Genomic DNA, 57,671 nt, shown 5'->3' with positions numbered 1-57,671 from the left:
AATGGCCTCAGCATTAATAACAATATTAATCCAGGTAGTGACGCAAAAAGTAATACCCTGAATGAAATAATGGGAAGTTCACAAACGGTGACAATTAATGCCGATCTGCTGTGTAAAATCACCCTACTTGATAGCAATATGGGTGCCGAATTTGGTGAGTTCACAGGTGGCGTAGTCAGTGCAGAAACCTGTGTTCCCCAAACCGAAATTGGTAAAATTCATGGCAGCCTGAGCTATGACTATACTTCTGATCATTGGTCAGACATCAATTTCCCTAGTAAAGAAGCAGCTGAAGAATTTGAAAATTCAACCAGTGAAAGCAAACAACCTTTCTTTACACGTCAAGGGATCAGTGCAACGTCATATGGCAAACTTGCTGAAAGTTTGGGTTTAAATGCATTTGGTTCATATCGCCGTGCAGATATTCCTTTAAAAACAAGTATTGATAACCCAGATTCTTATGAACAAAAACGAGGTTCAAACAATGCAGGTATAGAGTTTTTCTATACTCCCAGTGACAATACGGTTTTAAAGATTGGCACACAATTTATGGAATCGAGTGGTGACTATTTTCTTTCATCCACTCATAACTCCCAAAGCTCACATACATCAGACAGCCAAAGTTTCTATATCAACTTAAAAAATAAATTGAATTCAGTTGAACTTGAGCAACAAGCCAATTATCAAACGCAGACTGCAAACCGTAAAAGTGCGACAGATAATATTTCCTGGTTGAAATCATCAACCAAAAACTGGAAGTCCTCGGGTATGCAAATTGAAGGTAGCTTCGGAAGCACTCAGCAGCAGGAAGAAAAACTGGAATATAGTCTTAAGGCATTATTTGAACCCATTCAAACCCAGCATACGACCCATACGTTCAAAATGGGCGGAGGATATGGACACTATAATGCTCATTGGAAACGTCCTGTCACAACAAGCATTTATTCTAGTGCGACTGGAAATATTGCCAATCTCAGCTGTTATTCAAATACTGGTCATAAATATGATGCATGTGATGAAGGAAATGGCCAAGACGGACAGTTTCTAAAAAATCGCACCTCTTATTTGGCAGGTAAAACTGAGGTACAGCAAGACCGTTGGCATGCATTTTTACAGGATCAGATTCAATGGGACAAATACTTCACAGCAACACTTGGCTTTCGTGCAGACTATGACAGCTTAACTAAAAATAATAATGTTGCACCACGTAGCTCATTTGTTTTTAAACCTTTTGCTAATGAACAATTATCCTTTACCACTGGCTGGAACCGCTACTATGGTTTAAATGCCTTTTATAATGAATTACAAGATCAAAAAGGCTTATTGATCATTCGCCAAACACGTGACAACCTATCAGCCGACTGGAAAGAAAAAGCATATGCCGGTTCTTTTACTTATCGTTCGCAGCTTGATACCCCTTATGCAGATGAAACCATGTTCGGAATCAATGCTGAATATGCAAATAGCCGTATTGGTCTAAAATGGGTTAATCGTAAAAATAAGGACCAGATCCGCCGCACAGAATCAGTTAAAGATCCCGCCATTTCAACCAATCGCTTTAGCTATACTTATGATAATGAAGGTAAATCTGAATCTAATATTTATACCTTAAGCCTGATTAACATTAGCCCATTGAAGTTATTTGGCACACAGCATTTATTCAGCCTAAATGCAGATTATACTGAAACCCAGCGTAACTTCGACTCATACAGCACAGCGTATTATACCGGCACACCCATCATCTACTACGATGGTAAATTGATCAATGCTGAAGATAAGCCATCTGAAATCTTTAATACTCCCTGGACAACACGTTTAGGCTGGAATATTAAATTTGACCGGATTCCTTTAAGCATTAATAACTTCATCAGTTACCAGGGCAAAGTGGATGCCATGAAGAAAATATCAAAAGGTTATTCTGATAAAAATAATGAACAATATGATATGTATACCCCATACACCACCAAAAATACCTTCTACTGGGATGTAAGGGCGACCTATGATATTCCTTTAAATAAGGACCTTAAAGCCATTTTAGGTTTAACGATTAACAATGTGACGAATCGTGATAATTTCTATCTGGATTCGGGTGTTGCCTATCCACAAATTGGCCGCCAATTTATTGCAGATGTCACTTTTAAATTCTAGAGCCTGAATAGGTACCTGCTGCTGCTCTTTTTAATTTGCTTAGGCTATAATTAATGCGATTTCATATTGTGCCTTTGTGTCATGTTAAAAAAGATCTTACTGGTTTTACTGATTTTAGCCCCATCCGCGCTATATCTTTATATCGTCAACCGTGATGATGATCACACTACGGAGACTGAGACTGTGTTAACGCCAGCTGAAAACTCTCAGCCTGAGCAATATCAAACTCCAGATCACTAATTTTGAATGATCTTTTCAAAGATTTATTTTTTAAATTAAAAAATAACTTTATGGGGAAATTTCAATTTATGTGATATTTCATATAATTAAAACTAAAATACCTCTTTTGAATCTCCTCTCTCGATTTAGTTATGCAATCTCCCTCTCCACCTTCACAGCATTCGTCTGTTGAGGGTCAAACTCCGTCGTTAAAACGTGCCATGGGCACACGCCATCTGATCATGCTTTCTCTGGGTGGTGCGATTGGTACTGGGCTATTTATGGGCTCAGGTGAAGTGATTTCCCAAGCTGGTCCGCTCGGTGCCGTACTGGCCTATATTATTGGTGGCCTGATCGCTTATATGGTCATGCTCTGCCTGGGTGAACTGGCAGTACATTTGCCAGTATCCGGCTCCTTTGGTGCATTCGCCACAAATTATATCGGTCCGGGTACCGGCTATATGGTGTCCTGGATGTACTGGCTGGGTTGGTCCGCGACCTTGGGTACAGAATTTACGGCCGCTGCCATTCTGATGCAGGAGTGGTTCCCGCAAACTTCCATCTGGTTATGGACATTAATCTTTGCTGGCGGAGTCCTGTTGTCCAACCTGAGTTCAACCCGCACCTTTGCCGAGTCTGAATTCTGGTTATCAATGATTAAAGTCGCTACTGTATTGATTTTCATCATTCTGGGTTTTGCGTGTATTTTTGGATTTATTCCTTTCCAGGGCTATGAATCTGCACCACTGTTTAGCAATCTGACCGAGCATGGCTGGTTGCCGAATGGCTTGATTCCCCTATTTACCACCCTTCTGATCGTAAACTTTGCCTTTAACGGTACCGAGATGATCGGAATCGCTGCAGGTGAAACTGAAAATCCCGAGAAAAATGTACCTAAGGCGATTCATGCTGCGGTATGGCGTCTGATTATTTTCTTTGTCGGCACCATTATCGTTATCAGCTCACTACTATCTTATACTGATGCAGGTCTGCAAGTCGGTGGTCATGGTGGCCTGAGTAGCAGTCCATTTGTATCGGTATTTACCCAGATGGGTATTCCCTATGCAGAAGACTTTATCCGTTTTGTGATTATCACTGCCCTGCTTTCTACTGCAAACTCCGGCCTATATGCCGCTTCACGTATGATGTGGGCACTTTCTTCAAAAAATCATTTGCCCCGAATATTTGCCAAAGTCAGTAAATCAGGTGTGCCTTATATTGCAGTTTGGGTGACCATGATTGGGGGTTTACCGGGCTTACTGTCTGAACAGTTCGGTGCTGATGTGATCTTTAAAAACCTGATGGGTGTTGCCGCATTCACTATGGTCATAGTCTGGATGAGTATTTGCTGGAGCCAGTTTAATTTCTGGCGCCAGTGGCTCAAATCTGGTCATGCGCTGTCTGATCTTAAATTCCGTACCCCATGGTTTCCACTTGTACCAATTTTAGGTTTTGTATGCTGTACCGCAACGGGATTAAGTATGGCGGCTGATCCTGAAATGCTGTCCGGTTTTATTGGCTGCTTACTGTTTATGGCGGCATGTTATGCAAGTTATTACTGGCTCTATCATAAAAAAGCTTAATTTTTAGACTTCGGTATAGAGATTTTTCTCTCTTTAATAAACCCAATTTCGATTGGGTTTATTTTTTATAATCTGCAAATCTGTTCAGAAAATAATATCTTAATAAAATAAAGTTTTTGTTTTGCCTAATGTTTAAACTGTTAAATGAATTTTAGCAAAAACCCTTTTGACAAAACCCGGCTTAATCCTTAATATACGCATCACCTCGCAACGTCCCTATCGTCTAGAGGCCTAGGACATCGCCCTTTCACGGCGGTAACCGGGGTTCGAATCCCCGTAGGGACGCCATCTATTGATCTCATACGATCAGACCTTATTCGAAATTACTATTATTCGATTGCAGATTTGTAGTTTTTCACTACAATAGCTCGCTTCATTCCTTTGAAGTATTTCTTATTTCCTATGCACTCATCTCCGAATGATGCTACGCATCAGGGCAATTCTGCGCCTTTAAAACGCGCTATGAGTACACGACATCTGGTCATGATTTCGCTGGGTGGCGCAATCGGAACAGGCCTATTTTTAGGGTCGGGTGAAGTCATTGCACAAACGGGGCCTGTAGGTGCCATTCTCGCTTATCTCCTGGGCGGTATTATCGCGTACATGGTGATGCTATGTTTGGGCGAACTTGCCGTCCACATGCCAGAATCTGGTTCATTTGGCGCTTATGCCAAACGTTATATCGGACCAGGTACAGGCTATACCATCACCTGGTTATACTGGCTGACGTGGTCGGTCACTCTCGGAACTGAATTTACTGCAGCTGCCTTGCTGATGCAGGAATGGTTCCCGGATATTTCCATGTGGTTATGGACCATTATCTTTGGTGTATTCGTATTTAGTCTAAATATGATTTCAACCCGCTGGTTTGCCGAATCCGAATTCTGGCTGGCACTGGTCAAAGTGGTCACGGTTGTTGCTTTTATTCTTTTAGGCCTATTGGCCATATTTGGTGTTTTGGGCTATCAGGGATATGAAGCCGCTCCTTTATTTACCAATCTGACTGCACAGGGCTGGTTCCCTGAAGGTCTGTTCCCGATTTTTGCGACGATGCTGATTGTGAACTTCGCCTTCTCTGGCACCGAGTTGATTGGTGTGGCTGCGGGTGAGACTGAAAACCCTGCCAAAAATGTTCCTAAAGCGATTAATACTGCGATTTTCCGCTTATTAATTTTCTTTGTAGGTACGATTATTGTGGTAACAGCTTTACTTCCGCATCAGGAAGCGGGCTTAGCTGCGGAAGGCGTAAGTAGCAGTCCATTCGTAACAGTATTTCAGCATATTGGTATTCCTTATGCTGAAGATATCATCCGTTTTGTGATTATCACTGCATTGCTGTCTGCTGCCAACTCGGGCCTGTTTGCTGCTTCACGTATGATGTGGTCATTGTCATATAGCAAACAGTTGCCTGCAATATTCTCAAGACTCAATGCTCGCGGTGTACCGTATATTGCAGTCATGGTAACTATGCTGGGTGCATTGCCAGGTTTATTGTCTGAACAGTTTGCGCCAGAGACTATCTTTACCAACTTGCTGGGCGTCGCGGCGTTTACCATGGTGGTGGTCTGGATGAGTATCTGCTTAAGCCAGTTCAACTTCCGTCGTCAGTGGTATAAACAAGGTCATACTGCCAAAGAACTGGGCTTCGCTGCACCATTGTTCCCGATTGTGCCAATCCTGGGCTTTGTGTTCTGTTTTATTACTTGTATCAGTATGGTCTTTGATCCATCAATGCGAATCAGCTTCATAGGCTGTCTGATATTTATCGCGTTATGTTATGCAAGTTACTACAAGTTCTATCACAATAAAGCTTAAATCTTAAAGCACATAAAAGAGCAGCTCCGGCTGCTCTTTTTGTCAATATATCTTTAATTCAAATCTATACATTTCCTGCTTTGCTTTTATCTGTTCCCATAAATATACATATGTCTGTTAATCCTTGTTTTATCAAAAAAATTTAAAACATTAATACTACAAGAAGCGCCGGTTCAGCTGAGGCAAGATTTTTATACTATGGGTATAAAACTGTCGGTCTCAGTGAGGCATCGATGAAAATTGTTTTTATTCATGGCATGAACAAGCAAGATTATACAGCTACTTCATTACGGCAACACTGGCTGCATCTTCTCAAAAAAGGCCTGCGCAAAAATTCGCACCAGCAAGCTCGTTTCACTTATTTAAAACGGCATATCCGCATCCCTTTTTATGGAGATTTACTCTCTCAGCATCATTTGCGTAATCTGCTTAGTGGAAATATTTTAATGCCACAGCAGTGGCCGCATTTTCCCTTCCTGCATCCAGTTCAGCGGCAACCTACTCCACCTGTAGATCAGCGTATCAATCAAATTTGTGACGTCCCACAATTGAACCTTGATGATGCACTCAAGTTCAACCAGAAACTGAGGTTCATCACAGCGTTAAGCAAGGATATTGCTTTACGCGATTTTGTGATACTCCTTAATTATTTTCCCCGCTTGCATGCCAGTTTGTTGCAAAAATTTTTACAGGAAACTTATCTTTACTTGGCCAATCCAGAGTTTATGCAGGAAGTTCACCTTCGCATTCATCATCAACTATATAGCAGCAAACCACAGATTGTAGTGGCACATTCGCTTGGCACCGTGATTGCCTATAATTATTTGATTGAGCACCCGGAACTAAATATTAAACGTTTTATTACCCTCGGATCACCACTGGCATTTCGGGTCATCCAAGCCCATCTCCAGCAACCGATCACACGACCTGCTGCCATTTCAGGCGATTGGATAAATTTTTATTCACCTGATGATTTTCTCACTGCATTTCCACTCTCAAAAAGCCCTTTTAACTTTCAACCTAACATTATCAATCAGGAAATTCGTACTTTTGTGGAACGCCCACATGACGTTGAAGGTTATTTACAGCATCCGAAAGTATTAACTGCCATGCTGGAATTGCTTAAAAATCCAGCTTAATTCAGGTAATTTTCCTCTATTTCAACAAGATTGTTTTAAATTTACGCACTCAACCCGTAAAATCATTTTTTTTATGGAAATGCGTTTGACACCCCCCTGTTTTCACCCTATTATACGCCCACCTCTGAAACGTCCCTATCGTCTAGAGGCCTAGGACATCGCCCTTTCACGGCGGTAACCGGGGTTCGAATCCCCGTAGGGACGCCAATTTTCAGAAGTACATTTTATTAAGTCCCTATCGTCTAGAGGCCTAGGACATCGCCCTTTCACGGCGGTAACCGGGGTTCGAATCCCCGTAGGGACGCCATTACTTCCAGCTAAAAGTAAGGGTTTTAAAATTTATCTTCTGTACTGTCCCTATCGTCTAGAGGCCTAGGACATCGCCCTTTCACGGCGGTAACCGGGGTTCGAATCCCCGTAGGGACGCCATATTCGAGATGATTATCTTATAAATGATCTTCTCATAAAAAAGCTCAGGCATTGCGACCTGGGCTTTTTTTACCTCTCAGAAACCTCAGTTCTATTTTTACCGCTCGTTCAAATTCTGTGGTTACTTTCCTGAATGCCACCCCATTCTTAATTTTATTATTTGTATTTTTTTACATTTCTATGCATAGAAATATCCGTTCATTTTCATTTAAAGCAATACATCAATAAATTAGAACAAAAATTCAACACCCTGAGTTTAGAGCTCACGTTAAGGTAAATAAAAGAAATCTGCAAGGATCAGATTATGTTCTTCAGCACAGAGTTAAGTTTACCTTTATCGCCGAATAAAAATCATAATTTTCAATTTAAAAGCTTTAAGGATTGGGTTGACTTTTTTCAAGATACTGAAATTTCGATGTATGCCAAAACCGAACAAGCCGAATCTTATTTGAGCGATCTGATTAAAAATTTAAAGATTGATACTCTCGGATGGTTAGATCAGCCTGCACAGGTTGAACAGCATCTTTTAGAACAACATCATCAGGTTTGTGCGACTTTCCAGGCCTATGTGAATCGCCGGAAACAGCACCAAGCCCGAGAATATTTTCCTACGGTTTCCCATGCTTTCGAATTCCTGGCGAAAGTTGCCCCAGTCAAACTGGTCGATGGTGCTTGGTTATATTCGACCGTACCGAATTGCAATCAGCCCGAGCTAAAAGATTTGATTTACATCTATCTGGAGGAACTCGGCCTAGGGCATCCGCGTGCCAATCATGTCACCATGTATCAGGACCTGTTGAGTCATTATGAGCTGAACAGTTATGCCGAGCATTTGGATGACAGTTACTATGAACAGGCTGCAGTACAGTTGGCACTGGCTTATGCCCCGGCCAAATATCTACCTCTGGTCATTGGCTTTAATCTCGGTTATGAACAGTTACCGCTGCATCTGTTAATCACCAATTATGAACTGGCTGAACTGGGTATCGATCCGCATTATTTCAATGTGCACATTACTATTGATAATGCTCACAATGGTCATGCGCAGAAATCTCTGCAAGCATTTATCCAGCATTTTAATCATGCTGAAGATTCACAAGCTTATCTGGATCTGATTAAAAAAGGCTATGTTCTAAATGACCTTGGTAGAAGTTCTTCCCAAATCATCAAGAAACTGGACATTGAGCAGATGGCTTTAAAAGTTTTTCAGAACAAGGCCCTGATTGGCCAATATATTCATAATCAGAAATGCCAGTTTAGTGGCAAGACCATCAATGACTGGTTGTCCGATCCTGCCCAGATTAGCGAGTTTTTGCAGGTGATGATTGAAAAAGGCTGGATCGTGAAAGATGCGCCAGTAGAACAAAGTCGCTTCTGGAAAATGATAGATCAACCGGAAGGTAAAATGTTTGGGGTCTTTAATGCGACCGAAAAACAGATTATTAAAGACTGGATTCAGGGTGCAGGCTTGGCAACTCGCCTGTCCTCACGTAGTGCAGCCCCATCACAAGCAAAAATTGAACCTGCAATGAGCCGTATGGACCAGCAGCGCTTAAATCAGTTAAAAAGCCGCTTCATGCGCTGTGAGGGTGCTGAACAGAAAATTGATTTACTGATTCCTTATACTGCACCGCATATGCATCATACCGAAATAGGCTTATGGGCGACTCGTCAGTTAAGTCAGTTATTATTTCCTTTTCAGACTCAGGCGATGCATTATTCCTAAAGCCCCCCCTAAGTGCCAGAAATTAAAAAAACCGGACATTTGCAGTGTCCGGTTTTTTAATAAAGATTAAGCCGATTTTCGCGAGTTTAATTGTCCCTTGATCACCGCTTTGACATTGCCTTTCAGATACTGCAAAAAGACTTTTAGTGGTGAGAGTTTCGGATTAGGCTGCTTGCCTTTGGCAATTTCCTTAAACTGCGCGGCATACCAGATGATTTCCATAATCGCCATCTTGTCGACCATTGGAATACCGGTTTTAATTTTCTCAACTGCATAACGTACATCCTGCCCTGCAACCAGACGATTGCCCAAGTCAGGTTCTACCGCAAAGGGACGTGCAATCCCGACAAAATCACAAGCACCACTGTCGAGCGCGGCATTCATGCCTTCAACAGTTCGGAATCCACCAGTGACCATGATATGGCACTTCACTTCCTGCCGGATTTTTTCGGCAAAATCGAGGAAATAGGCTTCACGGGCAATGGTCGAGGCCTTGCGCTTGTCTGCTTTCACGCCGGCCATCGCAGGTGCTTCATAGCTACCACCTGACACTTCAATGATATCAATGCCTGCAGCGTCCATCGCCTTAAAGACATAAATGACATCTTCTTCGCTAATACCACCGCGCTGGAAATCAGCTGAATTCAGCTTGACTGAAATAATAAAATTTTCCGAAGTCGCAGCACGAACAGCCTGATAGGTTTGCAGCAAGAAACGGGTACGATTCTCAATACTACCCCCCCATTGATCCTGACGCTTATTGGTCAGCGGTGACAGAAACTGGCTAATCAGATAACCATGTGCCCCATGCAACTGCACCCCCTCAAATCCTGCTTTTTCACAGATGGCAGCCGAAGTGGCAAAGCGCTGGATAATATCCAGGATTTCATCTTCACGCAGTTCCCGTGGGGTTCCAAAGCTCATTGCCAATGCCGGACTAAAGGGTACTGCGGACGGTGCAACCGTTTCTTTATTCAGACCTTTAGGACACTGGCGGCCCGGATGTGACAACTGGACCAATTGTACCATGCCATGCTGTTTGCCTACGTCAGCCCAGACTTTGAGCTGTGCCAGATCACGTTCTGTTTCTACCACTACGACGCCCGGTTCATTCTTGGCACGATAATCCACCATGACATTACCCGTAATAGCACAACCCAAGCCACCTTCGGCCCATGCTTCATACAACTTGAAATGTGCCTGATTGGGCTGGCCGGCATCATTGGCCAGTGCTTCACTCATGGCGCCTTTAATGATGCGGTTTTTGAAAGTGGTATTGCGAATTTGAATGGAGTCGGCCAATTGGGTCATGATCTGTCCTGATACGTTACTTTTATTTTGTACTCGTTTATAACGTAAGCCAGAACAATTGACAATCAGTCTTGTCAAATTTACACAATTTTTATCTGCTTATTTTTTTCATGGTTAAAGATTTTTGTGATTTAGTTTCTTGGATCAAAAGCATCACGTACCGCTTCTCCCATATAGATCAGCAAACTCAATACAATCGCCAAACTAAAGAATCCGGACAATGCCAGCCACGGCGCATTTAAGTTGTTTTTGGCCTGAAGCAAGAGTTCCCCGAGGGATGCCGAATCGGGTGGCAAACCATACCCTAAAAAATCCAGCGCTGTCAGTGCAGTAATATTGGCGGTTAGCATAAAAGGTAACTGTGACAGGCTAGAACCTATCACATTGGGGAGAATATGTTTGAACATGATCCGTCCATCCCCGGCCCCGATACTTTTTGCTGCCCAGACATATTCCAGATTTCTGGCGCGCAAAAACTCAGCGCGCACCATACTCACCAGTGTGGTCCAGCCAAATAACAGCATGATCAGAAATAGCCAGTAAATACTCGGGGTAAACAGACTGACCAGTACCATCACCATAAACAGCATCGGCAAACCGCTCCAGACTTCGAGTATGCGTTGCCCGATCAGGTCAATCCATCCACCATAATAACCCTGAATTGCCCCTGCTAAAATTCCCAACGCTGCAGACAATAAAGTCAGAGCAAAACCAAACAGTAATGAAATCCTTAAGCCATATAGAATCCGTGCCAGAACGTCACGGCCCTGGTCATCTGTTCCCAGCCAGTTTTGCGCACTCGGGGGCGAAGGCACTGGTTTAGCCAGTTCAAAATTTGGCGTTTGATAGGAAAACGGAATGATGGGCCAGATCGCCCAGCCTTTTTCTGCAATCAGTTGCTGCACAGCCGGATCTTTATATTCTGCTTCTGTCTCAAATACTCCACCAAACGTGGTTTCCGGATAGGATTTCAGGATGGGCAGATAAAAAGCATGATCATATTTCACCAGTAAGGGCTTATCGTTAGCAATCAGTTCTGCACCCAAGGAAATGATGAAAATAGCACTGAAAATAATAAAGCAGCTAAAGCCCAGCTTATGCTGCTTAAAACGTTGCCAGCGTGCTTGCATCAAGGAAGACATTATGGTGATCCTCGACGTGAACTGAAATGAATCCTTGGATCAATCAGTTGATACAGCAAATCGCTGAGTAAACGCAGCAGCAGGCCGAGCAAGGTAAAGATAAACAAAGTACCAAAAATCACCGGATAGTCACGCTGGATAATCGCCTCAAAACCTAAAACGCCTAACCCATCCAGATTAAAGATAATCTCGATGAACAGGTTGCCCACGAAAAACACCCCGATCAGGACTTCGGGCAAACCTGCGATAAGTACTAAAATAGCATTCCGGAATACATGCCGATACAGTACCGCATGTTCAGTTAAACCTTTGGCCCGCGCAGCCAGGACATATTGCTTGCTCAGTTCTTCCACAAAAGAAAATTTCACCAGATAGGTCAAACTAGCAAATCCGCCAAGCACCATGGCCAACAGCGGCAAGGCCATATGCCAGAAATAATCCTGAATTTTCGCAAAGAATGAGAGTTCAGCTAAATTTTCAGAGCGAATGCCCTGCAAGGGAAACCAGTGCAGATAAGATCCGCCAGCAAAAAATACGATGAGTAAAATGGCAAAAATAAAGGCTGGAATGGCATAGCCCACGGCCAACACTAGAGAGGTGGTCTGATCAAACAGACTGCCATGTTTTCGGGCTTTTCTGATACCTAAAGGAATGGAGACCAGATAGATCAACAAGGTACTCCACAGGCCTAAAGAAAGCGATACTGGCAATTTTTCCCAGATGAGTTCAGTCACAGGCTTGTCTTTGAAAAAACTCTGTCCCAGATCAAACTGCGCATAACGCGTTACCATTTCCCAAAAGCGGATATGCAGCGGCTGGTCAAAGCCGTACTGGATATTGATCTGCTCAAGCATCTCCGGTGTGAGGCCTTGCTTTCCCTGATACTGCAATCCGGTATGCGCCAAACCATTAACCTGTTGCGCCTGATAAATCGCCTGCTCCACCGGACCACCGGGGGCCAGCTGGATCACCATGAAATTGATCAGCAAAATAATCAGCAAGGTTGGAATCATCAGCAACAGACGTTTGAGAATATAAGTGCTCATGGCACTCCCTGATAGGCTTGGAGCTTAATACTGTTTGAAATAGTCAGCCACATGTCTGGCCTTTGCCGCATTGACCCACCAGTAATCAATCCCGGCGGAGAGTTTAGGTTTTCGTTGCGGCTGCTGATACATATTCCAGTAAGCATACCAGTATTCGCCCGTACCATAAGTCAGAATATGATAATAGCCTGCACGCAGTAAACGGTCTAATGCTCGGGTACTATTCACCAGCTGTTCACGGTTTTGAGCCTGGCTCACCTGCTGAATGACTCCATCAATGCCCGGATTTCGAATGCCGGCATAATTATAATTACCTGGCTGCGTGGCGGCCTGACTGCCCCAGAACTGTTTCTGCTCCTGCCCCGGTGTCAGGGATTGCGGCATGGTATCGACAATCATATCAAACTGATAATTCCGCAGCCGTTCATAATATTGCGCGGTTTCTACCATACGAATACTGGCCTGAATGCCCAAGCGTTTTAAATGACGCAGATATGGCATCAGATCACGCTGCTGTTCCGCCTGATGCAACAGGAATTCAATCTGTACCGGTTGACCCGCAGCATTGATCAGCTTCCCCTGTTGATAACGATAGCCTGCCTTTAATAGCAATTGACGGGCTTTTAACAGATTGTTCCGGTTAAAACCGGAGGCATCTGACTGAGGATATTTCCAATCCTGCAGTACCGCCTGACGTTGAACCGGATCAAGCTGTTTTAAATGGGGTTTTAAAATGTGCAGTTCTTGGACACTTGGCCGTCCATGAGATGCAAGCTCGCTATTGGAAAAAAAGCTGTTCAGGCGCTGATATTCACCATAGAACATGGCTTTATTCAACCATTCAAAATCATAGGCAAAACTCAAGGCTTGCCGGAAATGGATATCGGCAAAAGGCTGGCGGCGGGTATTGAATATCAGACTCTGGGTCGGAATCGGGTTGTGATGCTGAAAGCGGTAACGCTGCACCTGTCCTTGCCGAACGGCAGGAAACTGGTAGTCTTTCACCCAGCGGTTGACCTGTTTTTCCTCATGCAAGGTAAATTGGCCCGACTTGAAAGCTTCGAACTTGATTTCAGGACTACGATAATAACGATACTTGATCCGGTCAAAATTATAACGTCCGCGGTTGACCATCAAGTCTTTACCCCAGTATCGGGGATTGCGTTTGTAGCTAATACTACGTCCAGCATCTATGTGTTCAATGACATAAGGTCCTGAACCCAGCATCGGTTTCAGCGTCAATTCTTTAAAATTACGCTTTTGCCATTCCTGTTTAGAATAAATGGGCATCTGCGCGACAATCATCGCCATTTCCGGATTATGTCCGGATTTAAAATGCATTTTGACCTGTAAAGGTGACAGGACTTCCAGCCGGTTTAAATCAGCCAGATACATCTGCAGTCCAAAATTGGACTGGGTCTGAAACAACTCAAAACTGTATTTGACATCTTGTGCAGTTACCGGCTGGCCATTGCTAAACCGTGCTTTCGGATTTAAATGAAAAATAATAAAGGCGGTTTTCTTGGGGTCAAAACTGACTTTTTCTGCCAGCAAGGGATAGTACACACCGGGCTCATCCAGTGACTTGGACAGCAAACTGTCAAAAATATAGTTGCCCCCTTCAGTGACATTACCCTTGCCATTCATGCTGTTCAAATTATCGAAACTGCCATCAGCTGCCAGAATCAGCGTACCGCCTTTCGGCGCTTGCGGATTGGCATAAGGCAGGGATTTGGCTTGGGCATATTTCGGCTGGTTATATAGCGCGATATATGGGGTGGTAATCAGGGCTGCCCAACTGCTACTCACGAGCAGCGGGGCTAGCCAGATCAACCTGAAAGTTTTAAATAAATGCGCGAATCTCATGATCCATTCATTAATTCGGCACTTTAATCACATCACCAATACGCAATTGTGTATTCGGTTTGAGATCATTCATTTCCGCCAGTTCATTGCTGTTCAGACCATAACGTGAGGCCAGACCGATTAAGGTATCACCGCGTTTGACTTTATAATCCGTCACCAGTTTTGGAATCTGAATGGTTTGACTGACACGCAATCCTGCGCGTGGACTCAGATTATTTAACTGAGCCAGGTCGGTCACGCTTATGCCTAAACGGCTGGCAATTGCATTCAGGGATTCACCTGATTTTACCGTATAGGATTCAGTTGCCTTAGAAGCTACAGGCTTAGCTGCCACTTTCACGTCTTCAACTTTTTTATCTGCCGGAAAGTCACCCTCAATTTTTAAACGCTGACCGATACGCACTGTGCTATTGGTATTCAGGCCGTTTAAATCTGCCAGATATTTCAGTTGTAAATGATACTGACGCGCAATAGAGCTTAAGGTTTCGCCTGATTTCACCACATGCGAATCCGATTTTGCATTCTTCGTCGCAGTTTCAGCAACCACTTCACGTACCGGTTCTGCGACTTCACCACTCAGTTTCAGACGCTGTCCCACTCGCAAACCTGCATTACGTGACATGCCATTCAGGCTCGCCACCTGGTCCATTGACAGATTGTATTTTGCGGCAATGCCAGTCAACGTATCACCCGATTGAACCGTATAGGTTTCAGGGATTTGACTACCGGCTGGAATCTTGATGGTCTGACCTATACGTAAACCACTATTGGCAGACAACCCATTCAGTGCAGCCAGTTCAGAGACACTCAGCTTGCTTTGACTGGCAATGCTATATAGGGTTTCACCGCGTTTGACCTGATAGTTTTCAGTCGCAGTCTGATCGACTTTGACATTTTCAAACTTCTGCTCAGTTTTCTGGCTAGATGCCGTTAGCCCTTCAACTTCCTGAAGTGGTACATTGATTTTCTGACCCACCATCAGACTGCTACCGGCAGTCAGACCTGAAGTCAAAGATGCCAGTTCAGCATTTGAAAGCCCGTAACGATCGGCAATCAGTTTCAGATACTCACCCCGTTTCACTGTATAGGATTTGGTCTGAACCTTGGCAGTCTCAGCTTTTTTAATCTCTTCAGCTTTGGCTTTGGATTGCCCTGTATCTTTCAATGACAGCTTTTGCCCAACAAACAGACCGCTATTAGTACTCAGTCCATTAAAATCAGCTAGTTGTTTCACACTAAAACCAAACTGATTCGCTACGCTGGTCAGGGAATCATTGGCCTGAACCACATAGTTTTCCGGTTTTTCTTTGGTTGCATTTGCTTCCTGTACAGGTTTGGCATCATACAGATAAATGGTGGTGCCCACATATAGCAGAGAATTTGGATCAATCTGGTTCCATTTCGCCACATCACGCCAGTTCACCCCATTTTTAGCTGCAATCAGAGCCAGATTATCGCCTGCTACGACCTTATAGGTACTGCGTTTACCTTTTGGAGCGACCACTACTACTTCAGAATCCGTCTTGACGAAATTTTTGCCCTGATTTAGCTTGGCTTCAACAGAGTTTGCGGTGGTATTTTCAGCAACCTCTTTTGGATAAGAGAAGCCTTTGGTCAGTTCCTTGCCTTGTTGCTCGGCCACAGACAGGCTGGTTTGAATGGCAGTCAGCTTGATTTTGCCGTCATAAGGATCAACAATTTCTGTGCCTGCAGGTGCCAACGCTTTTAACTCCTCAATCACCTGAGCCTGTTCTGCCGGTGTTGCGACAGGCTGCAGAATTTCATCCACAGTCTTGTTCATATCCTGCGCGGCTACGACCTGTTGAATTTGCTGACGTTCAGCTGCTGAAATCGGTGGTTCAACCTGAATCTGTTTCACTGGTGCGGCAGGTGTCACTGCCACAGGAATACGTGGTGCACTTGGAATAGGCAAATCACTTTGTGCCGCAAAACTTGCCAGGGCAGATGGGCCTTGAGGTGTCGAAACCTTTTTCGTGGTCTGGGTCACAGTATTTGCTGTGGTCGACGTACTTACAGCAGCTGTTACCACAGGTGCGGTAGTGACAGTTCTTGCAGGAGTCGTCGTTTTGGCAACGGTCGTTGCTGGCTGATTACTAACAACTGCTGGCGGAGTCTGTTTAGAAGGCGTAATCGTTTTCGTATTTAATTCTGGCGGTGCAGCTCTGGTGGGCACCACTGTCGTCGTATTTCTCGGCAGGCTGCTCGTGTTACTCGCCCATAAACCGCCTGAGCCGGATAGTTTTTTCAGCTTCTCATCCACTGAAGGACTTAAGTCAGCAGGAATCAGAATACGGCGCGGACTGGAAGGATCAATATGATCACCACGATGACCCGGGTTTAATTGATACAGTTCTGCACGGCTTAGACCAGTGATGGCTGCAATTTCATTTAAACTGGCAACACCGACCGGTACTTCACGGAAATGCGGACGGTTGGCAATCGGTGGCAAGCTCACCCCATAGCTGCCTGGATTTTTAATAATCTGTGCAACTGCCAGGAAACGTGGCACATAGCTCATGGTTTCTTGTGGCAATTTCAATGACCAATAATCGGTAGGCAGACCTGCAGCTTTGTTGCGGTTAATCGCCTGCTGGATACGGCCTGGGCCGGCATTATAAGAAGCAAGTGCCAATTCCCAAGAACCAAACTGATTATACAGACTGCCCAAAAACTCATAGGCTGCACGGGTCGATTCCACGACATCACGACGACCATCGTATAAAGGGGTCTGCTTTAAACCATAAATACGGCCGGTACTTGGAATAAACTGCCATAAACCTGCCGCTGCCGCACTACTGGTCGCTGCCGGGTCATAGGAACTTTCAATAATCGGTAACAGCGCCAACTCGGTCGGCATGCCACGGCGTTCTGCTTCTTTTACCGTATAATACAAATAGCGTGATGCACGGGCACTTAAGCGGTCCAGATAAGGCTGACGCGAAATAAACCAGCCGCGCTGTGCATCAATCCGTGGATTCCAGACACTTAAATTCATCTTGAAACCTACAGTCATGCGCTTCCAGACATCACCATGTTTCAGAATCTGTAAACGGTCACCCTCAACTGCACGCATATCTGTTGCAGAAAGTAAATCTTCCAGTCCATCCAGACTGCTGCCATCCAGATATTGAGATCCAACCTGCTTGCTTTTTGCTGTTTGGTTCGCATTATGTGTAGACGAACAGCCCGTCAGTCCCAGAGACGCAAGTGCAGCTCCCAGTACAGAAAATTTCAAGAAAGTCGGTAATGTCGGCTGCCACAAGTTTGTGGTTGGTTTATACATAAAGAAATCCAAACAACTCGTATATAAATTTATTTTTTAGATATGCCATTGTAGTGAAGCATGTCGAAGACACAAGGCAATAATTTACCGCGATTTCACGTTAAATGTTACAAGAAATTAAAAAATCCGGAACATATAGATTGATCGACTGCATTTGCGCTATACAATAACCCTTCCAGTTTGTTCCATTTTGATCGGATTTAATTTATGTCACACACTATCACACTTTATGTTGATGGCGCCTGCCGCGGCAACCCGGGTTTAGGTGGTTGGGGGGCATATATTGTGAATGAACAGCAAGAATACAAAATATATGGTGGTGAAGACCATACCACCAACAACCGCATGGAACTGACGGCTGCCATTGAGGGCATTCTGTTTTGTGACAATCAAGACAAACTGGTGATCTATACCGACTCCAACTATGTCAAACAAGGTATTACCGAATGGATTCATGGCTGGAAGAGGAAAAACTGGAAAGACGTCAAAAATCCTGACCTGTGGCAAAAACTGGATGCAGTATGTCAGGGACGAGAAATTGAATGGCACTGGGTTAAAGGCCATGCTGGGCACCCAGGTAATGAAATGGCCGATCAGTTAGCCAATCTGGGTGCCGATGAAACCCTGAAAAAATCCAAGCAAAGCCCTTCAATTTCTGAAGATAAAAAAAAATCTGAACCAGACTGGTTGCTAGATGATCCTTTTGGTCTGGATCTGGCCGAGAGTGAAGAAGAACTGGAAGAGCTGTCCGAAGACATCATCGAAGTGACTGTTGAAGAAATTGTACAGACTGAAGTTTTAGCAGCGGACATCCATGAAGATACTTCATCTTCAGACGCATCTGCCGCGGCTCAATTACATCCGCAAATTGTCATTACACCAGCCAAGTTACAGCTACATGGCCCACGTCAATTGATTCTGGATACGGAAACCACCGGTTTTTATTATCAGGATGGTGACCGGATCATTGAAGTGGGTGCCCTTGAGATGATTAACCGGAAGCTTACCGGAAGCTCGATTCATATCTATATTAATCCGAAAAAACCGGTCGGTGATTCTGTCAATGTCCACGGTATTACCGATGAATTCCTGCAAGACAAACCGCTGTTTGAAGAAATTTCCCAAGTGCTGTTTGACTATTTGCACGGTGCGGAAATTATTGCGCATAACGCGACCTTCGATATGAACTTCCTGGATATGGAATTCAAGCGCGCAGGTTTTAAAGCACTCTCCGAGGTCTGTGAAGTCACCGACACTCTGGCACTGGCCAAGTCCAAGCATCCTGGACAGAAAAATTCACTGGATGCACTCGTGCGCCGTTACGAGATTCCACAACGCGACCGTACCTTCCACGGTGCCTTGCTCGATGCGGAAATCCTGTCCGATGTTTATCTGGCCATGACCGGTGGACAGGTCTCTTTTGATATTGATGCCCTGTCTCAGTCGGAAGAGCAGAACAGTCGCTCCGGGATGGCTAGGGTTGAAATTGATTTACCCCTGATTCTTCCATCAGAACAGGAATTGCAGGAACATGAGAAATGGGTCAAACATTTCGAAGAAAAACATGGAACTGCTTGCCTTTTCGCGAAATAAAATCTACATTTCCGGGGATACTTTAGGTTTAAAACTATCGTTCTTCAGTTATAGTAAATACAAAGAGGTCCCGCAGTTTGAAGCGGGGCTCATATATAGATAATACTTCAGGAAAGGTGCAGATCATGTCTTACCAAACCTCTATACATTTTGATCCAACAGCCTTACTGATAATAAAAAATGAGGTTGATAACTCGATCAAGTTAGTCGAATCAGCAGTAAGCACCTTGGTAGAAGATCAGACTTTACCTTTTGGCATTGATGATGCATTAACTCAGTTTGAACAATGCGCCCAGGTTCTGGCTCTGATCGACATGTCCAGTCTGGCAAAAATCGCTCAATATTCAGCAGAACTGATGCGCAAGATCATGGGGAATCCAGCGCAGGTTAATACTCAGGATGTCATTGCCTTGAGTGAAGGCACCACCATGCTGAAACGCTATATCGAATTCATCTGCCTGCGTGAAGTGAAAATTCCACAATTTTTGCTAGATACCCTGAACCGCCTGGAACTGGCTTTAGATAAACCGCTGACAACTGAAGGCCAGCATGTAGAATCCTTACTGGATTGCATTACTCCTGACTTTGCATTGCCACAAGCGCCAGGTCTGGAAAAATCCGAATATGTACACTGCCTGTATAAGCTGTCACTGAACAAGCTGATTACTCAGGAAGAAAGTGAACTGGATCTGCAAGCCATCAAACTGGTAGGAGCCTATCTGGCTGGACTTTCCGAACAGCATGATGGCAGCAAGCAGTACTGGAATCTGGTCTATGTTGCCTTCAACAATATCGAACATCTGATCATTAATGAGCCACGTCTACGCACCTTGGTGGGCATTGAACGTAACATGGCACAGTATTTTAGCTCGGCAGACAGTTTCAAGGCTTCGCTGGCTGATCTGGCCAATGTGCTCAGCCTGTGTATCAGTCAGGAAGATGAAACTGCGCAGTCTATCCGCAGCCAACTGAATGTGAGCGATGACCTGCTGACCGATATGCAATTACAGGTCTTCAGTCGCCATCTATATGGTCCAGACTTTGAAACCATGCATACCATCAGCGAATTGGTGACCACGGAAATGGTGCAAATTCGTAATGACATCGAGTTCAACTATCACAGCATGACACCTGAAAAGACCCAGGAATTACAGGCTCAACTGAATAATCTGGCCAATATCTTCAAGGTGTTGAACCTGAATGAAGCCTATCATGACCTGACCCGTCAGGCTGCTACACTGAGCCAGCCGGAGATGATGCAGGATGCCAGTTTTGCCCAGCAGTTAATGAATGTCATCCTGTCTGCCATGAACTCGATTGGGGTGCTGGAACGTCATCACACTTCGAGCCGCTTGCAGCTGCGTGTCAACAACATGAATATTTCTCTGGACCGTCTGGATGAAGCACATGCTGCTTTACTCACAGAAACCAAGGCCCTGATTGAGCTTTCCAGCCAGATTCTCAGCAATTACCTGCAAGACCAGGACTTGGCTGCCCTTGAAGCTGTACCCGTACAGTTTTACGAGATTGGCGGCGCCATGCTATTCCTGAATGCAGAACATGTTCGTACTGCCTTCGTCACAACTGCGGAATTTATCAAGAACCGTATTGATCTGTCGATTGCATTAAGTCCAGAAGAAATTCATCGTGCTCTAGACACCCTGGCCAGTGCCGACATGATGATTGATAACTTAAAGAACAAACAGCCTGTATTACAGACCATGTTTCAGGTAGCATTGGACAGTAGTGAGAAACTCAAAATAGTTGCCTAATGTCCAAATTATCACTTGCTTATATTTTTCAACAACAGCAACTGCTGGTCGATCAACACTTTCAACTTCCACGGGTTGAAGCCTTAGCAAGTGATTTGCTACTCCACACGGGTGATCAGGTGATTGCCCGTGACCTCCTTCCCGATGAGCCAATTCCTCCAGGCTTGCAACTGCTTCCCATCCGTCAGCTGTTACAGTTCTGGAATACCCGGCAATTTGAACAGGCCAGCCGTGCGGTACAGCTTTTAGAATGGCGTCGTAACCATAAATTTTGCAGTCATTGTGGCACAGCCACTGAAGCACATGCTGTTGAATATGCCATGGTCTGTCCATCCTGCAACTACCGTCAATATCCACGGGTACAGCCTTGCGTTATTACCATCATTACCCGAGGTAAAGACGAGATTTTACTGGCTAAAAATGCACGTAATACCAAAAGCCAGATGCATGGACTGATTGCCGGTTTCGTTGAAGTGGGTGAAACCCTGGAAGATGCAGTACGTCGTGAAACGCTGGAAGAAGTCGGTTTAAAGCTCAAGAATATTCAGTATCTGGCCAGCCAGCCCTGGCCTTTCCCAAGCAACCTGATGATTGCCTTCAAGGCAGAATATGCTGGCGGTGAGCTACAGCTGCAGGAAGAGGAAATTAGTGATGCGCAATTCTTCAAATTCGATCAGCTGCCGGAAATTCCATTCAAAGGTAGTATTGCCCATGCCATGATCATGCATGTGACTCAAGGCACGCCCGTCGCAGACGACACTAAAACCTGGCTATAAGCCTGTACTTAAAAGTAAATTTTTCAAGGCTTAAAAAAAGAACCCAGTGGATAATCGCCCTAGGTTCTTTTTTTTATGTGTTGCTACAGGGTTATCCAGCTATCAGCTCAGGATTTAAATGCATCTTCGAGCGCCCAAAGCACCTGAGACTTGGTCTGGAAAAAGCGGCTAAACAAACTGGAGAGTGAACCCACGATCGTAATATGGCCAAGTTTCGGAATGTGAATCAAATGGCTATGATTGCCCTTCTCTTTCAGTACGCGGACCAAATCATGGCTATTGAAATGCCCGACAATCTTGTCTTTTTCGGCAATAAACAGATAATGCCGGGTTGAGCTATTTCTAACAAAATAATAAGGCATGACCTGCTGATAAGGTACTGCCTGATCAAATGCACCTGCACAGATCGGATCATTTTTATAATCAAAATGATAAGGCCCTGCCAGACCAATAATCGCCCGGATTTGATTATGATCAATAGTGGCAGATTGCGGATGATACAAGGCAGACATCACATTGAATGCGCCGGCAGAATGTCCCATCAAGACCAGATTTTCAGCACAGATCTTCAACTGCTCAGCCGACTGCTGCAAATGATTTAGCAACAAATGCAGATCATGAATATAGGTGGGGAAAATATGCTGTGGTGCCAGATGATAATTCATCACCACTACATCATAACCTTCTTTGGCAAAGGACTCGCCAATAAACTGGTAATCCTTTTTATCGCCATGCAACCATGCACCGCCATGTACAAACACAATCAGGGGACGATGGGGCAAAGGCTGATGGCTTCGAAACAGGTCAAAGCGTTGTCGGGATTTCAGACCATAGGCCAATTGGGTTTCGATCATATAACCCTGTTTCGGGGTTAAACGATTTAAAGCATAACTGCCAAAATCGTATAACCGGAAATCTTGATAATGTTGCTGAAACTGCAGAATACGCTGTGAGATTTGGGTTTTAAACTGGCCGACCTTATGGTTCATAGGTCGGTTCAACCGTATCAGGATCAATGGCAACCGGTGTCTGTTCAATACCTGGCTGTGCATATGCCGGTGCAGCAAAATTCTGACTGGCCAGACTTGAGGATTGCTCAACATTATCGATCAGGGTCACGATTTTAGTAACATTGCCTACCTGCTGTAACACCTGATTCAGGTCAGTAATCTCGGCACTGTTTAAACGTCCCATCACATACAATATGCCATCTTCAGTATGAACATGCACCTTGCTATCTGCAACTACAGGCGCCTTCATAATTAAACCGCGGGTATTTGCAGTCACCGCAGTATCCTGCATGATAGTGCTATAGCTGATCTGATTACCGACAGTAATAAAATTATGCACGGCCTTGACATCACTCATTGATTTGACGTTGTCTTCAGCCAATTGTTTTAAGTGTGCATCCGGCACCTGACCAGTCAGCAAGACATTGCCATGAAAACTTTCAATATTGACCCGGGCCTGCTTAAAGCGCGAGTCCAGTTTATAAAGATTAATTTTTGCAGTACGGACAATCGAGGAATCAATAAATACCTGCCCCAAGGTACGCGCCCCACTTTCAGTTCCGACAGGAGCCGTACCTGTGCCGCTGGAAATAAAACTGGCACAACCTGATAAACTTGCGACACACAGCATTGTTATTGCAATACGCTTAACCACTCAGCAAGACTCCTTCATTTTATTACGTCTTTTCAATCTAATCATCTTTTCCAAGCTCAGATCATGGCAATTCTGCTTGAACTTTACAACGATCTTGAAGCAAATATAAGCATCTTTAGATCTTATTTTGTTTAAAGGTTAATAAACTCTTGATCAAAAGTAAAAGCATTTTCAATCCATTCCAGATCATAAGGGTATTGCGAAAAGTCATGCTGTAGGGTTTTTGCAAATTGCTGTTTAAAATCAAAACAAATCACGTCAAAACGATAGTAATAGTGTGCAAATTGTGGATTTTTCTGAATAAAACACATGGCTGTCTTGAGCATCTTGCCCTGTTTCGCTCTGGAAACCGATTCAATGGCTTGTGCGTATCCAGTTTGTGCACGTGCCTTGACTTCCACAAAGACCAGCTCCTGATCACGTACCAGAATCAGATCCAGCTCGCCATAGCGACTGTGATAATTGGCTGTCAGGAACTGAAATCCATGGTTTTGCATCAATTGGGCCGCTTGCTGCTCTGCCCATGCACCTAGTTGCTGTCGTAGCATTCCTCTTTCGCTCATAGTAGCTTGACGCCTGTGCCACTATACTGAAAACATTGTGGACTACGCTGAATACTATGGTCCGTGATTTCAATCCGGCCAGTTCTACCCTGAAATTCAATATGCTGTAAATGTGGTTGTGACAGGTACTGCTGGGTAATCTGCCAGGCATCTCCCCCGAAGGCAATCAGCCGCTGATAGGACATATCTACCGGCTCTTTGGCATAGGCCTGTACAACATCTGGCCAGTCAGCCAGATAAAGTACCGGAACATCACAGAACTTGATCCCTTTCGGGGGTCTATGCTGCTCGCTGATCGCATTGGCCACGGTATACATCCGTTTATGGCTTAATTCAGGTATGGCAGCCAGCCCTTCTGCATTGCCGAGGTATAACAGCCCTTGTTGTGGCATTAAAAAAATCGGCGCCTTGTTCACGATCTTAAATTTCAGATCACTTTGACTGAACAATGACATCAGCAACAGTTCATGCTCGGCTTCACTGCCCGGCTGGCGTAAAATCAGCAGCTGTTGAATTCCATCTTTGTGCAATAAGGTTTTTAAGGCAGCGGCATCTTCTTTTTTGGACAGGCTGAATTGCCAGACTTGGGGTGATGACCCTGCTACATCATTCAGGCTGAGGGTACGTACTTTAGGTTTGCTCTTGAGTAGTTGTTCCACATCGCTACGTGCCAATGGACCCACCACCATTTTGGTCTTTTTATTGACATGCTGTTTCAGTAGCTGGGAGATATTTTTCTGATTGGAATTGACCCATTTTAATGGAACTTTCTGCCCGGAAGTAGTATAGGCACTGAGAAAACCCTGTTTGATACTCGATGCAGCTCGCGCCAAAGGCCCGGATTCGGGTAGAATGATCAGCACTTCTGCTTGTACGCTGCTGATGTAGCTGACTAAACACAAGCCCAATATTTTATTTTTAATCTTCCATTTTTTATTATTCAATTTATTCCACATGGAGAAACCTATGAGTGCTCAGTTATTTGTTGTTGCGACTCCAATCGGGCACTTAGATGATATTAGTTATCGTGCAATTCAGGTGTTAAAGTCGGTGAGTCTTATTGCTGCTGAGGATACACGAACTTCAGCACAATTACTTAAACACTTTAATATTCAAACACCTCTGACTGCCTGTCATGAGCATAATGAAAGCAACAAGATTGATCAGCTGATCCAACGCCTGCTGAATGGCGAAGATATGGCCCTGATCAGTGATGCTGGCACTCCCCTGATTAGCGACCCTGGCTTTAAATTTGTCCGTGCTGCACAAGCGCATAATATTCGCGTGATTCCTGTACCTGGTGCTTGTGCGGCTATTGCTGCCTTAAGTGCTGTTGGCTTGCCGAGTGACCGCTTCAGCTTTGAAGGTTTTCTGCCATCCAGACAAAGTCAGCGCCTGCTGAATCTGGAAAAACTGAAAGATGAAACCCAGACTTTAATTTTCTATGAAGCACCACATCGGATTCTGGAGTCCGTTAAAGATATGGCCAGCGTTTTCGGAGCAGATCGCCCGGTCGGTTTTGCGCGAGAAATCACCAAGACCTTTGAAACTATCAAGAAAATGACCTTGGGTGAACTAGTCGAATTCATTGCCAATGATCACAATCAGCAAAAAGGCGAAATTGTTCTGGTGATTGGCGGCGCCACCGAAGAAAAAGATCTGGATCAGGAAAAGCTGGATAAATTATTGAATCGCCTATTACAGGACCTTTCGGTCAAAGCTGCTTCACAACTGGCGGCAGATTTAACCGGAATCAAAAAGAAAGTCGCTTATCAACGTGCTTTAGAACTGACTTCGGCAAACGACTAATTGCTTTAGATATTTCTATCTCATTTTGGTTTGCAAAAAAACACCACATTGAATGTGGTGTTTTTTATAAGAAACAAGTTAATCAATAACTTATTCTTTGGCTACTGATTCATCTGCCGGCACTTCAACAATACGACCACCACTAGCAAGGAAAGCCGCAATCTCGTCTTCAAGTGCTTGACGCTTTTTCAGCTTTGCAGTGACGGTCAAAGTTTCAGCTTCTACAAGATCGGTATCACTGACGACCTCTGTGCTATCGACCGCGCCTTTTTCAGCGGCTTTTGCTTCATCATCGTCAACAATTGAATCTTCAACGTCATCATCATAATCATTCATGTCTGTCATTTGCATCTCCCCAAAAATGGCCCTCGCTTGGTATTCCAAGTCAGGTATCGAATTAAGTGAAATTTAGCAATCTCTTTGACCTTCGCCTAGTACCAAAACTCAAAAAATCGTATCTTTTTTAAACAAAAACGTTACTCTTTATTGGCATTTGTTTAAAAAATTTACATTTCTCCCTTAAGCTGCGTAGCGTGTGTCTTTGAGTAAACTCAGGCCGTTGGCCTGTGACATAAATGCATCTTTTAATATTGGCTGATTTTCTACCTGTTTTAAACCAAAATTACGTACCCAAACCATTGGGAAGAATGAGGTCGTTTCCATCCAGCCAATCGCAGACATGCTATGCATCATGGCATCGTTTTGACCTTTACGGCGATGTTCATAGCGTTTGAGGGTTTGCTCATGTGCCCATACGCCACGCGCCTGATCATGCAGTAAAACATCACAGAGCACTGCAGCATCCAGACAGCCAATATTCACCCCTTGACCTGCCAACGGATGAATCACATGTGCCGCATCTCCAATCAGGGCTAAACCGTCTTGAACATATTGCTGAGCGGCACGGGCTTTTAAAGGGAAAGTGGCACGTGATGTCGCCTGCAATACTTCACCCAACATATGCTGACTTTCACGGGTTAATAGCTGAGTAAATTCAGCATCTGGGAGCGCTGCATATTCCTCAGCATAATCCTCTGGCAAGGTCCAGACAATTGATTGCCAATGTCCCTGCTCTTCCGGATTAAGGCTGGCCATAGGTAAAAAAGCCAATGGACCGGTTTCAAGAAAAATCTGACGTGCCATATGCTGATGAGGCTGTGCAGTTTTAATGGCACAACTGATGCCTGCCTGTTTATAGTCCAGTACATCAATATCAATGAAAGCTTGCTCACGTACAAAGGAGTTTGCACCATCTGCGCCGATCACCAGTTTAGTTTGGAGTTGTGTACCATCAGCCAGATGAATGATCCACACACCGACGCCACGTTCGATACGGCTGACTTTGACCTGTGTTCTATAATCTTGAACATCTTCCAGCATCTTTTGCTGAATAGCCAGATTCAAAATGCTTGGTTCCACCATCGAGCCTAAAGCCTGCTCTACCGATAGTGTTTTTTCTGAAGACTGGCCAAAATTAATTTCTCCATAGCCATTTTTATTCCAGACCTGCATGCCGGTATAAGGCTGCTGACGTGCTAAATTTTCCCAGACACCCACCGTTTTTAATAGGTGAATGGTTGCCTGACTTAAAGCCAGGACACGCGGATTAGCCACCCTTAAGGTTTTATCTGCATCCAGAATTGGCGCTGCATCCAGAACTGTAGGCTGCACGCCCCCTTGGGCCAGCAATAGCGCAGTGAGCCCGCCTACCAACCCACCACCAATAATGACAACGTCTAATATTTCGTTAGTTTGATTTAAGCTCATGCTTTTAACCCCATGGCATAATTTGCAACGAGTGGCTTGATGCCTGGAATCGTATCAAAGGCGACTAAACCTGTATTACGCATCAATCTTAAAAACGGATTCTGGTTACTGAAACCGCGTACCACTGAATCACAGAACTTGATCACACGCTGCTGGTCACTGAGACGGGATTTCTCATAGTCTAGCAATATTGCAGCATCGCCCAAGTCTGCGCCTTGTGCCTGCTGCTCTTTCAGGTAACGCACCAATACATGCGCATCACGCATACACAGGTTAAAACCCTGTCCAGCGACCGGATGAATCGTATGTGCTGCATTACCCATGAGCACTACACGACCAACAGCCTGCTTTTCAGCTAACACTTGAGATAAGGGAAAACTGAACCGTTTTCCGGTTTTCTGGAATTTTCCGGCACGATCGCCATACGTGTCCTGCAAGGCATCCAGAAAATGCTGGTCATTTTCATCTCCCAACCATTCTCCTTCAGTACCTTTTTTCACAGGCCAGACCACTGAACGGCGATACTCACCCGGTAAGGGCAACAGTGCCAAAGGGCCTAAATGACTGAAACGCTCAAAACCCACATGACCATGTGGCTTCGACGTTTGTACTGTGGTCACAATCGCGACCTGATCATAATCATGTTCTGATGCACCAATACCCAAAGCCTTACGACAGAAAGAATCCCGCCCATCGGCGGCAATAACCAGTTTGGACTGTAATTTCAGTAGAGATTCGCCACGATGCGCTTCGATATAAGCAAACTCTGCATCTTGAGTCAGTGAGCTCACCTGCACACCATCAATCAGTTCAATCAATGGCTCTTTTTTGACTTGAGTGAGAAGCACCCGACCGAGCCAAGCATTTTCAATGACCTGACCAAAGCTTTCGACTTTTTCCTGCTCGGCTTTCAGTCGGGCCTTACCAAAGCTGCCCTGTTCGGTAATATTCACTTCCAGAATTGGGGTAGCATGCTCTTGCAAGGCATTCCAAAGTCCAAGCTCCTGATAGATTTGTACGCTACGACGTGACAAGGCGCTATTACGTGCATCAAAACTGGAATGATATGGCGCAAGATTTTCATCATCATAATTTGGGTATTTGATGGCTTCCAAAAGTTTGACTGCAATATTGGTTTTCGCCAACATTAATGCGAGGCTTAAGCCCACCATCCCACCACCGACAATGATGACTTCTTGTTGCATGCTGTAATCCTTTCAATGTCGTATCTATGCAGATAGATACTTATAATCATGATGGATTTTATATTACATCATGACTCGAGATTTTGACATTGTGATACATGCTGTTGTTGTAGCTTGTTTTGACCTCAATGTTCTGCTGTCTGGCAGACCAGACAAAGGCTAAAATGCATTACTATTAAAAATACCCGGTCAATCAGCTTAGCTCTTATTTAAAAGAAAAGATTAGAATCCATTTTCAAAACTGTAGAAAAAATTAAAGTGAATGAAAATTCACCCTAAATAATTTTATATTTTTAATAGATCATTTTTCTAAGATATCTTTTTATAAAATTGAAGATTTTAAAAAGGATTAATAAAATTTCAGCTTCTATTTCTTCCAACAAGCTCGCTGAGCTAATAATTGGTTTGGTTTGTCTTGAATAGTGACTACGATCCAATCTTCTAGGTAAAGTGTTATCTCTATAAATAATTCCATTTTGACAACTACTTCCCAGACAACGCAGTCCATGCTTATCAGTAACTTCATCTATGGCATTGGTATAGGGAATAGGTCCTGTGGTATTCAGCACACCACTCCAGCCATATCCAAATTTAATATAAGTATAATTTTCTAAATTTTCCGTTATTTTTTCAACCACATTAGCCAAATATTTGTTTCCCGGCGAAGATATAATATTCCATTGTTGGTATTCTTTACCTCTTTTAATCTGTTTATGCTTTCCGAACTCTTCATATTCAGCTGCTCCTCCTTGCCATTCAAAGACTAGCAGTTCATCATCTTCTAAAATAATGTCACTTAAACTACAGGTGGTAAAACTTTTTAAATCAAAATATGCCCCACCTAAGCTATAAAGCAATAAATATCGAAAATAATCAGTTTATGCAGCGCCGTATAATGGATTAATTTTAAGAAACGCATTTAAATATCTGGAAGAATAATGATTTTTAACAAAATCTACCATGGTATTATAATCATAAAAACGGTATTCCCAATCAGGATTATTTTTCAGAAGAACAGCCCTTGCCGTTCTATCTTCTTCGGATAGAAAATTTATTCCTTTTGTATGAATTTGATGAATTATTTTTGGTATTTTCATATTGAGGTACGTCCTTAATCTTATAAATTTTAACATTTTTGGAGCTGGCATTGTTTATATTAATCAAGTATCAGATAAAACATTTCACCTGAAATACAAAATATCGAAGCTAGTAATTAAGTGATTACACTATACTTAAACCTAGTTCCCATATTTAATACAATCAAACTATTCCAAATGGCGAATAATTTCTTCTTAATATTTGAATTTACTATAGATTTCTTAAACAGCGCATGTACTCATTAAGAGCTCTTAAGATAAGACTGAGCACTGATCATTTTATTAACTATCTTTATTATAGTTGTATATTAATGTCCTCACTTTATTTTTTTAACATACAACCATAAAATTAATGTTAGTACTATAGTTTAAATATCAATTAAAATAATATAAAAATTTTTAAGTACCTTCCATCTTCTCATATCAGTAAAAAGGTAAATTATCACATTTACTGTGATAAAAAAGACAATATCTATTGGTACAAATTCAATAGTTACAGACTCTTTTTTTTATGATTGATATTTCTCTAAAACCAGTTTTTTATTTTCAGATAATACTCAGACTAAAATAACACCAGCTTTTCCAGTAGCTATTTAGAAGACTGAATGCTGTAATTTTATCTGATTCTGATGATATTCAATAGCCAGCTCAATTAAACGAGTAATTAAATTAGTGTATGTCATCCACTTGCTTCCCAAAGCTTCAGATACATACTGATGTTGGTAAATCCTGGTAAGGTATTTATTTCATTTACTAAAATTTCACCATATTGGTCAGGAATAGAGCCATCTTCGCCCAGCGTTCCATACACAATTGGAAAAATAACATCCAGCTGGAATAAAGCCTGTTCTTTAAATTCAATGACTTGCTTTTCACTCTAATCCGGAATAAAGGCAAGATTTCTACCGGATTGATGCAATGCGATTAAAGATGGATTATCCGAATTTAATAAAAAATGGGTACTTTCATTCAGATGCCAAATCCCATTTTTATCAATCCCAATCAAGGTAATATCAAATTTTTCTCGATCGATCGCATCAACAATATTTCTTGCTGACTGAAGTGAAACTTCATGTTCTGTAGACTTACCGCCAAAGATAATACCATTATTCTTCTTTTGCACGTTATTCTTCTTTTGCACGTTTATATCTCCTTGGTCCTACATAAGTACCCAACTTAACAATAAATTATCGTTATTAATTTTCTGATCATTCAAGAATTTTATGCTTATAAAAGTATAGGAAAATCTCTGTTTACGGAATAAAAAACTAACAAGATAGTAATAAAAAACGGAGCCTAAGCTCCGTTTTTTATTCTGGTATCATAATTAAAGCCGGATTTTAGATTATTCAAAATTGGCCTTATAGCCATGCAAATCATCTAGATCTGCTTTAGCTGTTTAACGCACAACCTTGGTATGATGATCTGTATGGTGTACTGTTTTGCCAAGCTTCGTTCCTGTATAGATCAGGTACAATGCCGACAAACCAACCAGGACATAAATAATTCGAGATAAGGCGCTCATATCACCAAAGATCGCAGCAACCAAATTAAAATCGAATGCACCAATTAAACCCCAATTGATGCCACCAATAATTGTCAAGGCATAAGCAATCCAGTCAATCGTATTTAATCTCATAAGTCTTCTCCTGCTTTTATTTAAGTTTATTTAAGTATCAGAGAAATTATGAGAATATCAGTAGATATAATATGTAGCTTTGATGCTAAAAACGGATTTTCTGTGTTGACTTCCTGTCAATTTTTAAGCTGTAAATTTTAATTAGGTTTGTTTTATTTGACTTGTTCAATATAAACGTAAGTTATATTGCTTGTTGATCATTACGAAATATTTTAAGACGCCTACTTTGCACAGCATATAAGTGTCATAAAAAAGCCGGTCTTTCGACCGGCTTTTTTGAGTTTTCTCAGATCAGGCAGCTTGAGCTTTTGCCATCAATGCTTCAATCTCTTCTACCGTTTTGACCACTTTCGCGGTTAAAACCAGTGGACCATTTTCGGTAGCAACAACATCATCTTCAATCCGGATGCCAATACCGCGCCATTTCGGGTCTACGGTTTCATCATCGGGCGCGATGTAAAGCCCCGGCTCAACTGTTACGACCATGCCTTCTTCATACGCACGCCATTCACCATCAACCTTATAAGCACCGACATCATGTACATCCATACCGAGCCAGTGTCCGGTACCATGCATGTAGAATTGGCGGAAAGCTTCTTTTTCTATGATGTCGTCAATATTCCCCTGCATCAAGCCAAGATCAAGCAAACCCTGTACCAAAATGCGTACTGCAATATTATGTGGTTCTTTATACGAGTTACCAATTTGCACAGCATTAATTGCAGCAATTTGAGCATCCAGCACTACATTATATAAAGCTTTCTGTTCCGGGCTAAATTTACCATTCACTGGAAAGGTACGGGTAATGTCTGAAGCATAGAACTGATATTCAGCCGCAGCATCAATCAGGACTAAATCGCCATCTTTGAGTTCTTTGTCATTTTCTACATAATGCAGGATACATGCATTTTCACCGCCACCGACAATACTGTTGTAAGCTGGAACACCGCCATTTTTGCCAAAAACATAATTCAGCTCGGCTTCCAGTGCATATTCCATCATGCCCGGCCGTACTGCCAGCATTGCTTGAGTATGCGCATCAGCAGAAATATCGGAGGCAATCTGCATCAGTTCAATTTCATTTGCATCTTTATGCAGACGCATTTCATCGACAATACGATCCAGCTGAATGACTTGCGCTGGTGCAGAAGTCCCACGACGGCTTTCACCACTTGCAGTTGCAATCCATTTCGCGACACGCGCATCAAATTCTGCATGCTGCCCGATGCGATAGAATAACCGATCCTTATTTTGCAGTTTTTCCAGAATTTCTTCATCGAGCAGATCAATCGCATAGGCTTCATCTGCATCATAATCCTGAATAGCTCCATCAATACCTGCACGATAGCCATTCCAGATTTCCATTTCCCGGTTACGTTCCCGGCAGAACAAACTGTAGCTATAGCCTTCTTCTTCAGTGTCAAAGGTTTCAATCACAGCCACAGCTTCAGGTTCTGCAAACCCGGTTAAATAGAAGAAACTACTGTCTGCGCGGTATTTATAATCTGCATCACGGTTACGCATGGCTACCGGACTGGTCGCGATAATAGCAATACTACGTAAACCGATTTCCCCTGCGAGGATTGCGCGACGTTCCTCAAAAACTGCCTGTGTCAATTTCTTCATTCCACCTTACTTCTTATCGATTAGTACTTTTATTTAGAATATGATCTTGAAACCCTACCATCAACTTTACTGTAAACAGCAAAGTATATGCCTGATTTCAAGTATGGCTTAGTTCACTTCAGCATTTCATCAACTTGGACGTTTAGGCGAGAAAATCTCGACAACGCTTTGCGGCTCTGTAGGAGCGGCATCGTTAGGCTGATTTTTTTGACCAAATTGCTGCAGGAGTGGCGTTTCTTCAACTCCTACTTTTTTACGCCCTAAAGACAAACTGACCGGAATCAGGCGCACAAATTCATACAATTCCTGATAGCTTTCTTCACCTTCGGCATCATCGTCCGAATCTTCAAATTCTACCGCGGCTACATCCTGCAAATGTTCAATCAGTTCAACTTCATCTTGGCGGATATGCCCGGACGCCAGTCCAAAACCTAAGACCACACCTGCACACCAGTCCGCCAGTGCCTGCACACGTTCTGAAAGCGTATGTTCATCATCGGGCAGCAAAGGTAAATAATCTAGTTCATTTTCAGACAAGGCATGGAAGATGTCTTCAGCTTCGCCTGTCAAAAGCTCTAATGCTTCGGCATCCAGTTCAGATACGTCCAATGTTTCTAAAATCTGTAACCACTCTTCACTGCTGGGGGCCTGAGTGACACAAACAATGCCCGTCAGCAAACCATGCAGTTCGCTAGGGCTGGAAATCTCCTCAATTGAAGAAAAATTGCGGTGCCATTCGGTCCAACCTGAAATATCGTCTTGCATTCGTTTATCCAATCTTTATACTGCTTATATATTACCTTTGTTTGCAACACTGTGCGACCTCGATATGTTAGAAGAATTACAGCGTCTACAAGTGCAGATCGGCGTGTTAAAAACGCGACTTGCACGGCTTGAAAGTGAAAATTCCAGCTTGCGCGAAGAGCAAGACTCTTCATCAATGCAACATCAACTGCAAATTGAACAAAAGAACAGCGTAATTGCGCAAAAACAACAAGAAAATGAAAACCTGACAGAACAATTGACGGACTCTCGGGCCCAGTTTCAACTGCTTAATAATGATGCAACTGCACTGGCAGACCGTTATGGCAGACTTGAAAAAAGCTGCACCGATCTGAAAAACCGTTTTCAGGAAATTCTGGCTGAACGTAATGATCTGCGGGTACTTAAAGAAAAGATGCTGATTGAACAGCGTCATTCTCAGCAGGAAATCCAGCGTTTGACTCAGGAAGCTGAACGTTTAACCCAAAAAAATGAAAATGCCAAAGCCAAGGTTGAAGCAATTATTCAACGTCTGGCCATTCTTGGCACTGCGCAGGATCATCACGCACAGGAAATTCAACAACTGGCCCATCCGACTGAAGTCATTGAGGAAGCTTCATCATGAGTGAACAAATTGCAATCGATCTCAGAGTATTGGGGCATAGTTTCCGTTTAGCCTCGCCTCCTGACAAGCAGGAAGAATTACAGCGTGCGGCACAGTTATTAAATGAAAAGTATGATGAATTTCGTCGTAAAGCTCCACGCATGGAACCTAGTAAACTGATTATTATGGTAGCACTTGAGTTGATGCAGGAAGTTCTGAGCATGAACCGGTCTCTGCAACAATACGGACATTGCGAACGTTTGTTACAAACCATTTTAGAAGAAGTTGAAGAACTTACTGAATAATCACATATTCCGCTTAAACTTCAGACATTCGAATGAACTGTTTACAGTTCATGAACAGCATGGAGTTGCCACACCGGCATTATTGTTTATAATTAACTTAACTCTGGGGTGTTCGCCAGCGGGTCTATTCCCCTGCCGATACTAACACTTATGGGTGTGGTCTGTATATTTAGAGTGTATGCCCATCTTCGCATGGGAAACCCAGCAAGTATACGTCACATCCTCCTTGAACTCATCGGGTTCAGGGTAACGACACATGCAGCGGCATCTCCGGAGTGCTTATTTTCTTAGTAAAAATATATTATTTATAATCCATATAAAATCCTTTCTAAATCTTCTCTCATCTCAGCATTTATTTCGATCACGCCCCCTTGTATTAACGCAGTCATCTTGTATGCATGAAATGCCTCAAAAGTCCTTTTCACTTTATTTTATTCAAAAACAATCTCTTAAACTATTTTATCCCGATATAAAATATATATGGCCCAGATTGCAGCAGGAATCCAGCCAAAAATCGAAATCTGAAGTAGCAAACATACTACGGATTCGACTGGCCGACGAAGAGTCATAAACAATGACCACGGAAAAATAAATGCGATAATTGATTTCACTTTTTAAAATCCTCTTTTTGCAATGTCTTGAGCTTTTAAGTCCAGTATTTACGAATGGCTAGAACTGCTACTTATATTCAGATATTTTTAATGTGATTAGCAGAATCTCTGTACATGCGAAATCACGTTTAAAAATATCTTGAAAGCCTAATTCAGCCAGCTTAAAAGAAGCTTAAAAAGTTATCTTACATCCACTCAGCTCTTGTATCTTTTCAGCCAGAGTGTTGACGTTTTAATAAAAAAAGTTTTCGCTTAATTTTTGCTATGCAACAGGCTTATATCCAAATAAGGCACTTAGCCTATTTATATTTATAGATTTATTTTTTTGGTCTTGTACTCAAGGGTGATACCCGCCAGATCACGTCTCCGACATCATCTGCCACTAAAATGGCTCCTGAGGAATCCACTGCTACACCAACAGGACGTCCATATGCTTTCCCTTGATCGCTGAGAAATCCGGTCAAAACATCCTGAGGCTGTCCGATTGGTTGGCCATTTTGAAAGGGAACAAAAATCACTTTATAGCCACTATGTGGTTTGCGGTTCCATGAGCCATGCTGACCAATCAGCGCCCCATCACGATATTGAGGCATCAGATCTGCCCTATAGAAAGCCAAGCCCAATGAGGCAGTATGATTGCCTAATGCATAATCCGGTGGAATTGCTCGCGCAACTAAAGCAGGGTTTTGCGGTTTGACCCGTGTATCAACATGCTGACCATAATAACTATAAGGCCAGCCATAAAAAGCGCCCTCTTTGACAGAGGTCAAATAATCAGGAACCAGATCATTGCCGAGCTCATCGCGTTCATTTACCACCGTCCAGAGTGCACCACTCTGAGGTTGCCAGTCCATGCCATTCGGATTACGTAGTCCGGTTGCATAAGGTCGTGCTTGGGCACTATCCAAATCAAACTCCATAATGAGTGCCCGGCCCTGCTCTTGCTCTAAGCCATTTTCAGCCACATTACTGTTGGAACCCACTGTGATATAAAGTTTATTGCCTGCAGGATTGGCAATGACATTTTTGGTCCAGTGATGGTTTAAACGGCCTGCCGGTAAATCCAGCACCTTGGTGCCGGCTGCTGTGATTTGAGTCATCCCGTTCTGATAAGGAAAGCGCATCAAGGCATCAGTATTGGCTACATACAATGTATTGCCAATCAGCGCCATACCAAATGGAGAATTGAGATTTTGCAAGAATACGGTTTTTTGTTCAGCCACCCCATCTCCATTGCTGTCCCGAAGTAGCGTGATGCGGTTGGCACTAGGATGCGATGAGCCGGCGCGCTGCATTACCCACTTCATGATTTTCCCTTTGATCCCTTTACTATCATCGGGCTTGGATGGTGCATCCGTTTCAGCCACCAGCACATCACCATTTGGCAATACATACAGCCAGCGCGGATGTCGCAGTCCTTTGGCAAATGCCTGAACTTTTAAACCTGTCGCGGGTATAGGCATTTCATCCACAGGCCAGCCTTTGGCAGGCGCAATATTGACCGTAGGCAGCAAGCTTGACTGTGGTTTAGGTAAGTCTGGATCAGAACCATAACTGTCAGTGATGGGCGATTTGGAAGGCATCATACATCCTGTCATAGTCAAGAAAGATGCACAGGCGGTACCAGCAACTAAAAGTCGTATGTGCTGAATAAGCATTTTTATCTCTTTGTTATTATTATCCTCGACTTAACTTTAAAAAACTACAAGAGATGCCACTAGCTGATTCTTGTTTTTTCTGGTTATGAATTGGTTATCAACTTTGAGTCAGGTCTGATGTTTTTCTTGCTGTAAACATAAATTTATTCTGACTCACTTACCCAGGACAACACGACAACATTTCCAGAGTAATTTTTTTTACCTCATTACGACTGAGTCGAATATGAGCCTCTAATATAGAAAGACAGGCGACTGCATCTTGGGCAAGCAGCGCCTTTAAAATCTGTTGATGTTCAGCATAGGTGGCCTCAATCCGATAATCTTTGGAAAAATCCAGCCGGCGTATGATCCGAATTTTTTCGCTGATCTCACTATGTATTTTTGCCATTTCTGCATTGCCGGCTGCAAATACCAAATGACAATGAAATGCTTCATCTTCTACAGATAACCGCCTGAGATCATAGACATACTGTTCTGGTTGAATACACCAGGTTTGAATCAAAATAGCCAGAGCAACCTGCAACTGGTCTTTGGGCTTCTGACAAAGTTGCTCGACTGCATAACCTTCCAATAAAATCCGTAGATCATAAAGTTCTTCATAAGCTTTAAAGTCCAGTGGCCGGACCTGCCAGCCACTTCTAAACTGCACCTCGACATAACCTTCCTGCTGCAAACGATATAAAGCTTGCCGAATAGGTGTACGGCTGACGGCATAGCTTTCAGCAATTTCCGATTCGGTAAACCGCTCTCCCGGCATCAGCTTAAAGTCAAAAATATCATTTTTAATTTTCTGGAAAACCAGCTCAGACAGATTGTCTGAGCTTTTTCCTGTCGCTTTAGTGGTGGCTGGATTACGGACAATAGTCATGGCTCAATCCATTACTCCATATAAACCAGTGGTTCACCACTATGCACGGTCTGACCAGAACGGCAGATAATCGCTTTGACAATGCCATCATCATCAGCATAGACCGGCAGCTCCATTTTCATGGCTTCAATGATGGCCACCGTGTCGCCTTTTTTCACAATCTGCCCGGCTTCTACAAAAATCTTCCAGATATTGCCGGTCATAGAGGCGTTGAGAGGGACATACTGGCTGTAATCGGTATCATCCTGCAGCACTTCTATTTCTACAGGTGCATCAAACTCGTCTTTCCAGCGTTCTACCTCGGTACTAAAAGCAGCCTGCTGCTGCGCTTTAAAGGCGGCAATGCTGTCGTGTTCTGCAGCAAGGAAATCCTGATATGCTGCAAAGTCAAACTCGCATTCTTCAATTTTGATTTCTGCCAGACCATGGGCGAAATCAGCACGGAACTGATCCAGTTCAGCCTCAGTAACCTCATAATATTTAATCTGGTCAAAAAAGCGTAAGAACCATTGCTGATCGCCAAACTGCTTGTTCTTTTTAAACTTGTTCCAGATCGGCACGGTACGGCCAATCAACTGATAGCCACCCGGTGAGTCCATGCCATAAATACACATATACATGCCACCAATCCCGACTGTACCTTCAGCGGTAAAAGTACGGGCCGGATTATATTTGGAACTCAGTAAACGGTGGCGCGGATCAATAGGCACTGCACAAGGTGCAGTCAGATATACATCACCTAGCCCTAAAATCAGATAGTTGGCATCAAAAATAATGTCCTTGACCTGTTGGCGGTGACTTAAACCATTAATCCGCTGAATAAAATCGACATTATTCGGAAGCCAGGGGGCTGTGGCACAGACGCTTTCCTGATAACGCTCAACCGCACCCAGAGTCGCCGAGTCCTCAAAGGCCATGGGTAAATGGATAATTCTTGAAGGGATTTTAATGTCACGCAAATCGCCCATCTGTTCTTCAAGACCAAGCAGGAAGTGAATCAGTTGCTGCTGGCTCAAACGCAGACCATCATATTTAATCTGCAAGGACCGCACACCAGGTGACAATTCCAAGATACCCTCAAGATCAGCTTCGCGGATCAGTTGCATCAAACGGTGTACGCGCAGGCGCAGAGCCAAATCCAGTACGTTATCGCCATATTCCAGCAAGATATAACTGTCACCAGCCTGACGATATACAGCTTTTGGTGCATCTGGCATAGCTTCACGCAATGCCAGGATACTTTCTGCCTGAACTGCAACAACTTCAGCTTCGTGGGTCATCTCTGCCTTGGCAAAGTTTTGGAGGGTTTGAATTTGCTGCCGCTCCAGCGCATTGGCCTGCTCTACCGAGATTGGATAGAAGCTAATCGTGTCATCGGCTTTCAGTTGACCAATTTTCCAGAGTTCAGCTTTGGCAATGGTCACCGGACAGACAAAGCCACCCAGGCTCGGACCATCTTTGGCAAGGATTACGGGGAAGTCACCGGTAAAGTTGATTGCACCAATGGCATATTCACAGTCATGCACATTGGATGGATGCAGCCCCGCTTCACCACCATTTTCACGCGCCCAGCTTGGCGTCGGTCCGGTTAAACGGATACCCAACCGGTTCGAGTTAAAATGCACTTTCCAGCTTGATGCAAAAAACTCCTCAATATATTCAGCTTTAAAGAAATCAGGTGCTCCATGCGGACCATAGAGCACACCAATTTTCCATTCCTTGCCATAACCTGGAATCAGAGCTGTTGCCAAAGCTTCAGGTTCTGCAATCGCCAAAGGTAGACCATCGGCCGGCAGCTCAGGATTCACCATCTTAATCATGTCACCAGCCCGTAATACTCGGCCTGCATGTCCACCAAAATTACCTAAAGCAAAGGTAGAACGGCTACCCAGATATTCCGGTACATTCAGACCATTTCGCACAGCCAGATAAGTCCGGCATCCGGATTCAACCTGTCCAATTTTTAAGGTTTGTCCTGCTTTTATCTGAATAGGCTGCCAGAAATTTACTGCTTCATCATCCAGACTTACCGGACAAGGGGCGCCAGTTAAAGCAATGACATTGTCTGCATGAAACTTGAGGGTTGGACCTTGCAGGGTAAATTCGAACCCGGCGGCGGCCTCGGCATTCCCGACAATTTTATTGGCCAGCCGGAAGGCATAATCATCCATTGGGCCTGAAGGCGGTACACCAATATCCCAATACCCGACACGACCCGGATAATCCTGAATCGAACTTTGTGTACCCGGCTGAATCACCTCAATCACATTCGGCACATATTTGAAATCATCCAGCATGCGTGTCCAGATCTGCATCTGTTTAAAACGTGGATCTGAAATAACAGTATGCACATAATCCAGATTGGTACTAATACCATTCAGGCGAGTTTCAGCTAAAACTGATTTAAGCGTACGAATGGCAGTATCACGATCTTCAGCATGCACAATAATCTTGGCAACCATCGGATCAAAATATTGGGAAATTTCAGTTCCGGTACTCACCCAGGTATCAACCCGGACATTTTCCGGAAAAAAAACATCGGTCAAAATCCCTGGACTCGGCTGGAAATTCTTGACTGGATCTTCGGCATATATGCGTACTTCAATCGCTGCACCCCGAGGCTGAATACTGCTTAGATGCTTCCAATCCAAAGTATCGCCTGCTGCGATTTTCAACATGCATTCGATCAGGTCTAAACCGGTCACCATTTCAGTGACAGGATGTTCCACCTGCAAACGGGTATTCACTTCAAGGAAATAAAACTCGTCACGTGCTGCATCGTAAATAAACTCAACCGTACCGGCACTGCGATATTTCACCGATTTGCCCAGTTCAACTGCCGCCTGATGCAGTTTTTGACGGGTTACATCAGGTAAATGAGCCGCTGGTGTTTCTTCTACGACCTTCTGATTACGGCGCTGTAATGAACAGTCACGCTCACCCAAAGCCACTACCTGTCCCTGTCCATCTCCAAAAATCTGAACTTCGACATGACGGGCTTTATCCACAAAGCGTTCCAGAAACACCCCGGCATCTTTAAAGAACTGCTCACCCAGACGTTTTACACTTTCATAAGCCTCTCGAAGTGCTTCTGCATCATCACAACGGGTCAAGCCAATTCCGCCACCGCCTGCTGTGCTTTTCAGCATAATTGGATAACCAATTTTTTCAGCTTCTGCCAAAGCTTCGTCCAGACTATTTAGCAGACCTGTACCGGGAGTCATGGGTACATTGGCAGCTGCAGCAAGTTCACGGGCACGATGTTTTAAACCAAACTCTAAAATCTGCGCAGCTGTGGGTCCCATGAAAGCAATGCCATTTTCTTCGCAGGCACGGGCAAAATCAGCACTTTCTGACAGAAAACCATAACCCGGGAAAATTGCTTCGGCCCCGGTATTTTTGGCTGCAGCAATCAGCTTTTCGATACTCAAATAGGTATCGCTAGGTTTAGTTCCTTGCAGAGATACGGCAACATCTGCATCAAGTACATGCTGCGCATAACGATCTGTTTCTGAATAAACGGCGACACTGGTTACACCCATTTTTTTTAATGTGCGAATGGCGCGAACAGAAATTTCGCCGCGGTTTGCAATCAGTACAGTCTTAAACATATGAATCCCCAGTTATTTTATCTATTTTTTGAATCTGTTGAATGGCTCTGTTTCATTTTTTTATTGATTCAGCTCATGGACATAGACCCGCTACCTACCAAGTTCACTGATCTGTAATGCAGGTGCAGATGCACGCTATCCACATATACAGCTTTCCTGAATGCATCAATTTTTTCTTTCAGATATGTGCCAGTCGCAACCAAAATACAGGCAGACCCAGTGCGCTCGAATTGCGCATTGGGTTGAGCGGGATTTTTCGGTGAGAACTGTTTTTGCTGATCGGCCGCACGCCATTTCAGGACTGTCCAGTCGATCATTTTGTGAGGAAGCATTCTGTATCCAATCTTGTATCCAAGTTTGAATACAAATATGCAGAACTTATGCCAGTTTTATTTTTATATTAATTTCAATATTTTAATATTATTTAAGATGTCCCAATGAGAGGGAAATTTGATTAGATGACTGTTTTTGGTTCAGTCTGTTTTCAATTCGGTGCAAAAATTATTCTGGAACTCATATTGCATGATCTGCATCCCTTCAACTTGTACAACACTGATATAAAAGCCTATCTATTAATGAACCTTTAAGGGAACCATTCAGCTTATATCTTGGGCTAGTAATAAAATTGGAGGTACTCCATGCCGGAATGAAAAGGGTTTAACCCAAGATGCATATAGGCACACAGGAGATGATCGAAAGGAAATATAAAAGGAGAGGTTTCAAATATTGAAGTAAATAAGGCTGCCCAGTAATATTCACTGAAATTACGGATAACCTCTGTCACTCAACCACGAAAAGCGGCTTCAATCACGGCAACATCAATTTTCTTCATGCCCATCATGGCCTCAAATGCACGTTTGGCTGCAGCACGGTCAGAACTGTTACAGGCATTGATCAGGACAGCTGGCGTAATCTGCCAGGAAATGCCCCACTTGTCCTTGCACCAGCCACACTCACTTTCCTGACCGCCATTGCCCACGATGGCATTCCAGTAGCGATCTGTTTCCTCCTGGTCTTCAGTCGCCACCTGAAATGAAAATGTTTCATTATGCTGAAAACCAGGACCACCGTTCAACCCGATGCAGGCAACGCCCATTACTGTAAATTCGACCGTAATGACATCACCTTCTTTCCCAGAGGGATAATCTCCAGGAGCAAGGTTGATCGCGTCAATCGAGGAATCTGGAAAGGTGTCCGCATAAAATCGCGCAGCAGTTTCAGCATCGTTATCGTACCAGAGGCAGATAGTGTTCTTCACAATATTCATCATGTTCTCCATTGAGTTAGGTCTTACGTGCCTACCTAAGTCCAATGTCCAATGTGTATCATTTCTCAGCCGAGAATCGTCATATGATTCCGTATCTATACTATTTCACCAAAAACGGGATAAATCCATTCTGAAGCTGTATGTTTATTGATCTAAAGCTTTTCAACATTTTTCTAATTATTCACTGCTGCAGCTTGCTATCACACTGTTAATTACATAAAAAGCGATGAAAATCAAAGAGCGTAAACTACTCACCTCATGACCTTTTAAAAACAGGTCATAAAATTTCTTTAATTAGACTTTAAACCTGGCACGATTTATATCGGGAGATAAAATGCAATAGGACATTACAATTCAGAATTATTTTTTACTTTTCCAGAATTCCCACTTAGACTAGAGCACAATTTTGTTGCACATGCTTTTGCGCCTATGACCATTCAGGAATTAAGAAGATACCTTCGTAAAACGCGTCGTCATCTCTCTAAATTTGAGCAAAGGCAGGCCGCACAAAAAGTCTTGAACCGTCTGATCCATAGCCCACAATTTATTCAAGCCCGACGTATTGGGCTGTATCTGCATGCTTTTGGGGAAATTCAGACCCAGGCGATTATTGAACGCTGCTTTCAGCTGGGCAAGCAGGTTTATCTCCCTGCAATTTGCGACATGAATCAGCATCTGGTCTGGATCCGGATCAGCCCGCATCAATACCATAACAGGCGCTTTGCCCACCATCGGCTGGGTATGCGAGAGCCAATGAGTACGCGTGGTGTCCATGTTTCCAAACTGGATCTGTTGCTCATGCCATTATTGGCCTGTGATACTTCAGGCACCCGGATTGGTATGGGCGGCGGTTTTTATGATCGCACCCTAGCTTCTGCACCTAGATGCCCTTTCCGTCTGGGACTTGCGTATGATTTTCAACTGGTTAGCCAACCTTTAAAACGGGAAAAATGGGATCAGCCCCTAGATGCTTTAATCACTCCGACAGTTTCTATCAAGTTCAAACGTTAATTTTTCAATTTTGCTCTTGATAACTACTTCAAAATCACATAATTAGTCATTTTTCATACAATTTAATCTCAACTGCCCTTGTATTTTTAAAATTACCCATCACTATTAAAAGCATGGCAACACCGTTGTCACTCATTAGGAGTGCCCATGTCTGAAATTATCATGAATCCAGAAACCTTAGAGCCGCAGGTTCCAAGTGTACTACCCCTTTTGGCGCTGCGTGATGTGGTGGTTTATCCGCACATGCAAATTGCGCTGTTTGTCGGTCGTGAAAAATCGATCAATGCAGTTGATGTGGCTCGTAACAGTGACAATCTAGTATTTGTGGTTGCACAAAAAGATTCGCTTACAGAAGAAATTGATCACGACAATTTATATCAATACGGTACTGTCGCGAAGATTGTGCAAGTTGTGAATCACGAAAATGATGAAAACTGTATTAAAGTCCTGATTGAAGGACTGCATCGTGCCAAGCTGAAAACGATCATTGACGAAAACGAGTATCTGACAGCAGAGCATGAACTCAGCCCAATGACAGTTACGATGGATAAAGACACGCAAGCTGTGCGCTTGCAAGAATTACGTGCGCTTTTCGCTCAATATGCAGAAGCGAAGTTACGTAATGCCCGTGAACTGATCACTGCAGCCAACAAAATTGAAGACTTATTACAGTTATTGTTCTTCGTTGCAACCCGTGTTCCATTGAATATTGAAGTGAAACAAAAGTTCCTCGAACAGGACGAGTTCGAAGCGCATTTAACTGAATTAATGACTTATCTATTACAACAGTCTGAAGAACAGCAGATCGAGCAAACCTTGCATGACTCTGTTAAACGTCAGATGGAAAAGAACCAGCGCGAATACTTCCTGAATGAAAAAATGAAAGTCATTCAGCGCGAGCTTTCTGATATGAACGGCGGTGCAGAAGATGATGTCGCCGAAATTGAAAAACGTCTTGCTGAAGCAGATTTGCCTGAGCATGTACGCAAGAAAGCAGAAAACGAGTTCCGCAAGCTGAAAGCAATGCAGCCTGCTTCAAGTGAAGCTGCTGTGGTACGCAACTATCTTGAAGTCATTCTGGATACACCATGGAATAAGGCCAGCAAAGTCAGCATTAACCTGAACAAGGCGCAGGAAATTCTGGATGCAGACCATTATGGTCTGGACGATGTCAAAGATCGTATTGTGGAATATCTTGCTGTCCAGTCACGTGTGAAAAAATTGCGCGGCCCGATTCTATGTCTGGTTGGTCCTCCAGGTGTCGGTAAAACCTCACTGGGCGAATCCATTGCCAAGGCGACCGGTCGTGAGTTTGTCCGTATGGCACTGGGTGGTGTACGTGATGAAGCCGAGATTCGTGGTCACCGTCGTACCTATATCGGGGCGATGCCAGGTAAAATCGTGCAGTCTTTAATTAAAGTAGGTGTGAAGAACCCTTTGTTCCTGCTTGATGAAATCGACAAGATGGCACAGGACTACCGTGGTGATCCTGCTTCTGCGATGCTTGAAGTACTAGATCCATCGCAAAACAGCAAGTTCAGTGATCATTATCTTGATCTCGATCTTGACCTGTCAGAAGTGATGTTTATCTGTACTGCGAACAGCATGAACATTCCTGAGGCGCTGCTGGACCGTATGGAAGTGATTCGTCTTCCGGGTTATACCGAAGAAGAGAAAGTGAATATTGCTGAGCGTTATTTGGTTCCTAAAGCAATCAAGAACAATGGTTTACGTTCTAAAGAGCTTACAGTTCACGAAGAAGCCATTCGTGACATCGTGCGCCATTACACCCGTGAAGCCGGGGTTCGTAATCTTGAACGTGAAGTGTCAAAAATTGCACGTAAAGTAGTGAAAGAAGCAGTCAGCAAGAAAGCTAAAAATCTTGAGGTAGATGTAACAGCAGTTAATCTTCCAGAATACCTGGGTCCACACAAATTTGACTATGGTATGGCGGAAGAAGAAGCACAAATCGGTCGTGTGAACGGTCTGGCTTGGACTTCTGTCGGTGGTGAGTTACTGACTATTGAGGTTGCTGCAGTTCCGGGTAAAGGTAAGTTTATTACTACCGGTTCTCTTGGCGATGTCATGAAAGAATCGATTACCACTGCCATGACTGTTGTGCGTACCCGTGCAGATGAACTCGGCATCGAAGCCTCTCGCTTTGAAGAAACTGATGTGCATGTGCATTTACCTGAAGGTGCGACACCAAAAGATGGTCCATCGGCAGGTTTGGCACTCACCACTGCACTGGTATCTGCCTTCACCGGTATTCCGATTCGTCCGGATATCGCGATGACAGGTGAAACCAGTCTGGGCGGTCGTGCACTACGTATCGGTGGCTTGAAAGAGAAACTTCTGGCAGCCCATCGTGGTGGCATCAAGCTGGTATTCATTCCACAGGAAAACGTACGTGACCTGGCGGAAATCCCAGAAAATGTCAAAGAAGGTTTAGAGATCAAAGCAGTAAAATCAATTGATGAGATTTTACCGCTGGCATTGACCTCCTTGCCAAAAGCATTGGTTAAACCGCCAATTGTGAAAACCAAAGAAGAAGCGAAAGCAGCACGTCATTAAGACCTGCTGATTCCTAAAAACCCTGCTCCGGCAGGGTTTTTTTATTGGGTAAAAAGCCACTTAACTCAATTATGGCTGTAGCGCCATAGCAACCAGCCCATCAATCACATACGTCATCTTGTTCAAGTCCAGCTTGTCTAAGGTGTCCAGTTCGGTGTTGTAATAAGGATTGCGATAATTCGCAGTATCGGTGATCAGCATAGTTGAATAATTGAATTTGGTATAATTCAGATAGCCCGAGAAACTCATATCCTGAGCAAAACTTGGACTGACAAAACGCTGACAATCCAACCTGTTAAGCCGTTGCATAGCATCACAATAATCGCCGGTCAGGCCGGTTGAGGCCAAATGTCCAATTGATGCAATAAAGTTGCCATGTCGTGGATAAATCCATTTTAATCCGACTGGATAACTCTGTACCTGATGTTCATCAAAATAGCCAATCGAATCCAGAATCACCACGCCTTTAATTTTCTGTTTTTGCACTTTTAATGATTTGGCATGTATATAACTGCCCATGTGTTCTGTCTTAAAAAAGGGTGGCTCTTCCAAGGTATAGAAAGCAAATTCAATATCATGCTTGAGTCTGGATTTTTGCAAAGCAAGTAGTCTTGCCGTTTCCAGCAGACCCGCTACACCTGATGCATTATTGTCAGCCCCATATCGGGCACTGAAAACATCATAATGTGCTCCCATTACCATCTTGGTTTTGGCTTGAGTATTGATTTGACAGACGACATTCCGGTAACTCAAGTTATTGACCACATAAACCTGATACTGACATGGGACACCCAGACGCTGCATCTGCCCTTTGATCCAGGCAGACACCCGATTCAGCTCCTTAATATTTTTATAATTCCGGTATTCATCCACATTCATAATCTGGCTAAAAAACAATTCCAGATGGGGGACTTGAGCACTTTTGCTTGAGCTGGCCATACATAGGCTTGAACCCATGAGACCAAGCAGTAACAGGAGCACAGTACAACATCCTTTTATCATGACACTGTTCCGCATTTATTATTATTCCATTCCTTTATCAAGCGGATACTTGAACTACGGACATTAAAGCAACACTAAATCCCCCCTTTCAATTTCAATTTGTTTCCTGGTTCAAATTCATGTTGTTTGATCGTTATAATGAAGTATCCAATTATTGATCTGCCTGTATGAAAATCCGTATTCTGACCATTGGTCAAAAAATGCCAGCTTGGGTGCTGACTGGTTTTGAAGATTATTTCAAACGTATTCAGCCTTTTGTACAGACCCAGATTATTGAACTGCCCATGGCCAAGCGCGGAAAAAACGATTCTGAAGCGGATATTCTGAAATACCGCAATATTGAGGGTGATAGCATTTTAAATGCACTGAAGCAGAATGAAACCCTGATTGCGCTAGAAGTAGGCGGACGTGAATTCAGTACCGAAAAACTGGCTGAAACCATGAAAGGCTGGATGCTGGAAGGCAATGATGTGGCACTTGCGATCGGTGGGCCGGATGGTCACTCGGAAGCCGTGCGTAAAGCTGCGGCATGGCACTGGTCCTTGTCGAAGTTAACCCTGCCGCATCCTCTGGTACGTGTCATGCTGATTGAACAGCTCTATCGTGCCATGAGCATCAACCATAACCATCCCTATCATCGAGCGGGATAATTTAATAATGCGTTCTGTATATGCAACGTTTTGTTGAATTATTACCCCTGCCTTTATTGCATGATTAAAACATTCAACTAATGTGGTTTGACTTATGAACTTACAGACCTTGCCGGGCTTATTTATTTCTCATGGCTCGCCCATGCTAGCACTCAATCCCGAGCAGGTAGGCCCAGCATTGCATCGCTTAAGCCTGAATCTGCCACGTCCAACTGCGATTATTGTCATGTCGGCACACTGGGAAAGCGAAGTGCTAGAGGTGAATACCAGCATCCGTCCTGAAACCTGGCATGACTTCCGCGGTTTTCCACCTGAGTTGTATGAATTACGCTACCCGGCTCCTGGAAATCCCGAACTGGCTGAGCAAGTGCTAGGCTTATTGGCCAATGCCGGTTTTTCTGCACATGCCAATAGTACCCGCCCGCGAGATCATGGTGTCTGGATGCCTCTATTGCATATGTATCCAGAAGCAGATATTCCAGTCGTTGAAATTTCTTTGCCAATCACGATGAGTGCTGAAGATATTTACAGAATTGGTCAAACCCTGGCATCTTTACGTGATCAGCAGGTATTTCTGATTGGATCAGGCAGTATTACTCATAATTTGCGGGAACTGTCTTGGCAGGGAAATACCGATGAGGTTCCGGAATGGGCCTCAACTTTCCGTAATTATGTAGCGAATAAACTGGTTCATAGTGATTTTGATGCCGTACTGGACTGGCAAACATTACCCCATATCAAACGTAATCATCCAACCCTGGAGCACTTTGCACCCTTATTCTTTGCTATGGGTACGGGAAACCGCTTCAGTGTCGTGCATAGCAGCTTTACCATGGGTGCATTAGGAATGGATATTTACCGCTTCGACTAGCCGATAATACCAAGCTTCTAAATTTAGCCCCTGATTTGGATACATTTTGTTAGCAAAAGCTACGATTTGTATCCATATTTTTTACTAATCTCCTGATTATAATCACGTTGAAATTTAGCACATAGAATTACACTGATGAAATCAAGAATTTTTGCACTTGCTCTGCTCCCTTTAGCTTTAATTGCGTGTCAATCCTCTCATCTTCCTGCGACTTCAGGAGATACGGCTATTTCCACTCCATCGACTACATTAAAAACACCAGCGCAAATCCTGTCTGCTTATACTTGGGAACTGGATCATGGACTAAAACAACCCATCGTACTCCATTTTGATGCTCAAGGCCGGCTGAGCGCCGTCACGGGCTGTAATGGACTCGCAACGACCTGGTCAGTCAAAAACAATATCATCACGACCAGCGAAGTCGTAGGCACCGAAATGGCCTGTGATGCAGCACTGATGGAGCAGGAAGGGTTTGTCAGCCAGCTTTTGCAAAAGCGTGATATTCCTTACAGCTTAGATCTCAATGATTCTAATCAGCCAAAATTAAGCATTACTGCAGCCGATGGGAAAAAATATATTTTTACTGGAAAAATGACCCCAGAAACCAAATACCAAGGGCAGGCAGAAACTATTTTCCTGGAAATTTCGCCACAAACCAAAACCTGTACCGGGGTAGCTCCACAAACCTGTTTACAGGTGAAAGAAATTAAATATGATGATAAAGGTTTAAAGACTCAGGTCGATAAAGACTGGACTTTATTCTATGACCAGATTGAAGGCTTTCAGCACTCACCAGATGAGCGCCAGATTATCCGGGTAAAGCGTTATGAAATTAAGAATCCGGCTGCAGACCAGTCTAAATACGCCTATGTATTTGATATGGCAGTAGAGCGTGAAGTGGTAAAAGCCACACTCTAAAGCAAAAAAGGAAAATAAAAAAACCGAGGTAAATACCTCGGTTTTTTTCAGCTTAGACTAAGTCAGACTTAGAATACGCCTTGAGCAAGCATTGCATCAGCAACTTTTACGAAGCCCGCAATGTTTGCACCGTCAACATAGTTCACAGTACCGTCTTCCTTAGTACCGAATTTTACGCAGTTGCGGTGAATTTCTTTCATGATTGCGTGTAAACGCTCGTCAACTTCTTCGAAAGTCCAGCCCAAACGTAATGCATTTTGAGACATTTCCAGACCAGAAGTTGCCACACCACCTGCATTTGATGCTTTACCTGGCGCATAAAGAATTTTCGCTTCAACGAATTTCTCAACCGCTTCAAGCGTAGAAGGCATGTTTGCACCTTCAGCAACACAGATTACGCCATTGGCAAGAAGCGCAGCAGCATCGTCTGCATCCAGTTCGTTTTGCGTTGCACATGGCAGTGCGATATCACACTTAATACCCCAAGGACGTTGGCCTTCAAGATATTCGAAACCATGTTTAGAGGCAAACTCTGAAATACGGCCACGTTTTACATTCTTAAGTTCCATAACTTCAGCAAGAAGCGCCTCAGTGAAACCGTCTTTAACGTAAACTGTACCCGCAGAATCCGAAAGTGAAACTACTTTCGCACCAAGGTACATTGCTTTTTCAGCAGCATATTGCGCAACGTTACCAGAACCTGAAATCGCAACAACTTTGTCCTTGAAGCTTTCGCCACGAGACTTGAGCATTTCCTCAGCGAAATACACAGTGCCGTAACCCGTTGCTTCCGGACGTGCCAATGAACCACCGAAAGTTAAGCCTTTACCAGTGAATACACATGCAGTGTCGTTACTTAATTTTTTCATCATGCCGGCCATGTAGCCCACTTCACGACCGCCTACACCAATATCCCCTGCAGGGATATCTGTGTTCGCACCAAGGTGACGATACAGCTCGATCATTAAAGCTTGGCAGAAACGCATGATTTCGCCTTCTGATTTGCCTTTAGGGTCAAAATCAGAACCGCCTTTACCACCGCCCATAGGAAGTGTGGTTAAAGCATTTTTAAATGTTTGCTCAAAGCCTAAGAATTTTAGGATTGAAAGATTCACTGAAGGGTGGAAACGCATACCACCTTTGAATGGACCGATCGCTGAGTTGTATTGTACGCGGAACGCACGGTTTACTTGAGTCTGACCTTGGTCATCTACCCAAGAAACTCGGAACTGGATCGCACGTTCTGGCTCAACTAGACGCTCTAGCAAACCATGTGCTGCGTATTGTGGATTCTTTTCAATGAACGGCCACAAACTGGTCATCACTTCTTCTACAGCTTGAAGAAATTCTGGTTGGTGTGCATCACGTGATTTTACGTAATCTAGGAACTCATTAAGTGTGTTGTATTTCAACGCTTAATCCTCAGCAGAAAATGGATCAAAATTGGTCAAATTTACAATCAATGTTAAATTTTGGCGCAAAATATTAAATATCTTTTGTAACCAATCTACAATACTTTTTTTGAAAATACTTTAAAATTAATTTGATAACAAATATTTATATTGATTATGAATATTTTTTCTGGGTTATTAAATACCAATTGAATCAATACTTAATTGTCATTTTATGCCTAAAAATAAGGCATAAAATGACCTTAATTCGTGCACCACTCAGCATCCAAAAAACATGTTAAAATTGATAAATCGACATATTTTGTTTCACTTACTCTCTCATGCTTGCCATGAGTAATGCTGGTTATACATGAATTCGCCTATTTCTCTGGTCCAATCGATTGATGCTTTACTCCCTCAAACCCAATGTGGTCTATGCGGTCACCGTGACGGATGTTTACCTTATGCCCAGTCGATTGCTGAGGGTGAAGATGCCAACAAATGTGTACCTGGCGGGCAGCCTGTTGCCGATGCTCTGGCCGTATTATTAAATCGCTCTAAACTACCGGCTGAAGAAAGCGTCTGGCCAGTTCAAGCCGATGGTCGTCCCCAGCGCATGAAAGCGGTTATTCGTGAAGATGAATGTATTGGCTGTACCAAATGTATTAGTGCCTGCCCGGTCGATGCAATTATTGGCTCAGGTAAACTGATGCATACAGTGCTTACTGACCTGTGTACCGGTTGTGAGCTTTGTATCCCGCCTTGTCCAGTAGACTGCATCGATCTGGTTGAAGATCAACAACCCTTACCGACTGAAGCACAGCGCATTGCAGAACAGGATGATCTGCGTCAGCGTTACTATGCGCACATCCAGCGTGAAGAAAAACGGCGTACCGATCGTAAGGGGCCTGTGGTCCGTGCAGAAATCGATACTGCCCTGTTTGCCCGTTTCTCAGCTTTAAATGAGCAACTCCCCGTGATTGAAGTCGCGAGCAAGCCAGAGAATGCCCCCGTATCACTTGATTCCAAGACCACGATTGAACTGGCAAAACTACGTACCCAAATTAAAAAACTGGAAAAACAACTCTCAGTTCGTGAAGATGCCCGAAAGCGCGCCCAGTTAGAAGAATTGACACAGCAATTACAGGCTTTACAGGGATAACATGACAATTGCCAAGGCCAAGCCCGTTAAAAACATGACCAAAAAACAGATTCAGACCTTTTTTGAACGCCTGCGTGAACAGCGACCCAATCCAAAAACCGAGCTGAATTATGCTAATCCCTTTGAATTGCTGGTCGCAGTCACGCTGTCAGCCCAAGCCACAGATGTCAGTGTCAACAAAGCCACAGACAAACTGTTTCCAGTCGCCAATACACCGGAAGCAATTTATGCACTAGGTGTGGACGGCTTGAAGGAATATATCAAGACCATTGGTTTATATAACTCGAAAGCGGTCAACGTGATTAAGGCCTGTGAGATGCTGATTCAGAAGCACAACAGCATCGTACCGGACAATCGTGCAGACCTAGAAGCCCTGCCGGGTGTAGGCCGTAAAACGGCGAATGTGGTACTGAATACGGCCTTTGGTCAGCCGACCATGGCGGTCGATACACATATTTTCCGGGTCGGTAACCGTACTGGACTGGCAGTTGGTAAAAATGTGCTTGAGGTCGAGCATCGTTTAGTGAAGGTCATTCCAAAAGAATTTATTATTGATTCACATCACTGGCTGATTTTACACGGCCGTTATTGCTGTGTTGCACGTAAACCGAAATGCCATGAATGTGTAGTTGCAGATGTATGTAACTGGCCGGACCGGTTTGAGTTTGGTGCAGATCGTGCAATTCCGGTGAAAAATATTGAAGCTGAAACTTAAGTTCAGCTTTTTTCGCTTATAGCACCTCAAAGTATTTATTTATTATTTTGCTCAGCCTGCTCTTGTTCGCGCTTCTGTTGAAGTTCTGCCTGTAATTTGGGGTGCAACTGACGTGCCGGTACTTTTCCGGCATTTTCTGCCCGTTCTTCCTGGCGTACTTTGTTCAGTATTTTAAAACTGATATAGAACAGACCCACCACTACTGCCAGAAATATAACCATTAATACCAATATGCCAAATTTCATAGCAGCAAGCACCCTGTTTAAATACACAACAAAAAAGAGCCCTAATATGGCTTAGGGCTCTTCGATTGTCAAAATAATCGGTTAAGGACTATTTTGATTGATCTAAAATCGCGAAAAGATCTTTTTGAACTTCGTCGATTGGACGCAAGCCATTTAGCTTGTCATAAGTCGGTGCATTTTCACCAGATGCTGCACGGCCTTGGTAGAAACCCACCAGCTGTTCAGTTTCAGTGTGGTAAGAACCTAGACGCTTGCGAATTGTTTCTTCCTGGTCATCAGGACGCTGAACCAGATCTTCACCTGTTTCATCATCTTTACCTTCCACTTTTGGCGGATTGTAAACGGTGTGATAAACACGACCAGACGCCGGATGCTGACGACGGCCTGACAGACGTTGAACGATTTCTTCATCTGGCACATCAATTTCAATCACGTGATCAATTGCAATGCCTTCTTTTTCCAAGGCTTCTGCTTGAGGAATGGTACGCGGGAAACCATCAAAGATGCAGCCGTTTACACAGTCAGGTTGCGCAATACGCTCCTTGACCAGACCAATGATCAACTCATCAGAAACCAAACCGCCATTGTCCATGACACTTTTAGCTTGTAGACCTAATTCAGTTCCTTCACGAATTGCAGCACGGAGCATATCACCGGTTGAAATTTGTGGGATATTGTAGCGCTTACAGATCAACTGAGCTTGTGTACCTTTACCTGCTCCAGGTGGTCCGAGTAAGATAATGCGCATATATAAACATCCTCATTTAAACAATATGTATGACGCCACGACCACAATCACCCGATTGTGTCCCCCGGCATCTCATTATAAGAAAGCCACAAACAAATGGATTAAACCCGCGACAAAACCGGTTACCCCACCCAATAAAATCAGAATCCATTCATCTTCCTGAAATGCAGGACGTAAAAGATTCTGAAACTCCTTCGGAGTCAACTCACGTATGCGGTCTCTAAACATTTGATAGATTTTCTGTGCACGGCTCGCATTAAATGCTGGGTCGCATACAGGTACCATCGTAATTTCAATCGAGCGATCGATCAAGTCCGTCTTGAGTTTTGCATACTCTTTTGGTCCTAAAGACAGCTGCAAAGAGGTCCTGACCAGGGGTGTTTCCATAATTTCATTAATATGACGTTTGATAATGCGGCGGGTTTTGTCTTTTCTGCCGCCATACATCATCTCGGTCATGATCGATTTTAACGTAATCAGGTCTTCTGTGACTACACTTGCGAAGACGTCAGAGACTTCATCCTGACGTTTCATAAATGCGCCTTGTATGTTATAGGTGCCGATACGAGGAATCACCGGTTTGATCCATGGAAACTTGCGATCCGCGGTACGGCTAAAGAATTGCGGGTATTTTACCGGATGTGGTTCTAGTGGGTTGAAGACCATCCAGATGGCGATCCAGTTGGTCAAAAAGCCCCAGATGGCCGCCCAGAACGGTACGGTCCAGTGCCAAGGCACCACAAACCAGACAATCATCTGGAAAATACCAAAGAACATCCCGATGAGCGCACTGATATGCCAGATGAAATTGATCTCTTTTTGACCCACTTTCAGGAACATGCGTACCATAAGTCGGCGGTCACCTTCCATCTGGCTGACCACCATTTCACGCATATCCACAAGTGACTCGACGTTCATGGTCAGCTCAGTCACTAATTCACGTAAAATTGCCGGCATTTGTTTCTGTGCTTGTGCATAAATTCTGCGCTTGATGGCAAAAGGCAGGTTTTCCCAAAGGACCGCATTGCGATCCATCATGACTTCATCAATCAGGTGTTCCAGTTCAAAGCCAACCTGCTCCCCAATGATCCGTGCCATGTCATCGGGATCCATCGCCTGTAAGAACTCACGGATGGAACCTAGTTTTGAGAGTGTATTATCGGTAATAATGCCTGAAATACGCCCAGCTTTGCGTGGCACAATTCCCTGCCAGCCGATAGGAATGGGCCCTAAATGAAAACCCCAAAAATTGATCGGATAAAAGACCATTTTCAGTGCCATCCAGACGTGAGCCCAGGTTACAAATGCAGTCACCGGAATAATGCTGAGCACGGCCCAAAAATCTGGGCGATTTACAAAGGCTTGCCACAACTCGTTGACGTACTCAAGCATGCATAATTTCCATATTTAATTTTTTGTTCACAGAATACACATATTAATAAGGTCGAATATTTTGTCTATAAACCGATACTTAAAGTATAGGAAAATTGTAGCCGGGGTTCTGTTTCAGCCACAACAAAACCAGTTCGGTCTTCGAGTTTCTCCCCCACACCGATCCCTACACTAAAACTGCTGATCCGTTCAGAACTAAGCAAAACATAAGCCAAGTCAATACCGGCACCTAAGCGGGTCTTGTACTCATTGTCAATCCGCCTGCTATCAATATGCCCTGCATAAGCCCCGACATAATAACCATTATTGTCTTTACCAGTGAGATAGGCCGGATAACGAAAGCCGGCCTGTGCTCCTATCTTATGGTCATCATTCAGAAAAACCCCACCTTTCACATAAGCAATCCCGTAAGGATTAACCCATTCAGTATTTAAGTGTATCAATTCCTGGGTAATACCAACGCCAACATTAAAGGCTTTTGCCGGCTCAGGTTCTATTTTAGCAGCAGTAGTATTGATTTGATCATGTGCATAAGCCCCATTCGCCCAAAATGCAAACGCTAACAAAGGGTAAACCTTGTTCATTCCTTCACCATCTTCCTTAATTATAGTTTTTGGTATAGTCCTATTTTTATTGGATTTTACTCTAGCAGAATTATCACAACTCTTGTATACAGCACTTTACAATTTTAATGTCTGCAAAGTCAAAGCTTATAGAACTGATGACAAGGTCAGTTTTTCATTATCAAATCAAGTGTACTTGCGTTAGAATATTACACTTTGATTCTTTTCAATCACTCTCAGGTCTTAAGTCGATCGCGTATGAAGCAGCACTTTCCTTTAAAAAATGCACAACAAGAAAAGCGCATCTATCGCAGTCGAGTCTTGATTTCCATGGGGATTGTGATTTTCTTTATGCTGCTGCTGGTCAGCCGCTATGCCTATTTGCAACTGTTCAACTTTGAGAGCTTTAGTACGGCTTCGGACGAGAACCGGATTCGCTTGCAGCCCCTACCCCCAGCACGCGGTTATATTTATGACCGTAACGGCGTATTGTTGGCCGACAACTATCCAGTCTTTACTGCCACTTTAAGTCGTGCCGATGTACAAGACATTGACCAGACACTCGAACGCCTGAAACCAATTCTGGAACTGACCGAAGAAGACCTGGAACGCTTTCAAACCCGTATTAAAACAGCACGTAAGACCGAACGGGTTTCGATCAAGCTCAATCTGAATGAAAATGATATTGCCCGTTTTAGTGAAGTGAAATATCAGTTTCCGGGCGTGAATATTGAAACCCAGATGACCCGCTACTACCCGCATGGTGATCTGTTCGCGCATGTGATTGGTTATGTAGGTCGAATTAATGACAAAGAACTTAAGGCTATTGATAAGGACCTGTACGCCGGAACCAACCTGATCGGAAAGATCGGGGTGGAAAAATCCTATGAAGAGCTTCTGCATGGTGTACCAGGAAATGAATCGGTAGAGGCCGATGCCTTTGGTAATGTACTACGTCATCTGGGCCGCAAGGATCCGGTGCGCGGTAACGACCTGTTCCTGTCACTCGATTACGGCTTACAGGTAGTAGCTTCAGAACAGCTGGCTGGGCGTCGTGGCGCAATTGTAGCGATGAATCCCAAGACCGGAGAAATTCTGGCGCTAGTATCCAGCCCAAGCTTTAATCCAAATCTGTTTGTCACCGGAATCAGTACCAAGGACTACAGCGGTCTACGTGATAACCTCGATCAGCCTCTCTATAATCGGGCTGTACAGGGTACCTATCCACCCGGCTCTACCATCAAGCCGATGTTTGGTCTGGGCGGACTACATTATGGCCTGGTGGACTGGAATACTGCTATTTCGGATCCAGGCTATTTCACCTTGCCTGGTGACAGTCACCGCTTCCGTGATCATAAAAAAACTGGGCATGGCTCAGTAAATATGCATAAAGCACAAATTGTGTCCTGTGATACCTATTTCTATGTCATGTCCTACCGCATGGGCATTGAAAAAATGAACACCTGGATGCGTCAGTTTGGCTTTGGTGAAAAAACCGGGGTC

The 57,671-nt window shown here is 43.7% G+C and carries 51 protein-coding genes, 4 tRNA genes and 1 other RNA gene (2 of these 56 cut by a window edge); 25 read left to right on the top strand and 31 right to left on the bottom strand.

The genetic code is table 11. The features are described from left to right. From VXQ92_RS00800 to VXQ92_RS00755, 10 genes are all read left to right on the top strand, one after another. Positions 1–2,148, top strand: the 3' portion of a protein-coding gene (locus VXQ92_RS00800; RefSeq protein ID WP_416679924.1) for a TonB-dependent receptor plug domain-containing protein. The gene continues 348 nt to the left of window position 1, outside the view; 2,148 of the gene's 2,496 nt are visible here — the last part of the coding sequence; its start codon lies beyond the left edge, outside the window; the stop codon is at positions 2,146–2,148. An 81-nt stretch (positions 2,149–2,229) separates the two neighbouring features. After that, complete coding sequence (locus VXQ92_RS00795) at positions 2,230–2,388, top strand: hypothetical protein (protein ID WP_416679922.1); 159 nt, start codon at positions 2,230–2,232, stop codon at positions 2,386–2,388. Positions 2,389–2,519: 131 nt separating this feature from the next. After that, a complete protein-coding gene (locus VXQ92_RS00790) occupies positions 2,520–3,950 on the top strand; it encodes an amino acid permease (protein WP_416679920.1) in 1,431 nt (476 codons plus the stop codon). Positions 3,951–4,162: 212 nt separating this feature from the next. Beyond that, positions 4,163–4,238 (top strand) — tRNA-Glu (locus tag VXQ92_RS00785). A 114-nt stretch (positions 4,239–4,352) separates the two neighbouring features. Then, positions 4,353–5,765, top strand: coding sequence for an amino acid permease (locus VXQ92_RS00780; RefSeq protein ID WP_064101435.1), 1,413 nt, complete (start codon positions 4,353–4,355; stop codon positions 5,763–5,765). A gap of 233 nt (positions 5,766–5,998) precedes the next feature. Further along, positions 5,999–6,904: an alpha/beta fold hydrolase gene (locus VXQ92_RS00775; RefSeq protein ID WP_064095557.1), complete on the top strand. Its 906-nt coding sequence runs from the start codon at positions 5,999–6,001 to the stop codon at positions 6,902–6,904. A 131-nt stretch (positions 6,905–7,035) separates the two neighbouring features. After that, positions 7,036–7,111 (top strand) — tRNA-Glu (locus tag VXQ92_RS00770). 24 nt (positions 7,112–7,135) lie between these two features. Continuing rightward, positions 7,136–7,211, top strand: a tRNA-Glu gene (locus VXQ92_RS00765). Between the two features lie 46 nt (positions 7,212–7,257). Then, a tRNA-Glu gene (locus VXQ92_RS00760) sits at positions 7,258–7,333 on the top strand. A 304-nt stretch (positions 7,334–7,637) separates the two neighbouring features. Then, a complete protein-coding gene (locus VXQ92_RS00755) occupies positions 7,638–9,059 on the top strand; it encodes an iron-containing redox enzyme family protein (RefSeq protein ID WP_416679919.1) in 1,422 nt (473 codons plus the stop codon). A gap of 66 nt (positions 9,060–9,125) precedes the next feature. On the opposite strand, the gene VXQ92_RS00750 is transcribed toward VXQ92_RS00755, so the two are convergent. The 5 genes from VXQ92_RS00750 to VXQ92_RS00730 form a co-directional block, all read right to left on the bottom strand. After that, on the bottom strand, positions 9,126–10,370 hold the full coding sequence (locus tag VXQ92_RS00750; protein WP_144724467.1) for an NADH:flavin oxidoreductase/NADH oxidase family protein: 1,245 nt from the start codon (positions 10,368–10,370) through the stop codon (positions 9,126–9,128). 131 nt (positions 10,371–10,501) lie between these two features. Beyond that, positions 10,502–11,512 (bottom strand): ABC transporter permease, encoded by a 1,011-nt coding sequence (locus VXQ92_RS00745; RefSeq protein WP_416679918.1) that lies wholly within the window; start codon positions 11,510–11,512, stop codon positions 10,502–10,504. Then, positions 11,512–12,558 carry a microcin C ABC transporter permease YejB gene (gene yejB, locus VXQ92_RS00740; RefSeq protein WP_416679917.1) on the bottom strand — a complete coding sequence of 349 codons (1,047 nt, stop codon included), beginning with the start codon at positions 12,556–12,558 and terminating at the stop codon, positions 11,512–11,514. The genes VXQ92_RS00745 and yejB overlap by 1 nt, the downstream gene beginning before the upstream one ends. A 24-nt stretch (positions 12,559–12,582) precedes the next feature. Beyond that, entirely contained in the window at positions 12,583–14,424 is a 1,842-nt protein-coding gene (locus VXQ92_RS00735; protein WP_416679916.1) for an extracellular solute-binding protein, read from the bottom strand. A gap of 10 nt (positions 14,425–14,434) precedes the next feature. Next, a complete protein-coding gene (locus tag VXQ92_RS00730) occupies positions 14,435–17,728 on the bottom strand; it encodes a LysM peptidoglycan-binding domain-containing protein (RefSeq protein WP_416679915.1) in 3,294 nt (1,097 codons plus the stop codon). Between the two features lie 207 nt (positions 17,729–17,935). Here VXQ92_RS00730 and dnaQ point away from each other — a divergent pair, with 207 nt between their 5' ends. The 3 genes from dnaQ to nudC all read left to right on the top strand — a co-directional run bounded on the left by dnaQ (position 17,936) and on the right by nudC (position 21,869). Continuing rightward, entirely contained in the window at positions 17,936–19,321 is a 1,386-nt protein-coding gene (dnaQ, locus tag VXQ92_RS00725; RefSeq protein WP_416679914.1) for a DNA polymerase III subunit epsilon, read from the top strand. Positions 19,322–19,446: 125 nt separating this feature from the next. Then, positions 19,447–21,093: a chemotaxis protein gene (locus VXQ92_RS00720; RefSeq protein ID WP_416679913.1), complete on the top strand. Its 1,647-nt coding sequence runs from the start codon at positions 19,447–19,449 to the stop codon at positions 21,091–21,093. Next, positions 21,093–21,869, top strand: a complete 777-nt coding sequence (nudC, locus tag VXQ92_RS00715; RefSeq protein ID WP_416679911.1) for an NAD(+) diphosphatase — start codon at positions 21,093–21,095, stop codon at positions 21,867–21,869. Before VXQ92_RS00720 ends, nudC begins: the two co-directional genes overlap by 1 nt. Positions 21,870–21,976: 107 nt before the next feature. On the opposite strand, the gene VXQ92_RS00710 is transcribed toward nudC, so the two are convergent. The 4 genes from VXQ92_RS00710 to VXQ92_RS00695 all read right to left on the bottom strand — a co-directional run bounded on the left by VXQ92_RS00710 (position 21,977) and on the right by VXQ92_RS00695 (position 25,053). Next, positions 21,977–22,858, bottom strand: a complete 882-nt coding sequence (locus tag VXQ92_RS00710; RefSeq protein WP_416679910.1) for an alpha/beta hydrolase — start codon at positions 22,856–22,858, stop codon at positions 21,977–21,979. After that, complete coding sequence (locus VXQ92_RS00705) at positions 22,848–23,534, bottom strand: BON domain-containing protein (RefSeq protein WP_064095568.1); 687 nt, start codon at positions 23,532–23,534, stop codon at positions 22,848–22,850. The genes VXQ92_RS00710 and VXQ92_RS00705 overlap by 11 nt, the downstream gene beginning before the upstream one ends. A 131-nt stretch (positions 23,535–23,665) precedes the next feature. Then, positions 23,666–24,082, bottom strand: a complete 417-nt coding sequence (locus VXQ92_RS00700; RefSeq protein WP_416680035.1) for a YraN family protein — start codon at positions 24,080–24,082, stop codon at positions 23,666–23,668. A gap of 11 nt (positions 24,083–24,093) precedes the next feature. After that, positions 24,094–25,053 (bottom strand): penicillin-binding protein activator, encoded by a 960-nt coding sequence (locus VXQ92_RS00695; RefSeq protein ID WP_416679909.1) that lies wholly within the window; start codon positions 25,051–25,053, stop codon positions 24,094–24,096. 10 nt (positions 25,054–25,063) lie between these two features. Here VXQ92_RS00695 and rsmI point away from each other — a divergent pair, with 10 nt between their 5' ends. Then, complete coding sequence (gene rsmI / locus VXQ92_RS00690) at positions 25,064–25,906, top strand: 16S rRNA (cytidine(1402)-2'-O)-methyltransferase (protein ID WP_416679907.1); 843 nt, start codon at positions 25,064–25,066, stop codon at positions 25,904–25,906. A 90-nt stretch (positions 25,907–25,996) separates the two neighbouring features. Here rsmI and VXQ92_RS00685 read toward each other — a convergent pair whose 3' ends face one another. From VXQ92_RS00685 to VXQ92_RS00640, 10 genes are all read right to left on the bottom strand, one after another. Continuing rightward, positions 25,997–26,251 carry a hypothetical protein gene (locus VXQ92_RS00685; protein ID WP_004646359.1) on the bottom strand — a complete coding sequence of 85 codons (255 nt, stop codon included), beginning with the start codon at positions 26,249–26,251 and terminating at the stop codon, positions 25,997–25,999. Positions 26,252–26,425: 174 nt separating this feature from the next. Then, positions 26,426–27,673, bottom strand: coding sequence for an FAD-dependent monooxygenase (locus tag VXQ92_RS00680; RefSeq protein WP_416679906.1), 1,248 nt, complete (start codon positions 27,671–27,673; stop codon positions 26,426–26,428). Beyond that, the gene (ubiH, locus tag VXQ92_RS00675) at positions 27,670–28,878 is read right to left on the bottom strand and encodes a 2-octaprenyl-6-methoxyphenyl hydroxylase (protein ID WP_416679905.1); all 1,209 of its coding nucleotides are present in this window, start codon (positions 28,876–28,878) and stop codon (positions 27,670–27,672) included. Before ubiH ends, VXQ92_RS00680 begins: the two co-directional genes overlap by 4 nt. Positions 28,879–29,171: 293 nt before the next feature. Further along, entirely contained in the window at positions 29,172–29,735 is a 564-nt protein-coding gene (locus VXQ92_RS00670) for a hypothetical protein (RefSeq protein ID WP_416679904.1), read from the bottom strand. 21 nt (positions 29,736–29,756) lie between these two features. Further along, positions 29,757–29,975, bottom strand: a complete 219-nt coding sequence (locus tag VXQ92_RS00665) for a hypothetical protein (protein WP_416679903.1) — start codon at positions 29,973–29,975, stop codon at positions 29,757–29,759. 679 nt (positions 29,976–30,654) lie between these two features. Beyond that, a complete protein-coding gene (locus tag VXQ92_RS00660; RefSeq protein ID WP_416679902.1) occupies positions 30,655–30,786 on the bottom strand; it encodes a hypothetical protein in 132 nt (43 codons plus the stop codon). A 66-nt stretch (positions 30,787–30,852) separates the two neighbouring features. Beyond that, positions 30,853–31,116 (bottom strand): hypothetical protein, encoded by a 264-nt coding sequence (locus VXQ92_RS00655; RefSeq protein WP_416679901.1) that lies wholly within the window; start codon positions 31,114–31,116, stop codon positions 30,853–30,855. 258 nt (positions 31,117–31,374) lie between these two features. After that, positions 31,375–31,614, bottom strand: coding sequence for a DUF378 domain-containing protein (locus VXQ92_RS00650; protein WP_064095577.1), 240 nt, complete (start codon positions 31,612–31,614; stop codon positions 31,375–31,377). 291 nt (positions 31,615–31,905) lie between these two features. Then, positions 31,906–33,240, bottom strand: a complete 1,335-nt coding sequence (gene pepP / locus VXQ92_RS00645; RefSeq protein ID WP_416679900.1) for a Xaa-Pro aminopeptidase — start codon at positions 33,238–33,240, stop codon at positions 31,906–31,908. Between the two features lie 129 nt (positions 33,241–33,369). Beyond that, positions 33,370–34,005: a UPF0149 family protein gene (locus tag VXQ92_RS00640; protein WP_416679899.1), complete on the bottom strand. Its 636-nt coding sequence runs from the start codon at positions 34,003–34,005 to the stop codon at positions 33,370–33,372. 64 nt (positions 34,006–34,069) lie between these two features. Between VXQ92_RS00640 and VXQ92_RS00635 the strand changes: the two genes are divergently transcribed. From VXQ92_RS00635 to ssrS, 3 genes are all read left to right on the top strand, one after another. Next, positions 34,070–34,627, top strand: a complete 558-nt coding sequence (locus tag VXQ92_RS00635; protein WP_064095580.1) for a hypothetical protein — start codon at positions 34,070–34,072, stop codon at positions 34,625–34,627. After that, positions 34,624–34,911, top strand: coding sequence for a cell division protein ZapA (locus VXQ92_RS00630; RefSeq protein WP_064101456.1), 288 nt, complete (start codon positions 34,624–34,626; stop codon positions 34,909–34,911). Before VXQ92_RS00635 ends, VXQ92_RS00630 begins: the two co-directional genes overlap by 4 nt. Positions 34,912–35,008: 97 nt before the next feature. Continuing rightward, positions 35,009–35,192, top strand: a non-coding RNA gene (gene ssrS, locus VXQ92_RS00625) — 6S RNA. Positions 35,193–35,360: 168 nt separating this feature from the next. Here the strand turns inward: ssrS and VXQ92_RS00620 are convergent. From VXQ92_RS00620 to VXQ92_RS00595, 6 genes are all read right to left on the bottom strand, one after another. Then, a complete protein-coding gene (locus tag VXQ92_RS00620) occupies positions 35,361–35,522 on the bottom strand; it encodes a YqaE/Pmp3 family membrane protein (protein WP_081406339.1) in 162 nt (53 codons plus the stop codon). A 317-nt stretch (positions 35,523–35,839) separates the two neighbouring features. Then, positions 35,840–37,120, bottom strand: a complete 1,281-nt coding sequence (locus VXQ92_RS00615) for a PQQ-dependent sugar dehydrogenase (RefSeq protein ID WP_416680034.1) — start codon at positions 37,118–37,120, stop codon at positions 35,840–35,842. Positions 37,121–37,337: 217 nt separating this feature from the next. Beyond that, positions 37,338–38,048, bottom strand: coding sequence for a GntR family transcriptional regulator (locus VXQ92_RS00610; RefSeq protein WP_064095583.1), 711 nt, complete (start codon positions 38,046–38,048; stop codon positions 37,338–37,340). An 11-nt stretch (positions 38,049–38,059) separates the two neighbouring features. Beyond that, a complete protein-coding gene (gene uca, locus VXQ92_RS00605; protein WP_416679898.1) occupies positions 38,060–41,659 on the bottom strand; it encodes an urea carboxylase in 3,600 nt (1,199 codons plus the stop codon). Positions 41,660–41,727: 68 nt separating this feature from the next. Continuing rightward, the gene (locus VXQ92_RS00600; RefSeq protein WP_416679897.1) at positions 41,728–41,991 is read right to left on the bottom strand and encodes a hypothetical protein; all 264 of its coding nucleotides are present in this window, start codon (positions 41,989–41,991) and stop codon (positions 41,728–41,730) included. Positions 41,992–42,443: 452 nt separating this feature from the next. Then, positions 42,444–42,926 (bottom strand): VOC family protein, encoded by a 483-nt coding sequence (locus VXQ92_RS00595; protein WP_171254923.1) that lies wholly within the window; start codon positions 42,924–42,926, stop codon positions 42,444–42,446. Positions 42,927–43,355: 429 nt separating this feature from the next. Between VXQ92_RS00595 and VXQ92_RS00590 the strand changes: the two genes are divergently transcribed. Together VXQ92_RS00590 and lon are read left to right on the top strand one after the other, a co-directional pair. Next, a complete protein-coding gene (locus tag VXQ92_RS00590; RefSeq protein WP_416679895.1) occupies positions 43,356–43,937 on the top strand; it encodes a 5-formyltetrahydrofolate cyclo-ligase in 582 nt (193 codons plus the stop codon). A gap of 147 nt (positions 43,938–44,084) precedes the next feature. Beyond that, positions 44,085–46,511 (top strand): endopeptidase La, encoded by a 2,427-nt coding sequence (gene lon / locus VXQ92_RS00585; RefSeq protein ID WP_064095588.1) that lies wholly within the window; start codon positions 44,085–44,087, stop codon positions 46,509–46,511. 69 nt (positions 46,512–46,580) lie between these two features. On the opposite strand, the gene VXQ92_RS00580 is transcribed toward lon, so the two are convergent. Continuing rightward, a complete protein-coding gene (locus VXQ92_RS00580; RefSeq protein WP_081406347.1) occupies positions 46,581–47,513 on the bottom strand; it encodes a M28 family peptidase in 933 nt (310 codons plus the stop codon). Positions 47,514–47,680: 167 nt separating this feature from the next. On the opposite strand from VXQ92_RS00580, the gene rlmH reads away from it, so the two are divergent. From rlmH to VXQ92_RS00565, 3 genes are all read left to right on the top strand, one after another. After that, complete coding sequence (rlmH, locus tag VXQ92_RS00575) at positions 47,681–48,163, top strand: 23S rRNA (pseudouridine(1915)-N(3))-methyltransferase RlmH (protein ID WP_416679894.1); 483 nt, start codon at positions 47,681–47,683, stop codon at positions 48,161–48,163. A 94-nt stretch (positions 48,164–48,257) separates the two neighbouring features. Continuing rightward, a complete protein-coding gene (locus VXQ92_RS00570) occupies positions 48,258–49,034 on the top strand; it encodes a dioxygenase (RefSeq protein ID WP_416679893.1) in 777 nt (258 codons plus the stop codon). A 135-nt stretch (positions 49,035–49,169) separates the two neighbouring features. Next, positions 49,170–49,952 carry a DUF4377 domain-containing protein gene (locus tag VXQ92_RS00565; RefSeq protein ID WP_416679892.1) on the top strand — a complete coding sequence of 261 codons (783 nt, stop codon included), beginning with the start codon at positions 49,170–49,172 and terminating at the stop codon, positions 49,950–49,952. A 68-nt stretch (positions 49,953–50,020) separates the two neighbouring features. Here the strand turns inward: VXQ92_RS00565 and gdhA are convergent, their stop codons facing one another. Then, on the bottom strand, positions 50,021–51,364 hold the full coding sequence (gene gdhA, locus VXQ92_RS00560; RefSeq protein ID WP_064101466.1) for an NADP-specific glutamate dehydrogenase: 1,344 nt from the start codon (positions 51,362–51,364) through the stop codon (positions 50,021–50,023). A gap of 349 nt (positions 51,365–51,713) precedes the next feature. On the opposite strand from gdhA, the gene VXQ92_RS00555 reads away from it, so the two are divergent. Beyond that, on the top strand, positions 51,714–52,505 hold the full coding sequence (locus tag VXQ92_RS00555) for an RnfABCDGE type electron transport complex subunit B (RefSeq protein WP_416679891.1): 792 nt from the start codon (positions 51,714–51,716) through the stop codon (positions 52,503–52,505). A gap of 1 nt (position 52,506) precedes the next feature. After that, entirely contained in the window at positions 52,507–53,220 is a 714-nt protein-coding gene (nth, locus tag VXQ92_RS00550) for an endonuclease III (protein WP_416679890.1), read from the top strand. Positions 53,221–53,255: 35 nt separating this feature from the next. Here the strand turns inward: nth and VXQ92_RS00545 are convergent, their stop codons facing one another. The 4 genes from VXQ92_RS00545 to VXQ92_RS00530 all read right to left on the bottom strand — a co-directional run bounded on the left by VXQ92_RS00545 (position 53,256) and on the right by VXQ92_RS00530 (position 56,189). Continuing rightward, positions 53,256–53,465, bottom strand: coding sequence for a hypothetical protein (locus VXQ92_RS00545; protein WP_416679889.1), 210 nt, complete (start codon positions 53,463–53,465; stop codon positions 53,256–53,258). 88 nt (positions 53,466–53,553) lie between these two features. Next, on the bottom strand, positions 53,554–54,213 hold the full coding sequence (adk, locus tag VXQ92_RS00540) for an adenylate kinase (protein ID WP_064095597.1): 660 nt from the start codon (positions 54,211–54,213) through the stop codon (positions 53,554–53,556). A gap of 75 nt (positions 54,214–54,288) precedes the next feature. Continuing rightward, positions 54,289–55,605 (bottom strand): hypothetical protein, encoded by a 1,317-nt coding sequence (locus VXQ92_RS00535; protein WP_416679888.1) that lies wholly within the window; start codon positions 55,603–55,605, stop codon positions 54,289–54,291. Between the two features lie 65 nt (positions 55,606–55,670). Then, the gene (locus tag VXQ92_RS00530) at positions 55,671–56,189 is read right to left on the bottom strand and encodes a hypothetical protein (RefSeq protein WP_064101471.1); all 519 of its coding nucleotides are present in this window, start codon (positions 56,187–56,189) and stop codon (positions 55,671–55,673) included. 237 nt (positions 56,190–56,426) lie between these two features. On the opposite strand from VXQ92_RS00530, the gene mrdA reads away from it, so the two are divergent. Continuing rightward, positions 56,427–57,671, top strand: the 5' portion of a protein-coding gene (mrdA, locus tag VXQ92_RS00525; protein ID WP_416679887.1) for a penicillin-binding protein 2. 807 nt of this gene lie beyond the right edge of the window; the window shows 1,245 of its 2,052 coding nt (coding positions 1–1,245); its start codon is at positions 56,427–56,429; its stop codon lies beyond the right edge, outside the window.

The organism is Acinetobacter sp. 228, assembly GCF_048147885.1.
This window is presented reverse-complemented; position numbering and strand designations above follow the sequence as displayed.

Coding starts and splice junctions, on each gene's coding strand:
- pepP (WP_416679900.1), bottom strand. CDS start 33,240: ATGAAGAAATTGACACAGGCAGTTTTTGAGGAACGTCGCGCAATCCTC.
- ubiH (WP_416679905.1), bottom strand. CDS start 28,878: ATGCAACAAGAAGTCATCATTGTCGGTGGTGGGATGGTGGGCTTAAGC.
- rsmI (WP_416679907.1), top strand. CDS start 25,064: ATGAGTGCTCAGTTATTTGTTGTTGCGACTCCAATCGGGCACTTAGAT.
- VXQ92_RS00745 (WP_416679918.1), bottom strand. CDS start 11,512: ATGTCTTCCTTGATGCAAGCACGCTGGCAACGTTTTAAGCAGCATAAG.
- VXQ92_RS00595 (WP_171254923.1), bottom strand. CDS start 42,926: ATGAATATTGTGAAGAACACTATCTGCCTCTGGTACGATAACGATGCT.
- VXQ92_RS00795 (WP_416679922.1), top strand. CDS start 2,230: ATGTTAAAAAAGATCTTACTGGTTTTACTGATTTTAGCCCCATCCGCG.
- VXQ92_RS00580 (WP_081406347.1), bottom strand. CDS start 47,513: ATGATAAAAGGATGTTGTACTGTGCTCCTGTTACTGCTTGGTCTCATG.
- VXQ92_RS00530 (WP_064101471.1), bottom strand. CDS start 56,189: ATGAACAAGGTTTACCCTTTGTTAGCGTTTGCATTTTGGGCGAATGGG.
- dnaQ (WP_416679914.1), top strand. CDS start 17,936: ATGTCACACACTATCACACTTTATGTTGATGGCGCCTGCCGCGGCAAC.
- adk (WP_064095597.1), bottom strand. CDS start 54,213: ATGCGCATTATCTTACTCGGACCACCTGGAGCAGGTAAAGGTACACAA.
- VXQ92_RS00750 (WP_144724467.1), bottom strand. CDS start 10,370: ATGACCCAATTGGCCGACTCCATTCAAATTCGCAATACCACTTTCAAA.
- VXQ92_RS00535 (WP_416679888.1), bottom strand. CDS start 55,605: ATGCTTGAGTACGTCAACGAGTTGTGGCAAGCCTTTGTAAATCGCCCA.
- nudC (WP_416679911.1), top strand. CDS start 21,093: ATGTCCAAATTATCACTTGCTTATATTTTTCAACAACAGCAACTGCTG.
- uca (WP_416679898.1), bottom strand. CDS start 41,659: ATGTTTAAGACTGTACTGATTGCAAACCGCGGCGAAATTTCTGTTCGC.
- VXQ92_RS00600 (WP_416679897.1), bottom strand. CDS start 41,991: ATGCTTCCTCACAAAATGATCGACTGGACAGTCCTGAAATGGCGTGCG.
- nth (WP_416679890.1), top strand. CDS start 52,507: ATGACAATTGCCAAGGCCAAGCCCGTTAAAAACATGACCAAAAAACAG.
- VXQ92_RS00780 (WP_064101435.1), top strand. CDS start 4,353: ATGCACTCATCTCCGAATGATGCTACGCATCAGGGCAATTCTGCGCCT.
- VXQ92_RS00570 (WP_416679893.1), top strand. CDS start 48,258: ATGAACTTACAGACCTTGCCGGGCTTATTTATTTCTCATGGCTCGCCC.
- VXQ92_RS00700 (WP_416680035.1), bottom strand. CDS start 24,082: ATGCTACGACAGCAACTAGGTGCATGGGCAGAGCAGCAAGCGGCCCAA.
- VXQ92_RS00610 (WP_064095583.1), bottom strand. CDS start 38,048: ATGACTATTGTCCGTAATCCAGCCACCACTAAAGCGACAGGAAAAAGC.
- yejB (WP_416679917.1), bottom strand. CDS start 12,558: ATGAGCACTTATATTCTCAAACGTCTGTTGCTGATGATTCCAACCTTG.
- VXQ92_RS00775 (WP_064095557.1), top strand. CDS start 5,999: ATGAAAATTGTTTTTATTCATGGCATGAACAAGCAAGATTATACAGCT.
- VXQ92_RS00635 (WP_064095580.1), top strand. CDS start 34,070: ATGTTAGAAGAATTACAGCGTCTACAAGTGCAGATCGGCGTGTTAAAA.
- VXQ92_RS00755 (WP_416679919.1), top strand. CDS start 7,638: ATGTTCTTCAGCACAGAGTTAAGTTTACCTTTATCGCCGAATAAAAAT.
- VXQ92_RS00680 (WP_416679906.1), bottom strand. CDS start 27,673: ATGAGCTTAAATCAAACTAACGAAATATTAGACGTTGTCATTATTGGT.
- rlmH (WP_416679894.1), top strand. CDS start 47,681: ATGAAAATCCGTATTCTGACCATTGGTCAAAAAATGCCAGCTTGGGTG.
- VXQ92_RS00710 (WP_416679910.1), bottom strand. CDS start 22,858: ATGAACCATAAGGTCGGCCAGTTTAAAACCCAAATCTCACAGCGTATT.
- VXQ92_RS00735 (WP_416679916.1), bottom strand. CDS start 14,424: ATGAGATTCGCGCATTTATTTAAAACTTTCAGGTTGATCTGGCTAGCC.
- VXQ92_RS00685 (WP_004646359.1), bottom strand. CDS start 26,251: ATGACAGACATGAATGATTATGATGATGACGTTGAAGATTCAATTGTT.
- VXQ92_RS00665 (WP_416679903.1), bottom strand. CDS start 29,975: ATGAAAATACCAAAAATAATTCATCAAATTCATACAAAAGGAATAAAT.
- VXQ92_RS00565 (WP_416679892.1), top strand. CDS start 49,170: ATGAAATCAAGAATTTTTGCACTTGCTCTGCTCCCTTTAGCTTTAATT.
- VXQ92_RS00590 (WP_416679895.1), top strand. CDS start 43,356: ATGACCATTCAGGAATTAAGAAGATACCTTCGTAAAACGCGTCGTCAT.
- VXQ92_RS00720 (WP_416679913.1), top strand. CDS start 19,447: ATGTCTTACCAAACCTCTATACATTTTGATCCAACAGCCTTACTGATA.
- VXQ92_RS00730 (WP_416679915.1), bottom strand. CDS start 17,728: ATGTATAAACCAACCACAAACTTGTGGCAGCCGACATTACCGACTTTC.
- VXQ92_RS00695 (WP_416679909.1), bottom strand. CDS start 25,053: ATGTGGAATAAATTGAATAATAAAAAATGGAAGATTAAAAATAAAATA.
- VXQ92_RS00630 (WP_064101456.1), top strand. CDS start 34,624: ATGAGTGAACAAATTGCAATCGATCTCAGAGTATTGGGGCATAGTTTC.
- lon (WP_064095588.1), top strand. CDS start 44,085: ATGTCTGAAATTATCATGAATCCAGAAACCTTAGAGCCGCAGGTTCCA.
- VXQ92_RS00650 (WP_064095577.1), bottom strand. CDS start 31,614: ATGAGATTAAATACGATTGACTGGATTGCTTATGCCTTGACAATTATT.
- VXQ92_RS00545 (WP_416679889.1), bottom strand. CDS start 53,465: ATGAAATTTGGCATATTGGTATTAATGGTTATATTTCTGGCAGTAGTG.
- VXQ92_RS00615 (WP_416680034.1), bottom strand. CDS start 37,120: ATGACAGGATGTATGATGCCTTCCAAATCGCCCATCACTGACAGTTAT.
- VXQ92_RS00790 (WP_416679920.1), top strand. CDS start 2,520: ATGCAATCTCCCTCTCCACCTTCACAGCATTCGTCTGTTGAGGGTCAA.
- VXQ92_RS00555 (WP_416679891.1), top strand. CDS start 51,714: ATGAATTCGCCTATTTCTCTGGTCCAATCGATTGATGCTTTACTCCCT.
- VXQ92_RS00640 (WP_416679899.1), bottom strand. CDS start 34,005: ATGCAAGACGATATTTCAGGTTGGACCGAATGGCACCGCAATTTTTCT.